Source organism: Arthrobacter sp. P1_H7, from assembly GCF_056405215.1.
In genome coordinates, this window is the sequence record NZ_JBFUCO010000005.1 from 113,280 (window position 1) to 169,957 (window position 56,678).

General features: G+C 67.8%; 53 protein-coding genes and 1 riboswitch (2 of these 54 cut by a window edge). Of the genes, 35 read left to right on the top strand and 18 right to left on the bottom strand.

Going from position 1 to position 56,678, the window contains the following annotated elements; all coding sequences use genetic code 11:
- From AC1DXI_RS06905 to AC1DXI_RS06920, 4 genes are all read left to right on the top strand, one after another.
- Positions 1-1,334 carry the 3' portion of a UDP-glucose dehydrogenase family protein gene (locus tag AC1DXI_RS06905; RefSeq protein ID WP_476937997.1) on the top strand. 43 nt of this gene lie to the left of the window's left edge, so the window shows 1,334 of its 1,377 coding nt (coding positions 44-1,377); its start codon lies off the left edge, out of view; the stop codon is at positions 1,332-1,334.
- A gap of 160 nt (positions 1,335-1,494) precedes the next feature.
- The gene (locus AC1DXI_RS06910) at positions 1,495-1,848 is read left to right on the top strand and encodes a hypothetical protein (protein ID WP_476937998.1); all 354 of its coding nucleotides are present in this window, start codon (positions 1,495-1,497) and stop codon (positions 1,846-1,848) included.
- Between the two features lie 637 nt (positions 1,849-2,485).
- On the top strand, positions 2,486-4,156 hold the full coding sequence (locus tag AC1DXI_RS06915; protein ID WP_476937999.1) for a sialate O-acetylesterase: 1,671 nt from the start codon (positions 2,486-2,488) through the stop codon (positions 4,154-4,156).
- A gap of 219 nt (positions 4,157-4,375) precedes the next feature.
- Positions 4,376-4,732, top strand: coding sequence for a hypothetical protein (locus AC1DXI_RS06920; RefSeq protein WP_476938000.1), 357 nt, complete (start codon positions 4,376-4,378; stop codon positions 4,730-4,732).
- Between the two features lie 55 nt (positions 4,733-4,787).
- On the opposite strand, the gene AC1DXI_RS06925 is transcribed toward AC1DXI_RS06920, so the two are convergent.
- The 6 genes from AC1DXI_RS06925 to AC1DXI_RS06950 form a co-directional block, all read right to left on the bottom strand.
- The gene (locus AC1DXI_RS06925; protein WP_476938001.1) at positions 4,788-5,084 is read right to left on the bottom strand and encodes a hypothetical protein; all 297 of its coding nucleotides are present in this window, start codon (positions 5,082-5,084) and stop codon (positions 4,788-4,790) included.
- A 108-nt stretch (positions 5,085-5,192) separates the two neighbouring features.
- Positions 5,193-6,023, bottom strand: a complete 831-nt coding sequence (locus tag AC1DXI_RS06930; protein WP_476938002.1) for a glycosyl hydrolase — start codon at positions 6,021-6,023, stop codon at positions 5,193-5,195.
- A gap of 225 nt (positions 6,024-6,248) precedes the next feature.
- Positions 6,249-7,121, bottom strand: coding sequence for a glycosyl hydrolase (locus AC1DXI_RS06935; RefSeq protein ID WP_476938003.1), 873 nt, complete (start codon positions 7,119-7,121; stop codon positions 6,249-6,251).
- Positions 7,122-7,213: 92 nt separating this feature from the next.
- Positions 7,214-8,359 carry a non-hydrolyzing UDP-N-acetylglucosamine 2-epimerase gene (gene wecB / locus AC1DXI_RS06940; protein WP_476938004.1) on the bottom strand — a complete coding sequence of 382 codons (1,146 nt, stop codon included), beginning with the start codon at positions 8,357-8,359 and terminating at the stop codon, positions 7,214-7,216.
- Positions 8,360-8,409: 50 nt separating this feature from the next.
- Positions 8,410-8,790, bottom strand: coding sequence for a hypothetical protein (locus AC1DXI_RS06945; RefSeq protein ID WP_476938005.1), 381 nt, complete (start codon positions 8,788-8,790; stop codon positions 8,410-8,412).
- A gap of 76 nt (positions 8,791-8,866) precedes the next feature.
- Positions 8,867-9,442, bottom strand: a complete 576-nt coding sequence (locus AC1DXI_RS06950) for a YdcF family protein (RefSeq protein ID WP_476938006.1) — start codon at positions 9,440-9,442, stop codon at positions 8,867-8,869.
- 209 nt (positions 9,443-9,651) lie between these two features.
- Here AC1DXI_RS06950 and AC1DXI_RS06955 point away from each other — a divergent pair, with 209 nt between their 5' ends.
- The 5 genes from AC1DXI_RS06955 (at position 9,652) to rsmD (ending at position 17,832) form a co-directional block, all read left to right on the top strand.
- Positions 9,652-12,648 (top strand): hypothetical protein, encoded by a 2,997-nt coding sequence (locus AC1DXI_RS06955; protein ID WP_476938007.1) that lies wholly within the window; start codon positions 9,652-9,654, stop codon positions 12,646-12,648.
- A gap of 109 nt (positions 12,649-12,757) precedes the next feature.
- On the top strand, positions 12,758-13,825 hold the full coding sequence (thiL, locus tag AC1DXI_RS06960; protein ID WP_476938008.1) for a thiamine-phosphate kinase: 1,068 nt from the start codon (positions 12,758-12,760) through the stop codon (positions 13,823-13,825).
- Between the two features lie 22 nt (positions 13,826-13,847).
- Positions 13,848-14,924: a DAK2 domain-containing protein gene (locus AC1DXI_RS06965; protein WP_476938117.1), complete on the top strand. Its 1,077-nt coding sequence runs from the start codon at positions 13,848-13,850 to the stop codon at positions 14,922-14,924.
- Complete coding sequence (locus AC1DXI_RS06970) at positions 14,914-17,163, top strand: ATP-dependent DNA helicase RecG (RefSeq protein ID WP_476938009.1); 2,250 nt, start codon at positions 14,914-14,916, stop codon at positions 17,161-17,163. The genes AC1DXI_RS06965 and AC1DXI_RS06970 overlap by 11 nt, the downstream gene beginning before the upstream one ends.
- 39 nt (positions 17,164-17,202) lie before the next feature.
- On the top strand, positions 17,203-17,832 hold the full coding sequence (rsmD, locus tag AC1DXI_RS06975; protein WP_476938010.1) for a 16S rRNA (guanine(966)-N(2))-methyltransferase RsmD: 630 nt from the start codon (positions 17,203-17,205) through the stop codon (positions 17,830-17,832).
- Here rsmD and AC1DXI_RS06980 read toward each other — a convergent pair.
- Genes AC1DXI_RS06980 through AC1DXI_RS06990 form a run of 3 tightly spaced genes read right to left on the bottom strand, consistent with a single transcriptional unit; the run spans position 17,829 to position 20,715 of the window.
- Positions 17,829-18,614 (bottom strand): spermidine synthase, encoded by a 786-nt coding sequence (locus tag AC1DXI_RS06980; RefSeq protein ID WP_476938011.1) that lies wholly within the window; start codon positions 18,612-18,614, stop codon positions 17,829-17,831. The two genes, rsmD and AC1DXI_RS06980, sit on opposite strands and share 4 nt — an antisense overlap.
- Positions 18,615-18,616: 2 nt before the next feature.
- Complete coding sequence (locus AC1DXI_RS06985) at positions 18,617-19,825, bottom strand: aminotransferase class I/II-fold pyridoxal phosphate-dependent enzyme (protein WP_476938012.1); 1,209 nt, start codon at positions 19,823-19,825, stop codon at positions 18,617-18,619.
- On the bottom strand, positions 19,822-20,715 hold the full coding sequence (locus tag AC1DXI_RS06990) for an SDR family NAD(P)-dependent oxidoreductase (protein WP_476938013.1): 894 nt from the start codon (positions 20,713-20,715) through the stop codon (positions 19,822-19,824). Before AC1DXI_RS06990 ends, AC1DXI_RS06985 begins: the two co-directional genes overlap by 4 nt.
- Before the next feature lie 102 nt (positions 20,716-20,817).
- On the opposite strand from AC1DXI_RS06990, the gene coaD reads away from it, so the two are divergent.
- The 5 genes from coaD to mutM all read left to right on the top strand — a co-directional run bounded on the left by coaD (position 20,818) and on the right by mutM (position 23,993).
- Positions 20,818-21,318 (top strand): pantetheine-phosphate adenylyltransferase, encoded by a 501-nt coding sequence (gene coaD, locus AC1DXI_RS06995; protein WP_476938014.1) that lies wholly within the window; start codon positions 20,818-20,820, stop codon positions 21,316-21,318.
- A 173-nt stretch (positions 21,319-21,491) separates the two neighbouring features.
- Positions 21,492-22,016: a YceD family protein gene (locus AC1DXI_RS07000; protein ID WP_079553424.1), complete on the top strand. Its 525-nt coding sequence runs from the start codon at positions 21,492-21,494 to the stop codon at positions 22,014-22,016.
- A gap of 36 nt (positions 22,017-22,052) precedes the next feature.
- Positions 22,053-22,256 (top strand): 50S ribosomal protein L32, encoded by a 204-nt coding sequence (gene rpmF, locus AC1DXI_RS07005; protein ID WP_009356569.1) that lies wholly within the window; start codon positions 22,053-22,055, stop codon positions 22,254-22,256.
- A gap of 21 nt (positions 22,257-22,277) precedes the next feature.
- The gene (gene rnc / locus AC1DXI_RS07010; RefSeq protein ID WP_018773470.1) at positions 22,278-23,000 is read left to right on the top strand and encodes a ribonuclease III; all 723 of its coding nucleotides are present in this window, start codon (positions 22,278-22,280) and stop codon (positions 22,998-23,000) included.
- Positions 23,001-23,009: 9 nt separating this feature from the next.
- The gene (gene mutM / locus AC1DXI_RS07015; protein WP_476938015.1) at positions 23,010-23,993 is read left to right on the top strand and encodes a bifunctional DNA-formamidopyrimidine glycosylase/DNA-(apurinic or apyrimidinic site) lyase; all 984 of its coding nucleotides are present in this window, start codon (positions 23,010-23,012) and stop codon (positions 23,991-23,993) included.
- On the opposite strand, the gene AC1DXI_RS07020 is transcribed toward mutM, so the two are convergent.
- From AC1DXI_RS07020 to AC1DXI_RS07030, 3 genes are read right to left on the bottom strand one after another with little or no spacing between them, the layout of a single operon-like run.
- A complete protein-coding gene (locus AC1DXI_RS07020; protein WP_476938016.1) occupies positions 23,929-24,966 on the bottom strand; it encodes an NAD-dependent epimerase/dehydratase family protein in 1,038 nt (345 codons plus the stop codon). The genes mutM and AC1DXI_RS07020 overlap by 65 nt on opposite strands.
- On the bottom strand, positions 24,963-27,686 hold the full coding sequence (locus tag AC1DXI_RS07025; protein ID WP_476938017.1) for an alpha/beta fold hydrolase: 2,724 nt from the start codon (positions 27,684-27,686) through the stop codon (positions 24,963-24,965). The genes AC1DXI_RS07020 and AC1DXI_RS07025 overlap by 4 nt, the downstream gene beginning before the upstream one ends.
- Positions 27,680-28,702: a 3-oxoacyl-ACP synthase III gene (locus tag AC1DXI_RS07030; protein WP_476938118.1), complete on the bottom strand. Its 1,023-nt coding sequence runs from the start codon at positions 28,700-28,702 to the stop codon at positions 27,680-27,682. Before AC1DXI_RS07030 ends, AC1DXI_RS07025 begins: the two co-directional genes overlap by 7 nt.
- Between AC1DXI_RS07030 and AC1DXI_RS07035 the strand changes: the two genes are divergently transcribed.
- The 3 genes from AC1DXI_RS07035 to ftsY all read left to right on the top strand — a co-directional run bounded on the left by AC1DXI_RS07035 (position 28,617) and on the right by ftsY (position 33,900).
- Positions 28,617-28,871, top strand: a complete 255-nt coding sequence (locus AC1DXI_RS07035; protein ID WP_476938126.1) for a hypothetical protein — start codon at positions 28,617-28,619, stop codon at positions 28,869-28,871. The two genes, AC1DXI_RS07030 and AC1DXI_RS07035, sit on opposite strands and share 86 nt — an antisense overlap.
- Positions 28,872-28,964: 93 nt before the next feature.
- Positions 28,965-32,600: a chromosome segregation protein SMC gene (gene smc / locus AC1DXI_RS07040; RefSeq protein WP_476938018.1), complete on the top strand. Its 3,636-nt coding sequence runs from the start codon at positions 28,965-28,967 to the stop codon at positions 32,598-32,600.
- 88 nt (positions 32,601-32,688) lie between these two features.
- Positions 32,689-33,900 (top strand): signal recognition particle-docking protein FtsY, encoded by a 1,212-nt coding sequence (gene ftsY, locus AC1DXI_RS07045; RefSeq protein WP_476938019.1) that lies wholly within the window; start codon positions 32,689-32,691, stop codon positions 33,898-33,900.
- A gap of 76 nt (positions 33,901-33,976) precedes the next feature.
- On the opposite strand, the gene AC1DXI_RS07050 is transcribed toward ftsY, so the two are convergent.
- Entirely contained in the window at positions 33,977-35,671 is a 1,695-nt protein-coding gene (locus tag AC1DXI_RS07050) for a hypothetical protein (RefSeq protein ID WP_476938020.1), read from the bottom strand.
- Positions 35,672-35,832: 161 nt separating this feature from the next.
- Entirely contained in the window at positions 35,833-37,083 is a 1,251-nt protein-coding gene (locus AC1DXI_RS07055; RefSeq protein ID WP_476938021.1) for an MFS transporter, read from the bottom strand.
- 251 nt (positions 37,084-37,334) lie between these two features.
- Between AC1DXI_RS07055 and AC1DXI_RS07060 the strand changes: the two genes are divergently transcribed.
- A complete protein-coding gene (locus AC1DXI_RS07060; protein ID WP_476938022.1) occupies positions 37,335-38,702 on the top strand; it encodes an ammonium transporter in 1,368 nt (455 codons plus the stop codon).
- Entirely contained in the window at positions 38,699-39,037 is a 339-nt protein-coding gene (locus AC1DXI_RS07065; RefSeq protein WP_018773460.1) for a P-II family nitrogen regulator, read from the top strand. The genes AC1DXI_RS07060 and AC1DXI_RS07065 overlap by 4 nt, the downstream gene beginning before the upstream one ends.
- Here AC1DXI_RS07065 and AC1DXI_RS07070 read toward each other — a convergent pair.
- Positions 39,034-40,515: a glucose-6-phosphate dehydrogenase gene (locus tag AC1DXI_RS07070; protein WP_476938023.1), complete on the bottom strand. Its 1,482-nt coding sequence runs from the start codon at positions 40,513-40,515 to the stop codon at positions 39,034-39,036. The genes AC1DXI_RS07065 and AC1DXI_RS07070 overlap by 4 nt on opposite strands.
- Before the next feature lie 152 nt (positions 40,516-40,667).
- On the opposite strand from AC1DXI_RS07070, the gene ffh reads away from it, so the two are divergent.
- Positions 40,668-42,251 carry a signal recognition particle protein gene (gene ffh, locus AC1DXI_RS07075; protein WP_018773458.1) on the top strand — a complete coding sequence of 528 codons (1,584 nt, stop codon included), beginning with the start codon at positions 40,668-40,670 and terminating at the stop codon, positions 42,249-42,251.
- 71 nt (positions 42,252-42,322) lie between these two features.
- Positions 42,323-43,057, top strand: coding sequence for an alpha/beta fold hydrolase (locus tag AC1DXI_RS07080; protein WP_476938024.1), 735 nt, complete (start codon positions 42,323-42,325; stop codon positions 43,055-43,057).
- On the opposite strand, the gene thiC is transcribed toward AC1DXI_RS07080, so the two are convergent.
- Complete coding sequence (gene thiC / locus AC1DXI_RS07085; protein WP_476938025.1) at positions 43,054-44,859, bottom strand: phosphomethylpyrimidine synthase ThiC; 1,806 nt, start codon at positions 44,857-44,859, stop codon at positions 43,054-43,056. The genes AC1DXI_RS07080 and thiC overlap by 4 nt on opposite strands.
- Positions 44,855-44,962, bottom strand: a riboswitch (TPP riboswitch). Its footprint overlaps the gene before it by 5 nt.
- Positions 44,963-45,037: 75 nt before the next feature.
- On the opposite strand from thiC, the gene AC1DXI_RS07090 reads away from it, so the two are divergent.
- The 13 genes from AC1DXI_RS07090 (at position 45,038) to AC1DXI_RS07150 (ending at position 54,436) form a co-directional block, all read left to right on the top strand.
- Complete coding sequence (locus AC1DXI_RS07090) at positions 45,038-45,535, top strand: GNAT family N-acetyltransferase (RefSeq protein ID WP_476938026.1); 498 nt, start codon at positions 45,038-45,040, stop codon at positions 45,533-45,535.
- 3 nt (positions 45,536-45,538) lie between these two features.
- Positions 45,539-46,621, top strand: a complete 1,083-nt coding sequence (locus AC1DXI_RS07095) for an amidohydrolase family protein (RefSeq protein WP_476938027.1) — start codon at positions 45,539-45,541, stop codon at positions 46,619-46,621.
- Between the two features lie 81 nt (positions 46,622-46,702).
- Positions 46,703-47,578, top strand: coding sequence for a VOC family protein (locus tag AC1DXI_RS07100; RefSeq protein ID WP_476938028.1), 876 nt, complete (start codon positions 46,703-46,705; stop codon positions 47,576-47,578).
- A 425-nt stretch (positions 47,579-48,003) separates the two neighbouring features.
- Positions 48,004-48,441 carry a hypothetical protein gene (locus tag AC1DXI_RS07105; RefSeq protein ID WP_476938029.1) on the top strand — a complete coding sequence of 146 codons (438 nt, stop codon included), beginning with the start codon at positions 48,004-48,006 and terminating at the stop codon, positions 48,439-48,441.
- A gap of 218 nt (positions 48,442-48,659) precedes the next feature.
- On the top strand, positions 48,660-49,085 hold the full coding sequence (gene rpsP / locus AC1DXI_RS07110; RefSeq protein ID WP_026266438.1) for a 30S ribosomal protein S16: 426 nt from the start codon (positions 48,660-48,662) through the stop codon (positions 49,083-49,085).
- A 1-nt stretch (position 49,086) separates the two neighbouring features.
- Positions 49,087-49,329 (top strand): RNA-binding protein, encoded by a 243-nt coding sequence (locus AC1DXI_RS07115; RefSeq protein WP_018773450.1) that lies wholly within the window; start codon positions 49,087-49,089, stop codon positions 49,327-49,329.
- A gap of 123 nt (positions 49,330-49,452) precedes the next feature.
- The gene (gene rimM / locus AC1DXI_RS07120) at positions 49,453-50,040 is read left to right on the top strand and encodes a ribosome maturation factor RimM (RefSeq protein ID WP_476938030.1); all 588 of its coding nucleotides are present in this window, start codon (positions 49,453-49,455) and stop codon (positions 50,038-50,040) included.
- Complete coding sequence (trmD, locus tag AC1DXI_RS07125; RefSeq protein ID WP_476938031.1) at positions 50,041-50,916, top strand: tRNA (guanosine(37)-N1)-methyltransferase TrmD; 876 nt, start codon at positions 50,041-50,043, stop codon at positions 50,914-50,916. It abuts the gene before it with no gap.
- Between the two features lie 235 nt (positions 50,917-51,151).
- Positions 51,152-51,511, top strand: a complete 360-nt coding sequence (rplS, locus tag AC1DXI_RS07130; protein ID WP_018773447.1) for a 50S ribosomal protein L19 — start codon at positions 51,152-51,154, stop codon at positions 51,509-51,511.
- A gap of 131 nt (positions 51,512-51,642) precedes the next feature.
- Entirely contained in the window at positions 51,643-52,323 is a 681-nt protein-coding gene (gene lepB / locus AC1DXI_RS07135; RefSeq protein ID WP_476938032.1) for a signal peptidase I, read from the top strand.
- Positions 52,324-53,343 carry a signal peptidase I gene (lepB, locus tag AC1DXI_RS07140; protein WP_476938033.1) on the top strand — a complete coding sequence of 340 codons (1,020 nt, stop codon included), beginning with the start codon at positions 52,324-52,326 and terminating at the stop codon, positions 53,341-53,343.
- Between the two features lie 9 nt (positions 53,344-53,352).
- Complete coding sequence (locus AC1DXI_RS07145) at positions 53,353-54,018, top strand: ribonuclease HII (RefSeq protein WP_018773444.1); 666 nt, start codon at positions 53,353-53,355, stop codon at positions 54,016-54,018.
- Between the two features lie 91 nt (positions 54,019-54,109).
- The gene (locus AC1DXI_RS07150; protein ID WP_018773443.1) at positions 54,110-54,436 is read left to right on the top strand and encodes a DUF2469 domain-containing protein; all 327 of its coding nucleotides are present in this window, start codon (positions 54,110-54,112) and stop codon (positions 54,434-54,436) included.
- A gap of 31 nt (positions 54,437-54,467) precedes the next feature.
- Here the strand turns inward: AC1DXI_RS07150 and AC1DXI_RS07155 are convergent, their stop codons facing one another.
- Together AC1DXI_RS07155 and AC1DXI_RS07160 are read right to left on the bottom strand one after the other, a co-directional pair.
- Positions 54,468-55,286, bottom strand: a complete 819-nt coding sequence (locus tag AC1DXI_RS07155; RefSeq protein ID WP_476938034.1) for a transglycosylase domain-containing protein — start codon at positions 55,284-55,286, stop codon at positions 54,468-54,470.
- 489 nt (positions 55,287-55,775) lie between these two features.
- Positions 55,776-56,198, bottom strand: coding sequence for an HAD domain-containing protein (locus AC1DXI_RS07160; protein ID WP_476938035.1), 423 nt, complete (start codon positions 56,196-56,198; stop codon positions 55,776-55,778).
- Between the two features lie 171 nt (positions 56,199-56,369).
- On the opposite strand from AC1DXI_RS07160, the gene AC1DXI_RS07165 reads away from it, so the two are divergent.
- Positions 56,370-56,678: the 5' portion of a YraN family protein gene (locus AC1DXI_RS07165; RefSeq protein WP_476938036.1), read on the top strand. It continues 48 nt past the right edge of the window; the window shows 309 of its 357 coding nt (coding positions 1-309); it begins with the start codon at positions 56,370-56,372; its stop codon lies beyond the right edge, outside the window.

The following is a 56,678-nucleotide window of genomic DNA, read 5'->3' on the forward strand; positions in this document are numbered from 1 at the left end:
TAACCGTGATCGGTACGGGATACCTCGGCGCGACCCATGCGGCATGCATGGCGGAACTCGGATTTGAAGTCCTGGGTGTCGACGTCGACAAAGAGAAGATCGATAGCCTCAGCCGAGGCGAACTGCCCATCCACGAGCCTGGCCTGCCCGAACTTCTGCGCAAGCACACGGAATCCGGCCGCCTGCGCTTCACTACCTCGTTCGAAGAGGCCGGCGCCTTTGGCGACGTCCACTTCATCGCCGTCGGCACCCCTCAGCGTGCCGGCGAGCACGCTGCGGATATGACTTACGTTGACGCGTCCGTGACAGCGATTGCACGTGCCGCCACGAAGGACTCTCTGATCGTCGGAAAGTCCACCGTCCCGGTTGGCTCCGCACGTCGCCTGAAGGGCCTTGTCGCCGAAGAATCGCGCGACGGCGTGACTGTCAACTTCGCCTGGAACCCCGAGTTCCTGCGTGAGGGCTTCGCCGTGGAGGACACCCTGCGTCCCGACCGGCTGGTTATGGGCTCCGACTCAGCCGCTGCCGAGGCCACCCTGCGTGAGGTCTACGCAGACGCCATCAGCCGTGAGACTCCGTTCATCTCCACGGACTTCGAGACTGCGGAACTGGTCAAGGTCGCTGCAAACGCCTTCCTCGCGACCAAGATCTCCTTCATCAATGCGTTCTCCGAGGTCACCGAGACCGTTGGCGGCAACATCCGCACCCTGGCGGACGCAATCGGACTCGACGCCCGGATCGGCCGCCGCTTCCTTAACGCCGGCATAGGCTTTGGCGGCGGCTGCCTGCCCAAGGACATCCGTGCTCTCCAGGCACGTGTCTCCGAACTCGGCCTGGACAGCACCATGCGGTTCCTGAACGAAGTTGACGAAGTCAACCTCCGCCGTCGCGATCGTGCGGTCCACGTCGCAGAGACGCTCCTCGGCACCTTGGAAGGCAAGCGAGTTGCCGTCCTCGGCGTCGCGTTCAAGCCCAACAGCGACGACGTCCGCGATTCACCGGCGCTGGACGTGGCGGCCAGGCTCTTCAACAGCGGAGCGGACGTCAGTGTCTATGACCCCGCGGCGAACGCCAACGCTGCCAAGCGGTACCCGCGACTGAATTACGTCGATTCCATGGCCACGGCCGTGGCGGACGCCGACCTGGTCATGTTGCTGACGGAATGGAAGGAGTTCGTCAACGTGGACCCCGCGGAGCTCTCTGCGACGGTCGTGCACAAGCGCATCGTCGACGGACGCAACGTCCTAGACCACGACAAGTGGAGCGCCGCCGGCTGGGATATCGTCTCGCTCGGCCACAAGAGCGAACTGCTGGACCTGGCCGCCGCCAACTGATATGTAGGTTCGGTTGTCAAAAGGAATAAATGAACGGCTCCTGGGGCTTTGGTTCCGGGGGCCGGTCGTCTATACCCGCCGGTGGTGGTGACGGGGGTGTTGGCGAGTCTTTGTGGTGACTGCAGTGTCAAGGCTGATATGCGCGGGTTGGTTACGCCCGGTGACCGCCCCGATCATCCTCGCCGCGTACTCGCACCACGGCCGGGTCCGTTCCGAAGTCGCCTTCGCTGCCCTCGGCGGCGCGAGCACCATCTGGGCATCCCCGGGCAACACGAACCGGCATCGGCTCAACCGCTACGGGGATCGGCAACATAACCGCGCACTGGACGTCGTCGCAGGGCCCGAAGCCTCACTGACCCCGCCACCCGTGCCTACATCGAGCCGCGCACCGGGGAAGGCGCGAGCCCAAGGTAAATCCGCCGTTGCCTCAAATGCTTCATCGCCAGACAACTCTTCCGCCAACTCTAGACACTCATGGCTTGAAGGGCCAAGGGCATCATCGACCCGGCGCTGAGCCGGTCCGAATAGTCAGTGGGCTCATTGGTATTCCCAGAATCGGCACGCAAACCAACGCTCAGCTGCAGCCATCATCCCGAAAATGACCCGTCCAATTGGGACCCGCCGCAGTCAGGGGAGCACGCGGTCGGCGCGGTGTGCTGCAACGGACCGGTGCACCACACTGCCGCAGGCTACACCCGCCGCCCTATGACGGGCGGCGCTGCTGCCGGCTCAGCTCTGGTCTTGAGCGCCCTTGTTCGCCATGCCCAGATGGTGCGGACGGATATGGGATACGGGGGAGTGGTTACCTAAGCGGAAACGCGACATATCGGGATGGGTCCTGAAGGGGCGGCTTGAGCTGCTGGCTGGTCGAAGTTGCGACGGCCGAAACCATCAGCCCACTGCGTGGCTACGACCCGCAAGGGGATGCCTCCGAAGATCAGCCCGACCACCAATGCAGTGACTGGCAGGGCATATAGGTGCCTGTGGTTTCCGTCACTGCTCTTGACTCAGGGGGCACCGCAGAAAGGAACTGATCGGCGACTCGGCCGTCAACCGCGGACTGGGCAGGGTGTTTTAGGGCTAGGGTGAAGGGGCCTGCGTCTTTGCAGGTTCGGGTGGTGCGCCGCCTATTGACGGAATGGGGATCCGTAATGAGGAATTTGGCGAGCGGGATTCGAGGGCTGCTAGTCGGCCTCGCGGTTACTGCCCTGATGCTCGCGGGCGTGGCGCCTGCGCGGGCAGCGGAGACGGTCACCGTCCTGCATGTGTTCCTGGCGGCGGGGCAGTCGAATATGTCCGGGCGGGGCCTGCCCGCCGGCAGCACCGATGACGCTGCGGACCCGCGCATCTTTGAGTACGGCGCGACTGACCGCGAGCTTGTCAAGGCGGGTGTGCCCCTGGACATGCACGACACCGCTACCGGGCTTTCGCCTGCCACAACTTTTGCCCGAGAGTACTTGAAAACCCAGCCGGGCAACGTCGGGGTTCTGCTCATCCCGGCGGCGCATGGCGGGACCGGATTCACTACCGCCGCCTCCACCCTCACCTGGATTCCCGGCGCGGCCTCCGCCCCTGAACTTGATCTTGCCGCCCTGGCGGTAAAACAAACCCTCGAAGGCATCGCGGCCGGGAAGTCGTCGGGGCGCACGGTTGAGCTCAAAGGTGTCCTCTGGCACCAGGGCGAAAACAACGCGACGCTGACCACCTCCGGCTACAGTGCCAGGCTGGATACAGTCGTTGCTTACTTCCGTTCCCAGCTGGCGGCGCCGGAGCTCCCCGTCGTGGTGGGGCAAATGGCACCTGAGGGAATCGCAGCAGATCCGGTCCGGCTCAACGTCGACAGATCGCACCGGGAAACCCCGTCTCGGGTTCCCTACACCGGATTTGCCGCTGCCATGGCCGGCGGCACGAATACCGGCGACATCATCCACTTCTCCCGGATCGGCGTAGAATTCCTGGGCAAAAGCTACCTTTCCGGATACCAGCAGGCCTCCGCCGCCGTCGTCGACAACGGCTCCCTGAACGCTGAGATGCCGTCGATCCAAGGTTCCGCGAAGGTCGGGGCCCTCCTGACAGTTGTGCCCGGTGCCTGGGGCCCGGCCCCTGTGACCCTGGCGTACCAGTGGTACCGCTCGGGCAACGCGATAAGCGACGCCACGAGCGCCGCGTACACTCCTATCGTCGATGATTTGGGCGGGAAGATTACCGTGAAGGTCACCGGGTCCAAGACCGGCTATCCCACAGCCACCAAGACTTCCGCCGGTACGGCCTCCGTCACCAAGGGCACACTCTCCGCTCCCGTGCCGACCATTGCCGGTACCCGGAAGGTCGGGTCCACGCTGACCGCTATGCCCGGTGCCTGGGGCCCGGCGCCGGTGACCCTGACCTACAAGTGGTACAAATCGGGTACGTTGATCAGCGGTGAAACCGGTGCCACGTACAAGCTGCGCTCCGGTGATGCGGGCCGGACAATCACCGTGAAAGTCACCGGCTCCAAGACCGGCTACACCACGTCATCCAAGGCTTCCGCCGCCACTGTCGCCATCGCCAAGGGCACCCTCACCTCGCCGATTCCGACTATCACTGGCACCGCGGCGCGCGGGTCCACCCTGACGGCCGTGCCCGGGGCATGGGGCCCGGCGCCAGTGACTCTGACGTACCGTTGGTACCGCTCGCACGTTCTGATCAGTGATGCCACAGCTTCCACCTATAAGGTCCGTACTGGTGACGCGGGGAGGACCATCACCGTCAAGGTCACAGGCTCCAAGACCGGTTACACCACGGTTACCAAAGAGTCCGCTGGCACTAAAGTGGCGGGGTAGCGCGCCGCGGTATGCCGCTTCGCGTTTTCAGATCAACGAACCAGGGAAACAACCATGAAGGCTTCACTACTCACTGCTGCAGCATTAATCGGCCTCTTTGGGCTTACTGGATGCACCGGTCAGGCGCAGGGCACCAATTCGGCCCCGGAAAGCCCGGCTGCCCCGMCGGCGTCTGCGCCGCCGKSGGGGACGGCAGGGGCCGAGTCCACGGACGCGGCGTTGCCTCCAGCGCCGCAGACAGCACACGCCACGTCGCCGGCTGCCAATTCCTCAGAACTTATCGAGGGCAAGGTCCACTTCACCGGAGATTACACCAAGGCCACTCCCGCGGACTCCGCCAAGATCACCGAGCTTGCAAAGCAGTGGCATTCCGCCCAGAAGGAAGCCCTATTTCACGAGAAAATCGACGGCTCGGGCCTGAGCTCCAACGTCCCTCCCGGGCAGGGCGAGACGTTCTACGGTCGGGCGGCGGAGGCTTGCCAGCGGCGTTTTGACGGGTACAAGCCCGCCCTCGAGGGGGCCTCGTTGGAAATCGAGGAGCTTGCCCTCAGCGTCTACTGCCCAGGGCTGGGGTAACACCTCATCCATTGCTGCCTAGACGGAATGCTCACTGTCGGCAGGCCCGAGGCCCCTATTGCAGGGGTCGTCCGTGACGACACTCACAGGGAATCTGGGGTGCGCGGTGAGCAGTTCCGGCCTGTCCGACGGCGGCGTTGTAGGTGAACTGGAGTGCCGGTTCGTCAAAGTGCTGGCGGGCGTGTGCGAGGTCCCTGGCCGTGCCGGAGCGCAGCCCGGAGAAGTCCCGCAGTGCTTCTTCCTCGAGGTCCGGGACCCGCACCTCGGTTACCGAGCCCATGGCGAGCATCTCGGCCAGTGCGTTCGAAGCAGTCTGCCCGTATATTTCCACCGGCACGGCAACTTCGAACATGAGGGAGGCCCTACCGGATAAATCTCCGGCGGGGCCTCCTTGGCCAAAGCAGCCGCTCCAAGGTCCCGTGCAAGGGCCCGGAAGGCTGTTGGGCGGCTCTACAGAGCCTTACAGCGCCGCGTAGAGGCGTCCGGTGCTGGTGAGGGTGCCATCCGCGTTGAACAGGGTGGAGCATCCCATCTTGATGTCGCCTGCTGGGCGGGTCTTCCAGGCAAAGCGTTCGACGAAGGGGAGCGCACGCATTCCGGCTACGGTGGCCCGCATGAAGTCCTCTGTCTGGGCGCGAGAGTACTTGCAGGGACTGGACGCGGTGGCGTCCCAGTCCGCCACCGCGTATTCGGTGACCCAGATCGGCTTCCCGTACTTCTCGTGCATCATGGTGAGCTTGTTCAGGAAGTCGTCCGCCCGGGGCCAGGCATAGATGTGGGTGGTCATGAAGTCTACGCGGAGGCCTCTCGTCTTTGCCTTCGCCATGAAAGCCGCCAACCAGGTGCTGCTCGGACTGGTCGTGGCAGGGGAGCCGAGCCGTAGGCCCGTTGCCTGAAGCTTGGGCCAAAGGCTGATGGCCTGGTCCACGCTCATGTTCGCCTGTGCCACGACGTCGGGTTCGTTGAAGCCGAGCAGGTGCGTGGCCTTCGTTTCGGCCAACTGGCGTGTGACATAGCCAAGGGCGTCCTGCTCCAGCATCGTCTTGGCGCTCTTGATCATGGGCACGAAGGGCGGGGTGGTGGTCACGTTAGGGTGCGAACCCCAGGTGTAGTGCCATTTCAGGTTGAGGCTCTTGATTTGCTGAAGCGCCAAAGCGTCCTTGCCGCCATGCCCGAAACCCTTCAAGGTGTTGGCGGGCGTGGTGATGGAAGGGACGCTCACAACCGCTTCGGCGGTTGCCGCGTTGGCAGCCAGCAGAGCCCCCGGGGCGGCCATAGCTGCCAAGGGCATGGTAAGAAACTTACGGCGTTCCATGAGTCGCTTTCGGTAGGGACCAGAATGTTAGCCGGCACCACGGGCGACGTGCATCAACTCCCCCGGCACTCAAGCTCGAGCAAACCTAGCACGGAAACCACACAGGAAACTCCCGGGTAAGCGCAGGAAAAACGCAAGGTTTTCTCAGTGGACGGTGAGCGTCATCACGGCGTCGGTGTTGTCCTGGGCGCGGCGCGCCTCCTACAGGGACTTGTAGAGCTCACCTGTGGGGGAGAGCGATCCGTCCTTGCGGAACAGGGCCGAGGCGCCCATGATGGGGTCCCCTTCGGCCCGGGTCTTCCAGGCAAAGCGCTCCACGAACTGCATCTGGCGGAGCCCTGCGGCCGTTTCGCTCATGAACGCCATGATCTCCTTTTCGGTGTAGCGCGTGGGCGACTTTTTGGAGGCTTCCCAGTCCGCGACGGCGTATTCGGTGATCCAGATGGGTTTTTCGTACCGGTCGTAGAGCTCCTGGACGCTGTTCAGGAAGGACTCGGAGTCCGGGGAAGGGTAGGAGTGCATGTTGATGAAGTCCACCCTGAGATCCTTCGAGGACGCTTCATCCATGAACTCCTTGAGCCAGTCGCCCAGTGCCTGAACGGGCGCCGGCGAGCCGAGCCGCAGCCCGGATGCCTCGAGCTCGGGCCAATACTTGATGGCCGAGGACACTTTCATGTCTGCCTGCTCGGGATGGTCGGGCTCATTGAAACCAAGCAGTTCCGCAGCCCGGGTCAGCTCGAGTTCGTACTGTACCTCTGCGACCGCGTTCTGGCGGACACTTTCCTTGCCCCAGATCATCGGCACAAAATCCTGCGTGGGGCGGGCTGCGGGATATGAGGCGCCCCACGTGTAGAACCAGTTCACATCCAAGGCGTCGAGCTGCTGGATGCCGTACTTCTTGCCCACAGCAAGGCCCACGCCCTTGCGCGCCCCCGCCGGCATGGGACGGCTGCTGGTTGGTGGCTGGCTGGTGATTGGCGGCTGGCCGACGTCGTTAGGTTCCGGCGTACAAGAGGCCAGCGTGGCGGCGGCAGAGGCCGCCAATGACAGTCGGAAGAAGTCCCTGCGGTCCATGCTCACGTCCACTTTCACTTTCCTCTCGGCTGCGCGCGGGGGTGAGCACTCCCTCCCCCGGGAGCTTCATTGTTTCACGATTTGGCCACCGCCTACGCCCCGCTGAACTCCGCCGTCCGGTAGCCGACGCCGAGCAGCTCTTCGATGGCTGCCACTGTCCGGGGGGCGGCCTTGCCGTCGCCGTAGGGATTCACTGCGTTTGCCATGGACGCGAAGTGCGAGGAATCGTGCAGGAGGCGGGTCACCTCGGCAACAATCCGCTCTTCGTCGGTTCCGATCAGCTTCACGGTGCCGGCTTCAAGGGCCTCGGGCCGTTCCGTGTTCTCCCGCATCACCAGGACCGGCTTGCCGAGGCTGGGGGCCTCCTCCTGCACTCCGCCGGAGTCCGTCAGGACGATGTGCGCCTGCGAAAGCATCCGGGTGAATTCGCCGTAGGCCAGCGGCTCCGTCACCAGCACGTTCGGCTTGCCCTCCAGCGCGGGAAGCACTGCCTCACGCACCACGGGATTCTTGTGGGCGGGCAGCACGATCACGAGGTCCGGCTCGGCGTCGGCGATCCGCGCGAGCGCCCGTCCCACGCTGCGCATGGATTCGCCCTGGTTTTCGCGCCGGTGCGTGGTGACCAGCAGGACCCGGCGGCCACTGGCGGCCAGCGCTTCCAGCCGGGGGTCCGTGAAGGGAAGTCGCTTGTCCACGGTGGCGAGGAGGGCATCAATTACGGTGTTCCCGGTCACCACGATGTCCTGCGGGCTGATGCCTTCCCGCAGCAGGTTTTCCCGGCTGGTGGAGGTCGGGGCCAGGTGCAGGCGGGTGATCTGGCTTGTGATCTTACGGTTGGCTTCTTCGGGAAACGGCGAGAGCAGGTCACCGCTGCGCAGCCCGGCTTCGACATGCACCACCGGGATGCCGTGATAGAACGCGGCGATGGCGGCGGCCGTGGAAGTGGTGGTGTCGCCCTGGACGACGACGGCGTCCGGACGGGAGTCGGCGAAGAGCTTTTCCAGCCCGTCGATGGTCCGCGTCATGATGGCCGACAGGGACTGCCCCTGCTGCAGGATGTTGAGGTCATGGTCCGGAACGATGCCGAACAGTTCGTTGACCTGGTCCAGCATCTCGCGGTGCTGCCCAGTGACCGTCACGATGCAGCGGAAGAGCGGAGACTCCTGCAGCGCGCTGACGATCGGCGCCATCTTGATGGCTTCCGGCCTGGTTCCGAAGATCGGCATGATGCTGTGCATGGTTATTCCCCAAGGGTGTGCGAGCGGTTGGTAAGGTCTTTGGCCCTGAATTAGCCGAAGAAAAGGGCAAACGCGATGGCCGGCACCGCGATGACAACAAAGAGCACGGCCAAGGAAGCCACACGCCGTTTGCGCCTATGTGATGCGGCACGGATGAGTTGCTCGGCTTCTTTTTCCCGGATAGCCGCGGCCTGGGCCGCAGCTTCAGCGGCTGGCCCTGCAGAATCCCGCTCCGGGGCGTCCTGTGTTCCGGCATCCACAGTTCCGGCATCCTGCTCGGCCGAAGCCTCGGCACGTGGTGCCCTAATCGGAAGCGGCTCCGCCCCGGGCACCAGGAGGGTGTCCGCGATCTCCGCGTGCATGCGGCGCCTGCGCAGGTGCCGGGGCGCGGCAACCAGCGGGGGAGGGCCGTCAGGAGAGTGTTCCAGCATGTCCTCCTCGCCTGGGTCAGATGCCCGGACCGGCTGACCAGTTCAGCCGGATGAGGTTCAATTGTTACATTTCCGCTCACTGATTGGCGCATTCAGGCCGCAAGGAAGCATCGATCAGTCCTCCGGTTTCGATCACAAACCGCCGCAACCATTGGCCCAAATCCAGGTCCGGATGTGAGGCAACCATCTGTACGTCCGCCGTCGTGCACTGGCCAATCAGGCGCCCCGCGCGGGTGAGGTGATAACTGGACGTCACTACGGTGATGGACTTCCAGCCGTTGGCCTTGACCAGGCTGGAGATTGCCAGTGCTTCGCCGCGGGTGTCCAGATCCGGGGGGCGGAAGCAGATGACGGCCGCGTTGGGGAAGGCGGCCGAATTACACGCCTCATCCGCCGCCCGGTTGCCAAAGGTGTCCGTGTGCGAGATCACAAGGACCGGAACGTGGAAATCGGTCTGGAACTGGCGCGCCACCGGCAGGCGTTCGGAAGCCGCGCCGCCGAGCATGATGACGGCGTCCGTCCGGTGCACGCTGAGGGGGTCCACGTTAACGAACAGTTGCAGGGCGATGACCAGCCACAGCAGGAGGCCCCCGACGGCGACCGCGAGCACCCTGCGGGTGGCGGTATTCACCGCGGCGACGGAAGCAAGCACGGCTAAGAGTTTGGCACGCGGTTTTCAGGTGGCGAAATGGTGCGCCGGTGCTGCGCCAAAACTTGCACAAAGGAATGCGTGATGCAGTTGTGATTCTGGAGATCAAAGTTACTGGGGTGACAGATGTGGATTGCCGTTTATGCTATAGGCAACTTACGTCGCTCCCACCACAGGTATCCACCTTCGGTCTCACCCTTAAGCGAGCCATCTTGCGAAAACTAAACATAGCGGCAACCGTGATTGCCGCCGTGATGCTGGCAGCAACCTTGCCGCAGGCCGCCGTGGCTGCTGTCGAGGTGCCGGCCGCTGGACAGGTGTCCGCCGGCGCACTGGCGCCGTCGACTGCCGTTTCGACAGGTGCCGTGCCGGCGGTGTCGGACCCGAGCCCCCAGGGGCCGGTGGATGACTTTGTGCGCCCGGAGCCACCCGCAGGCAGGGCCAAGTCCGAGTACACCTACGTCAGCGCGCCGCTCGCCGGCACGTTGAAAACCACATTGGTGACGGTGCAGTTGGCCGACAAGTCTGCAGCCGAGACGGACACGGCCGTCCCCATGGCCGCGGCGAAGGCCTCGCTCAGCGCCGCCAACCGCTACTGGGCCTTCGCCACAGCGGGCCGGGTGGACATTGCGCTGAGTTCCTCACGCCAGCTGCACAAGTCCGCCGCGACCTCCAAGCAGTCGCCGGCGCAGATCGTGGACATCGTCTCCCAGGAGCTGGGCTGGACGCAGAGTTCCTACACGGCACTGGTCATGTTCATCCCCGGCGCCTACCTCACCAACGGCGCCGCGGGTATGACCTACAGCAACGGCAACATTGGCGGCCGCATCCTGATGCCGCAGAACAGCCGGCTCTCCACGCCTGTCCTGGCACATGAGTTCGGGCACGCCCTTGGCATGGACCATGCCAACAGCCTGCTGTGCGGCAGCGGCGCCATGGACGTGGCCTCCGGGCCGTTCGCAGGGTTTGCGGATGCCACCTGCAGCATCAAGACCTACGGCGACAACCTGGACCTGATGGGTATCTCGCATTTCGACATCATGCCGGAAATCAGCGCCAGCTTCTGGGAAATGGGCCGGTTTGGCAACGGTAACGAGATCGCCAACCTGGGCACGGTGTCCGCCCCCCGCACGGTGAACCTCAAGCCGTGGGCCGGAACAGGTGCCAACCGCGCAGCGAAGTTCACGGACCCGAAATCCGGCGAGGTGTATTTCCTGGAACTCCGCACTCCGGTCGGTTACGACTCCGTGATTGCGCAGAACGGAAACCGCGGGGTGAAGATCACCCAGCAGGGCGGAGGCAACTCCTCGATCCTGCTTCCGCCCAATACCCGGGCAACCGCCTTCAACGGCTACTACAGCAACACCCAGGCCTGGCAGGCCGGCCAGACCTTCACCACGCACGCCGGCACCAAGGTCTCCATTGGCGCCGTCAGCAACACCACGGCCACCGTGACAATCCGTCCGCCGGGTGCGCCCGCGAAGGGCTCCTTCGACAGCGCAGCCCTCGCGGTCACCTCGTCCGGCGCTACCATCAACGTCCGCGGATGGTCGGTGGATCCGGCGGCGGCCTCCACCTCAACGCAGACGCACATATATGTCACAGCACCTGACGGCACGACGACGGGCCATGCCTTCACCGCGGACAAACCGCGCGCCGACGTCAACGCGGCGCTGGGCATCAGCGGAAACCACGGCTTCCAGGCGTCGATCGCCGTCAAAGCGGCCGGACAGTATCAAGCCTGCGCTTATGCGATCGGCATTTTTAACAACGCTGCATTGGGCTGCCGGAACGTCACCCTGGCGAGCACTCCCGCACCCGAGGGATCCCTCGACGCGGTCAGCACCGCCATGGTGTCTGGCAAACCGTCCATCAAGATGCGGGGCTGGGCAGTGGACCGCGGTAAACCAGGCGCGTCGATCCCGGTCCACGTCTACGTGACCACCCCTGCAGGGACCACCACTGGCCAGGCCTTCACCGCCAACCTGCAGCGCCCGGACGTCAATAAAGCCTTGGGGGTCAGCGGCACGCACGGGTTTGCAATCACCGTCCCGGCGACAGGGACCGGCACGTATCGGGTCTGCGCCTACGCCATCCCCGTCGCCCCGTTTGCTGCCGGTAACACCACCCTGGGCTGCCGCAACGTCCCCGTGGCTGTCAGTGACCCGCCCACCGGATACCTGGATTCCGTGTCCTTCATCAACGCCGGGTCCTCGGCGCGCCTGGACGTCGCAGGCTGGTCCTTCGACGCCGGCGTCCCGTCGGCGTCGATCCCTGTCCAGCTGAGTGTCACGTCCCCGGACGGCACCACCAAGACAGTGACCACCACCGCCAACGCTGCCCGGAGCGACGTCAACGCCGCCATGGGGATCGCCGGTTCGCACGGGTACCAGACATCCGTGAGCGTGACGAAGGCCGGAACGTACCGCGTCTGCGCCACCGGAATCGCCGTCGCCACGCTGACCAAGGGCAACGGCTTCCTGGGCTGCGCGAACGCTACGGCGGCCCCTGCTGCGCGGCCGGTCGGCTATGTGGACGCCATCGTGGTGCAGACCAAGACGCCGTCGGCGGTTATCGCGGCGTCCGGCTGGACCTATGAACCCGGCACGCCGGCAGCTTCTAACGCCGTGCACATCTACGTCACGGGCCCGGACGGCAAGACGAAGGGCTACCCCTTCACCGCGAACGGGACCCGGCCGGACGTCAATGCCGCGTTTTCGCTGACCGGAAACCACGGATTCCAGAACAGCATCCCGATCACCCTGTCCGGCCGCTACCACGTGTGCGCTTACGGCATCTCCGTGAGCCCGCTGAGTGCTGGCAACACACTGCTCGGCTGCCGGGATGTGGTTGCGCAGCCCGCCGCACCGGTGCGGGGCTACCTCGATACCGCCCGCCTGTCCGGGACCAGCACCAGTAGATCGATCGTGGCGACCGGCTGGGCCATGGATCCGGGCTTCACGAGCCAGAGCGTTCCGGTCCGCGTCACCGTCAAGTCTCCGGATTCGAGCTCCAAGAGCTACAGTGTCTCGGCCAACCTGGCCCGGCCGGACGTAAATCGTGCGCTGGGCGTGACGGGCAACCACGGCTACCGTGCGGCCATTCCCATCAAGGCCCGGGGCAAGTACACCGTCTGTGTCTCCAGCGCCGGGGCCGGCGTCCTGCGGACCGGGGTGTCCGCGCTGGGATGCCAGTCCCTTACCTACTGACGCTGTGAAGGGTTCCCTGGAGCCACAGCCCGGCACGGTCAGTCCCTCGCGGTAGCGTAGGGCTGTGCCTGAAACTCCCGTGCCTGAAACTCCTGTGCCTGAAACTCCTGTGCCCGAAACTGCGCCTGAATCCCTGCCTGCGGACGCCGCACTGACCGTTGCCGGGCTCTCGGAGTCCCAACTGCTGGGGCGCATTTTCCCGCGGCTGACGATCCCGCAGCCCGATGGCGGCCTGGCGGCGTCGTCGTACTTGCTGCTCGGTCCGGGGGACGACGCCGCGATTGTCGCCGCACCGGACGGGCGGACCGTGCTGAGCATCGACACCCAGGTGGCGGACCAGGATTTCCGGCTCGAATGGAACAACGGCTACCGGACCACCGGGTACGACGTCGGCTGGAAGGCCGCGGCGCAAAACCTCAGCGACATCAATGCCATGGGCGCCCGGGCCACGTCCCTTGTGGTGAGCCTGACCATGCCACCGGAGACGCTTGTCTCCTGGGTGGAGGATTTCGCGGACGGCCTCGTGGCCGGCATCAGGGGGCTGGGGGCTCCGGCCTGCGCGGTGGCCGGCGGCGACCTCGGCCGCGGCCGCGAACTGGCGGTCAGCGTTGCCATCGTGGGGACCCTTGACGGCAAAGAGCCCGTCCTGCGCTCCGGGGCCCGGCCGGGGGACACCGTGGCCCTGGCGGGAACTGTGGGCCGGGCCGCCGCCGGGCTGGCGCTGCTGGAGTCGGGCGTCCCCGTGGGCGACCTGACCGCCGGGCAGCGCTCCCTCCTGGACATCCAGTGCAGGCCGCAGCCGCCGCTCGCGGCCGGACCGCTGGCGCGTGAGGCGGGAGCATCGGCCATGATGGACATTTCGGACGGCCTGGTCCGGGACGGAAACCGCATGGCGGCCGCCAGCCGCGCGGTGCTGAATCTGGAAGCCGCCGCCCTGAAGGAGCTGGCCGCCCCGCTGCTGCCGGCGTCGGAGCTGGTGGGCGCCGACCCGATGGCCTGGGTCCTCGGCGGCGGTGAAGACCACGGGCTGCTCGCCACTTTCCCGGCAGGGGTTCCGCTCCCTCCCGGGTTCACTGCGATAGGCTCGGTAGAGGCCCCTGCACCAACCGAAAGCACGGGAGTTACGATCGCGGGCAGGCCCGCTGACGCTGTGGGATGGGATCACTTTGCAGACTAAGATTGCCGCCAACGCGCAAGCGATGAAGCGGTGGTTGGGCAAGGCGGAAACCACGCTCGGCAACCACAGCGACCGCCTGAACGCCATCAACATCTTTCCAGTGGCCGACGGCGACACCGGCACCAACCTCTACCTGACCGTCCGCGCCGCGGCCCACGCAGCCGACACCGCCGTGCCGGGACACCCGGACGGGGCGACGCACGCGGCACCGGATCCGTCCCTTCATGACGTTGGCGCCGTCCTGGCGCAGGCCGGCGAGGTTGCCATGGAACAGGCCCGCGGCAACTCGGGAACTCTGTTCGCCGTCTTCCTCTGCGCCGCCGCCGAACCCCTGGCCGGCCACACGCGGATCAGCTCACCCCTGCTGGCTGCGGCCCTGAACCGTGCCCAGATCCGGGCCTGGTCAGCGCTGAGTGATCCCGTGCCCGGCACCATGCTCTCCGTCATGGAGGCTGCCGCCCGGGCCGCGGCCGCCGTGGACTCAGCACACGACGGCGATGACAGCAACCAGACCCTCGGGCTGGCCCTGGACGCCGCCGTCGAGGCGGCCCTGGCCGCCGTGGTGCGCACGGAGGAGCAGCTCGATGCCCTGCAGGCCGCCCACGTGGTGGACGCCGGCGGCGTGGGCATGCTTCTGATCCTGGACTGCCTCCGCTCCGCCGTGCTGGGCGAGGAGCTCCAGAGCGAACTGCTGGACGGGCTGCACGGCTACGACGTCCAGGATCCGCATATCCACGTCGGCATGCCGCGCGACGATGGCGTCGAAGTCATGTGCACCATCTCGCTGTCCCCGCTGGACGCCGCCATGATGCGCCAGCGGCTCGACGAAATGGGCGACTCGGTGATCATGAGCCAGGTTGGCGGCGGCGCGGATGCCGCCGGGCGCTACCGCTGGCGCGTCCACGTCCACGTCCTGGATGCTGCCCCCGCCGTCGCGCTGATCCGTTCCCTGGGCGAGCCCACGGACATTTCCGTGAGCGAGCTCGCAGTGCCGCGCGACCCGGAGGCACCGGCCGCCACAGTTGCCCCGACCGTTGACGCTAACGTCGCTCCCGCGCCCGCCGCCGAAACCCGAAACCCCGACGGACATGCACGCTGAACTTGAACTGGGCCTGGAGCGCCGCATCGGTAAGCGCTCCGCGGCCGTCATCGAAAAACACCTCGGCATCACCACTGTCGGCGGGCTCCTGAACTACTTCCCCCGCCGCTACCTCAGCCGCGGCGAACTGACGCCCATCAGCGAGGTCCCGCTGGACGAGGAAGTGACCCTGATCGCCCGGGTGGTCTCCAACAGCACCCGGTCCATGCGCGCCCGGCGCGGCTCCCTCACCGACGTCGTGATCTCCGACGACGCCGGAACGGGTTCCGCACGGGCCGGCGGCGCACTGCCGGGCACGCTCAAGGTCAGCTTCTTCAACGGGTTCCGGGCCAAGGCCGAGCTGCAGCCGGGCCGGCGCGCCATGTTTTCCGGCAAGGTGACCCGCTACGCCGGATCCCTCGGCCTGACCAACCCGGATTTCCTGCTGCTCGACGAGGACCCCGAAACGCCGGGCCTCGACCCGGAGAAGCTCGCCGCCATGCCGATCCCGGTGTACCCAGCCACGGCCAAACTGACCAGCTGGTCCATCCAGAAGGTCATCTCGACGCTGCTGGACACCGTGGAGCTGGAAACCCTCGGCGACCCGCTGCCGGCCGAGATCGCGGCGCGGGAGAAGTTCCTGCCGGTCGCGGATGCCTACCGGCTGATCCACGCCCCGCAAACCCCCGCGGATTTCCAGCGTGCCCGCGACCGGTTCCGCTACCAGGAAGCCCTGGTGCTGCAGTCGGCCCTGGCCCGCCGCCGCGCCCAACTCGCCGCCGAGGAAGCGACGGCCCGCCGCCCGGCACCCGACGGGCTGCTGCCAGCCTTCGACCGCCAGCTGCCGTTCACGCTGACCGCCGGCCAGGCCGCCGTCGGCAAGACGCTCTCCGACGAGCTCGCCCGGGACTCGCCCATGAACCGGCTGCTCCAGGGCGAGGTGGGCTCCGGCAAGACGATTGTGGCGTTGCGCGCCATGCTGCAGGTCGTGGACGCCGGCGGACAGGCTGCCCTGCTGGCCCCCACCGAAGTCCTCGCCGCCCAGCACTATGAATCCATCCGGCGCACGCTCGGACCGCTCTCCCGGGACGGGATGCTTGGCGGGTTCGGCCCGGACGCCGTCCAGGTAACCCTGCTCACCGGCTCCATGCCCACCGCGGCGCGGAAGCAGGCCATGCTGGACGCGGCCTCCGGGACGGCCGGAATCGTGATCGGCACCCACGCCCTGCTCAGCGACAACGTGTCCTTCTATGACCTGGGCCTGATTGTGGTGGACGAGCAGCACCGCTTTGGGGTGGAACAGCGCGACGCCCTCCGGGCCAAGGCCAGCAAACCGCCGCACCTGCTGGTCATGACCGCCACCCCGATTCCCCGGACCGTGGCCATGACTGTGTTCGGCGACCTCGAAACCTCCGTGCTCGATGAGCTCCCCGCCGGCCGCGCCCCAATCTCCACCCACGTGGTGGGGCTCGCGGAACACCCGGGGTGGGCCACCCGCATCTGGTCCCGTTCGCGGGAGGAGATCGACGCCGGCCACCAGGTCTACGTCGTTTGCCCCAAGATCGGCGCGGACGACGACGGCGACTTCACCCCGGGCGAGGCCGAACCGTCCGCCGTGGACCTCGAAGGCGAGAATGGTGCGCGGGAACTCGCCTCCGTCACCGGCGTCGTGGAACACCTCCAGGACGAACCGGCCCTGGCTGGGATCACTGTGGCGCCGCTGCACGGCAGGCAGGACCCGGTGCTGAAGTCCGAGACTATGGCTTCCTTCACGGCCAACCAGACCAAGCTCCTGGTTTCCACCACCGTGATCGAAGTCGGCGTGGACGTGCACAACGCCACGCTCATGGTGATCCTGGATGCGGACCGTTTTGGTATCTCCCAGCTCCACCAGTTGCGTGGCCGGGTGGGCCGCGGCGGCCTGCCCGGGACCTGCCTGCTGGTCACCACCCTGGAGCCGGGCCATCCGAGCCGGCGCCGGCTGGATGCCGTGGCTGCCACCACCGACGGCTTCGAACTGTCCCAGGAGGACCTCAAGCTCCGTAGGGAGGGCGACATCCTCGGCGCCTCGCAGTCCGGCGGGCGCTCCACCCTGAAGCTGCTGCGCGTGCTCGAACACGAGGACGTGATCGCCCGGGCCCGGCAGGACGCCCAGCGGATCGTCGCCGCCGATCCCTCGCTGGCGGGCCAGCCCAGGCTTGCGGCCGCGATCGACGAATACCTGAACCCCGAGAAGGAGGCGTTCCTTGAACGCGGCTAGGACCATGAGCCAGGCAAAGACGTCCGCGGGGGGTCGCGCATGAGCCGGATCATTGCCGGCGCGGCCGGCGGCAGCACGCTGAACAGCGTGCCCGGAAACCTGACACGGCCCACCACCGACCGGGTCAAGGAGGCCCTGTTCTCCCGGCTGGATGCCTTCAACGTCATCGCCGGCGCCCGCGTGCTGGATCTGTACGCGGGATCCGGCTCGCTGGGGGTGGAAAGCGGCAGCCGCGGCGCGGACTGCGTGGACCTGGTCGAATTCGACGCCAAGGCCAGCGCCGTCTGCCAGCGGAACGCCGACCTCGTCAATACCGTCACGGGCCGCAAGGTGGTCTCCGTGCACCGCTCCAAGGTCGAATCCTTCCTGGACCGGACCGCCGACTCCGCCATCTGGGACCTGGTGTTCCTGGACCCGCCCTACCCCCTGGACGAGCCGGCCCTCGCTGCCGTGCTGGCCAAGCTGGTGCCGCACCTGGGCGAGGGAGCTGTCGTGGTGGTGGAACGCTCGTCCCGGAGCCCCGAGCCGGCATGGCCCGAGGGCATGGAACGGTTTGCCGAGAAGAAGTACGGCGAAACCCGGCTGTGGTTCGCCGAGCCCGGTGTGGAAGCCGCGGACCTGGAGGCCGGGGACGCTGTGGAAGCAGCGAACCTGGAGGCCGGGGACTAGCCGGCCAGCGCGTCCAGATCGACGCCGGCGAGCAGCCGGGCCGGATGCGGACCGCGCGCCGTGAGCGCCGCCGTCCAGACCTCGGGCCACGGCCCCTGCGTCCCGGTCAGGATGATGTTTCCGGGGTACCGGCCGGTGAACATTCCGGCCTCCGCGAAGGCCGAGACGTCGGCCATGGCCCGGCGCATGGCCACGATCTGGCTCCGGACCAGGGTCAGCCCGGGTTCGTCGCCCACGTTGACTATCAACACACCGCGCGGCGTCAGCCGGGCCGCCGCCTCCTGGTAGAAGCCGGTGCACGCGATGTGTTCGGGCGCCTCCGGCCCGGAGAAGATGTCCAGGATCACGACGTCGAAGCGCAGGTCCGCCGGAAGCCCGGCGAGGGCGTCGCGGGCATCGCCGATCACCGTGTGCAGCTCGGTTCCCTCCGGCAGGGGCAGCTGCGCGAGCACGAAGTCCAGCAGTTCCCGCTCCAGCTCCACGGCGTACTGGACCGAGCCGGGGCGGGTGGCCTGGATGTAACGGGCCAGCGTCAGGGCCCCCGCGCCCAGGTGCAGCGCCGTGATCGGCTCGCCCCACGGGGCGGCAAGGTCCACGACGTGCCCGATCCTGCGCAGGTATTCGTAGAAGATATCCGCGGGGTCAGCCAGGTTGACGTGGGACTGCTCGGCGCCGCCGATGCTCAGCACGAAGCCGCCCTCGGTAAAGGGATCCGGTTCGATCACGGCGTGCTGTCCGGTGGTCCGCAGGAACCGCGAGGCCCCGGGTTGCTGCCCGGCCATGTTCACAGCCTGTCGCGCAAGGTCGCCAGCCGCTCGGCGGCCTCCTCCAGCACGTGCAGCTGCTTGCAGAACGCGAAGCGGAGCAGGCTGCGGGTGCGCTCGGCGCCGTCGGCGTGGCAGAAGACAGGCACCGGGATCGCGGCGACACCCACGAGGGCCGGCAGCCTGCGGGCCAGCTCCACCGAATCGGTGATCCCCAGTGGTGAGGTGTCCACGTTCACGAAGTAGGTCCCCTGCGGGGTCAGGACGTCGAGGCCGGCTGCGCGCAGTCCCTCGCTGAGGATGTCGCGCTTGTAGCGGAGGGTGTCGGCAATGCCGGCGTAAAACTCGTCCGGAAGTCCCAGGCCCACCGCGATCGCGGCCTGGAAGGGCGTGCCGGAACTGTAGCTCAGGAATTGCTTGACCGTCCGGGCGGCGGCCACGAGTTCCTCCGGCCCGGAGAGCCAACCGATCTTCCAGCCGGTGAAGGAGAACGTCTTGCCGGCCGAGGAAATGGTGAGCGTGCGCCCGGCCGCTCCGGGCAGCGTCGCGATCGGGATGTGCCGTACACCGAAGGTCAGGTGCTCGTACACTTCGTCGGTGACGATGACGGCGTCGTATTGAGCGGCCAGTTCGACGACGCGCTCAAGCACCTCGCGGGGGAACACCGCGCCGGTCGGGTTGTGCGGATTGTTGATCAGCACCACCTTGGTGCGGTTGCTGAACGCGGCCTCGAGCGCGGCGAGGTCCGGCATGAAATCCGGGGCCAGCAGCGGGGCGGTGACGTGCGTGGCGCCGGAGAGCCCGATGATGGCGCCGTAGGAGTCGTAGAACGGCTCGAACGTGAGCACTTCATCTCCCGGACCTACCAGCGCGAGCAGGGAGGCGGCGATGGCCTCCGTGGCGCCGGTGGTGACGATGATTTCGGTCTGGGGATCGGGGGCCAGCCCGTAGAACCGCTGCTGGTGCACCGCGATCGCCTCCCGCAGCGGCAGGATGCCCTTGCCGGGCGCATACTGGTTGGCTCCGGCGGCGATGGCGGCCTGGGCGGCCTCCTTGATCTCCACAGGGCCGTCCTCGTCCGGGAAGCCCTGGCCGAGGTTGATGGCGCCCGTGCTCAGGGCCAGGGTGGTCATCTCCTCGAAGATCGTGACGCCCAGCGAACCGTCGGGGGAGAGCAGGTTGGCGCCGGTTGCGGCGCGCTGCCACGGGAGCTGGGCGGGGCCGGTCATCGGGAACCTGCCGTATCGGAGCTGGCGGCGGCGGTGGGGCCGCCGGCGGCGGGCCTGCCGGTGAACCTGTCCATGGTGGTGTAGATCCCAAAGACCTTTCCACCCACGAAGTCCCACGCCCGCACCGGCAGGATGCCCTTGAGCACTTTCCCCAGCTTGGCCATGGCGGGGGCGATCAGCTGCGGCCGTCCGGCGGCCGTAGCGCGCCATGCCCGGTCCACGGCGTCCTCGGGCGTCATCAGCGGGGTCAGCAGGGGACCGCGGGCTCCCTCGAACATGCCGGTGGAAATGTAGCTGGGGCAGAAGGTGGTGACTTTCAGGTGGCCGTAGCCCTGTTGCTCAAGCTCGAGCCGGAGCGAGTCGCTCCAGCCGATGACGGCCCATTTCGAGGCCGCGTACACGCTCATTCGCGGATTCGAGACCGTGCCGGCGGCAGAGGCAACATTGAGGATCCGGCGCGGGCGGCCGGCGGCGGCCATCATGTCCGGCAGGAACTCAAGGGTGACGTACATGGGGGCAAGGGCGTTGATGTCCATGGTCAGGGCGATGTCACGGTCCGGGGCGTGGTCCCAGAAGTACGCGCCGCGGACAATCCCGGCGTTGTTCACCAGCAGCGCCAGCGGCCCCTCGGCCCGGGCCTCACGGGCGGCGTCGGCAATCGCGGCGCGATCCGCGAGATCCACCGTGCGGGGGACGGCGCGGGCGCCCAGGGCGGCAACTTCAGCGGCGGTGCTGGCCAGGGCATCGGCGTCGACGTCCCAGAGGATCACCACCGCGGCGCCTTCCCGGGCGGCGCGGAGGGCGTAGAGCCGGCCCATGCCCATGGCGGCACCGGTGACCAGGGCCACGCCGCCGTCCACGGTGAAGGGAGACGCAGTGAAAGGCGGCATAGTGAAAGGCCGCGCAGTGAAAGGCAGGGCCGCGCGATTGTTCGATGCTGACATTCAGCCATGTTATCCCGGGCCGCGGCGCGGATACGGTAGGTTCGGAGCATGAGACGCGCTGTTTGCCCTGGCTCTTTTGACCCCATTCACAATGGACACCTGGAAGTCATTGCGCGTGCCGCGGGCCTCTTCGACGAGGTGATCGTGGCCGTGTCCACGAACTTTTCCAAGAAGTACCGCTTCAGCCTGGAGGAGCGGATCGACATGGCCAAGGAAACGTTCGCGTCCTTGCGCGGGATCGTGGTCGAACCCGTGGGGGAGGGGCTCCTGGCCGAGTACTGCCGGCAGCGCGGCGTGTCCGCGATCGTCAAGGGCCTGCGTTCGTCCTCGGACTTCGACTACGAGCTGCCGATGGCCACGATGAACCGGCAGCTGACCGGCGTCGAGACGGTGTTCCTGCCGGCGGAAAGCCACTACCTGCACCTGTCCTCCACCCTCATCAAAGAGGTCTTCGCCCTGGGCGGGGACGTCTCGGACTTTGTTCCCCGGTCCGTGTTGAAACGGCTGGCCCCGGGCGAGCCGGTCCCGAACCGGGCGCGCAAAGTGTAAGCTTGACCGGTACTCGGCGGCCTGCTGCCGGTTGCGTGGCCCGAATCCGAGGCGGCTTGTGGTGTGAACCGCCGGCGTGCCCCGGTTTGAGTCCGTCCGGAAGTTCAGGCTAAGATAGTACGTCGGTCATATGTTCAACAGGAGTTCTCATTAAACGAGATGCTAGTTCGCCCTTGGCGTTCGACGTCAAGGACCTCGGACGCAGTCCGGGAAGCATGCGGACGCTGACGGAACATGTACCCGCGCCAAGTGATCTTGGTGTGGCGCTCATTGGCGTGCAGGAAGGCTCGGATGTCGAGCTGGACCTGCGGCTTGAGGCCGTACACGAAGGAATTCTGGTATCAGGAACCGCGCACGTCGAAGTTACTGGCGAATGCGGCCGATGCCTGGATCCCCTTGCGTATGACCAAGAGGTTGATGTGCAAGAACTTTTCTTCTACGAGGATGCTGTGTTCTCCGACGAAGAAGACGAAGAAGAGCAACGTCGAGTCGAGCACGATCTGATCGATCTTGAGCCGGTGTTGCGGGACGCAGTTGTCACCATACTGCCGTTCCAGCCGGTGTGCCGGGAAGACTGCCAGGGCCTTTGCTCCGAATGTGGAGTGCGCCTGGAAGACGAGCCGGGGCATCACCACGAGGTCGTAGATCCTCGCTGGGCCGCCCTGGCTGACTTGGCTAAGCCTGACCGGCAAAACTGATTTGTAAGTGTTTTTCTAGAGAGAAATGAGTTAGCCGTGGCTGTCCCGAAGCGGAAAATGTCTCGCTCGAATACCCGCGCCCGCCGCTCCCAGTGGAAGGCAACTGCCCCCCACCTGGTGAAGACTGTCGAGAACGGCCAGGTCACGTACAGCCTGCCGCACCAGGCAAAGGTCGTTACCGACTCGGCTGGCACTGCGCTGTTCCTTGAGTACAAGGGCCGCAAGGTCGCAGACGTCTAATCCGCCAACAGGCTGAAAAAGATGTCTTCAACTGAAGAGCTTCTGAAGCGTCTCGGTGTCACTATTGACGCCGGGACGCTTCGTCTTGCGCTCACACACCGTTCCTACGCCTACGAAAACGGCGGCATCCCCACCAACGAACGGCTCGAGTTCCTGGGCGACTCCATCCTGGGGTTCTCCGTTACTGACGCGCTGTACCGTGACAACCCCACGCTGCCCGAAGGCGACCTGGCCAAGCGCCGTTCCGCCGTCGTCAGCACCCGGGCGCTGGCCGGCATCGGCCGCAGCATCGGGCTGGGGGACTACATCTACCTTGGACAGGGCGAAAAGCTCACCGAAGGCAAGAACAAGGCCTCCATCCTGGCGGACACCATGGAGGCGCTGATCGGCGCCACCTACCTCTCCAACGACATCGAGACGGCCCGGCAGCTGGTCATGCGGCTGGTCGGCCCGCTGTTGAAGGACGCGGCCGCCCTCGGCGCGGGCACCGACTGGAAGACTTCCATCCAGGAGCTGGCCGCCAGCCGGCAGCTCGGGACCATCAACTACGCGGTCGACGGCTCCGGGCCGGACCACGCCCGGACGTTCGAGGCCGTGCTGCGGATTGGCGGCACGGACTACGGCACCGGCACCGGCAACTCCAAGAAAGAGGCCGAGCAGGAAGCCGCCGCCGATGCCTGGCGCCGGCTGACCGCCCCGTCCGCGCCTGATCCGCAGCAGCTGCAGTCCCAGACCGGCAGCTAGGCGGCGGCGTTGCCTGAACTGCCCGAGGTCGAGGTGGTCCGGCGCGGCCTGGTGAGCTGGGTGCGCGGCCGGACCATCACCTCCGTAGAGGTGCTGGACCCGCGCTCCCTGCGCCGGCACGCCCTGGGCCCGGAAGACTTTGCCGGCAACCTTGAAGGCGCGCGGGTCCTGGACGTGGTCCGCCGCGGCAAATTCCTGTGGATGCCGCTGGCTGACACGCCCGCCCCGTCCGGAAACGGTATCCCGGCCGACGAGTTGGCCGACCAGCCGGCCCCCGCCGTCGCGCTCATGGCCCATCTGGGCATGTCCGGCCAGCTGCTGATGCAGGACCCCGGGGTTCCGGACGAAAAACACCTGAAGGTCAGGCTGCGGCTCAGCCCGGACGACGGCATGCCCGGACAACTCCGGTTCGTGGACCAGCGCATCTTCGGCGGACTGTTCCTCACCACGCTGATCCCCACCGACGACGGCGGCCCCGGCGGCCTCGCCGAATCGCCGCTGCCGCTCATCGCCGAGGAAGCCGCGCACATTGCCCGTGACCCGCTGGACCCCTGGTTCTCCTTCGAAACCTTCTACCGGCGACTGCGGGCCCGCAAGACCGGGCTTAAGCGGGCGCTGCTGGACCAGGGCCTGGTCTCCGGGATCGGTAACATCTACGCGGACGAGGCCCTCTGGAAGGCGCAGCTGCACTTCGCCCGGCCCACCGACACCCTGCGCCGCGCCGACGCGCTGCGGGTCATCGATGCCGCCCGCGAGGTCATGGCGGATGCCCTGGCCGCCGGCGGCACGAGCTTCGATTCGCTCTACGTCAACGTCAATGGAGCCTCCGGGTACTTCGACCGCTCCCTGAACGCCTACGGCCGGGAGGGCCTCGAGTGCAAGCGCTGCGCCGCCGCCGGCCGGGTCAGCCGGCTCTTGCGGGAACAGTTCATGAACCGGTCCTCGTACACCTGCCCCGTCTGCCAGCCCCGGCCTCGGAACGGGCGCTGGTAGGGGGAGTCCGGGCGTAGTGCCCCGCCAGCTTCGCCAGGCCCTCGTCAAGCGAAACGGCGGGGGCCCAGTTGAGGAGTTCACGGGTCTCGCGCTGGTCGAACCAGTGGGCGGTGGAGAGCTGCTCAGCGAGGAATCGGGTCATCGGCGGCTCCCCGGCCCGGCCGGACCGGGACCAGAGCTTCTCCACCACCGATCCTGCAGCGCGCGCGAGGCTGCCCGGCACCGCCCAGGACGGCGCAGGGACGCCGCCCGCGGCGCAAATACCCGCCAGCAGCTCGCCGACAGGGCGGGGTTCGCCGTTGCTGACCACCAGCGCCCGGCCGTGGACGTGCTCCATGCGGTGAAGCGCGGCGACGATGGCCGAAGCGGCGTTGTCCACGTAGGTAGTGTCGATCAGGGCCGCACCGGCGTCGAGCAGCGGCAGGCGGCCGCGGCTGGCACGCTCCAGCACGCGCTCCACCAGCTGCGTGTCGCCCGGGCCCCAGACGACGTGCGGGCGCACCGCCGCGACCCGGAAATCCGGCGAGTCCGCGGCCAGGGCCAGCAGTTCAGCTTCGGCCTTGGTGCGGGAGTAGTCGCTATGCGCGCGGGCCGGGTCCGCTGCCTCGGCGCCGAGTCCGGCGATCGCGGCCCCGGAATTGGCCACGGAGGGGGAGGAGACGAACACCAGTTCCCGCACGCCGGCCTCGCGGGCGGCCAGGAGCAGGCGGCGCGTGCCTTCGACATTCACCGCGTCGAACTCTGCGGCGCGGCCGGTGAAGGACACCTTCGCGGCCAGGTGGATGACGCCCTCGGCGCCGGAGACGGCTCGGCGGACGGCGGCCGCGTCCGCAAGGGACCCTTGGAGGTCCGTAGCGCCGTCGACGCCGGAGGGGCGGCGCTGGAATGTGCTGACGGCGTGGCCCTGCCGCACCAGCAGACGCGCCACTTCCCGCCCGAGCAGTCCGCTCGCGCCGGTGACGAGGACCCTCACGGCGTGCCCGGACGGCCGCCGGCCAGCACCGCCGTAGCCCACCGGGACAGGCGGCTCCTGTCGATCTTGGCGTTGTGGCGGATGTCGGTCGGCTGGGAGGGGACGGCGAGCACGGCGGAGACGCTGACGCCTGCCGCACGGGCGGCGTCCCGGACGCGGCCCGCCAGCTGCGGCGCGGCGGGGCCGGCCCGGCGGACCGGCGGAACGGTTTCGACGACGGCGACGACGGCCTGGGTCCCGGACGGACCGACCCCGACGACGGCGGCCATCCCGACGTCGTCCAGGCGTTCGATGGCCTGCTCGGCGCCCACAGGCGTCACCACAGCGCCCGGCGCCGTCACGACGTGCACGAGGCGTCCTTCCACCCAGAGCCGGCCGGCGGCGTCGAGGTGCCCGACGTCGCCGGTGCGGTGCCATCCGGCCGTGCGGACGCTCTCGCGCTGGGTCAGCCAAAGCCTGTCGTAGGTATCCTTCACGTGCGGGGCGCTGACGAGGATCTCTCCGGTCACTCCAGCCTCCGTGACGGGCTCGTTCCCGGGTGCGGTGCCGTCCGCGGCGAGCGGGATGATGGCCGCCCGGGCGCCGTGCACCGGCCGGCCCACGCATACGCCGTTGCCGGCCCCCGCCACGGTTCCGGCGGCGGCGTCGGCCCCGGCGGCGCGGATCTGTTCGAGGCTGATGTCCGTGACGGGCAGCGCCTCGGTCATCCCGTACGGGGTGTGCAGCGAGGCCCGCGGCAGCAGCCGCTGCACCTCAGCGAGGAGGGCTTCGGGGACCGGCGCGCCGGCGGAGAGCAGCAGCTCCACACGCCCCAGGGCATCGTAACCGGCCCGGCTCAGGCCGGCCCGGGTGGCGAGGACGTTGCGCAGCGCCGCGGGCGAGGCGAAGATCACCGTGGCGTCGATGGCTGCTGCGGCGTCGGCCAGCGCGCKGGCCGACAGGGTGCGGGGCACAGTGACGTCCATGGCGGGCGTCACGGAGACAGCTCCGAGCGCCGGACCCAGCAGGGCGAACGGCGCGAAGCCCGCCACCAGGCGTGCGCCCGGGGCGATCCCCAGCGTTTCGGCCACGGTGTCGCGCATCGCGGCCAGCTGCCGGTGCGTGTAGAGCACGCCCTTGGCGGGACCGGTGGAGCCCGAGGTGAACAGCACGGCGGCGGGGGCGTCCGGGTCCGGACCCGGGCAGGGGAGTTCCGGGCTGAGGCTGGCTCCGCGGCGGGCGAGGGCGGCGAGGGAGGTTTCGACGGCGAGGAGGCGGCGGCGGGCGGCCGGCAGGTCCCGCACGCTGATGCGCCGTCCCGACCAGCCGAGTACCGCGGCGGCCGCCAGGGCCTTGTCGATTCCGATGAGGAAATCCGGGGTGGCGCCCTGCACGGCGCGGCTCAGGCCGCGGGTGCCGAGGCCGGCATCGGCCACGACGACCACCGCGCCGAGCCGCAGGCAGGCGTAGAGGACCACGGTCAGGTCCACGCCCGGCGGAACCATCAGGCTCACCCGGCTGCCGTTCCCGACACCGGCTTCCTGCAGGCCCGCCGCGAGGGCGGCGATGTTCTGTTCCAGCTCCTGCCAGCTAAGCGAGCGGGCGACGCTGCCGTCCGTGCCCATTTCCGCGACGGCGGTATCCCCGGCTGCGGGTCCCGCCGCCAGCTCAGCGAGGGGCGCCCAAAGTGGCGGGGCCCCGCTGCCGGGCTCCAGAGGCCCGGACCCGTAGTCCGGCGACGGGTGGTCGGCCAGCCGGTCGGCCGGTCCGTCGGCCGGGGCGGCTGTCCGCTGCAGGCCGTCTCCGTTGGCCCGGACGCACTCGGCAAGCCACTCGAAGACGGGCGCGGCGATGTCCCGGTCTTCCGCGACCAGGTGGCCGGCACCTTCGAAGCGGTGGACTTTCGCGTCCGGCAGCCGGCCGATGAGGTCCTTGAGGTACCGGTCGGAAAAGATCGGATCCCGCGGGCCCCAGAGCATCAGGGCCGGAGTCCTCAACCCGCGCAGCCCTTCCGCGACGCGGGTCAGCGCCGGGAAGCTGGGATGGGACGCGTCGGCGGGAATGTCCGCGACAAAGTGCCCCACGCCGGCGCGGCGGCCGGCGCCGCGGTAGGGGGCCATGAAGGCCCGCCGGACGTCCGCAGCGAGCGGCGGATGGGCCAGGGCGTGGGTCACCCGCAGGAACGCATCCGACGTCGTCGTTCCCCAGCGGTGCACGGCAGGGTGCAGGGCGAGCCGCAGCGCCGGCGGGACGGGGGTGCCGGCGGGCTGATGGACGGCGGTGTTGGTCAACACCACGCCGGCGAGCTGCTGGGGATGTGCCTCTGCCCAGCCGAGGCTGATTACGCCGCCCCAGTCGTGGCCGACGGTGACGACCGGCCCGTCCAGGCCGAGCGCGGCGGTGAGGTCGCCCAGGTCGTTGATCCGGTCCTCCAGGCGCCGGAACGTGCCGGTGCGCTCGGAGAAGCCCATGTCCAGCTGGTCCACGGCCACGACGCGCCACTGATGTGCGGGGTCGGACCCGGCGGCCAGCAGGGTCCGCCACAGGTAGGACCACGTCGGGTTGCCGTGCACGCACAGCAGGGTGCCGGCAGGAGTCAGGCCGCGGCGCGTGAGCTGGGCACCGTTGTCAAGCAGGTGCCAGCGGCGCACGGTGCCGGGCTCGTCCGCGGCGGAGGTGGACGCCACATCGATGTCGCGCGACCATTCAGGGTCGACGCCGGGCCAGTCCGCGGTTACCAAACGATTTCCACCATGGCGGTGTTCAGGCCGGAACCGACGCCCATGCACAGCACGCGGTCCCCGGTTGCGAGAGTCTGCGCTTCGGCCGCGAGGGTCATGGGGAGGGAGGCCGGGCCCACATTGCCCCAGTGCGGGAACGTGATCGGCACCTTGTCCGGGTCCAGGTCAATGGCGTTGATGATGGCCTGGGTATAGGCAGTGCTCACCTGGTGCGTGACGTAGCGGTCCATCGAGGCCCAGTTCCACTCCGGCTGGGCCTCGTGCCAGGCGTCGACCACAAGCTGCAGGCCGCCGTCGAGCAGGCCTTTGGTGTCGGTGGCCATGCCGTCGATGCTGCCCACGCACAGTTCATGGTGCTCGGTGCCGGCACGCATCACGCCGCCGAGAATCCGGTGCGCCCCTGGATGCTCGTCCGCCGGGCCCAGGACGGCCGCAGCGGCTCCGGAGCCGAGCGTGAGTGTTGCGAACTCGCGGTTGAAGTCCTCGCGGGTCGTCTCGGGCCGCTGCAGCCGGGCCAGGGTGGCCTCCTGCGTTGCCTGGGCATCCTCACCGTTGACGATCATCGCGTACTTGATCTGGCCGGAGTCGATCATGTTGGCCGCGAGCGTCATGCCGTTGACGAATCCGAGGCAGGCGTTGGCCAGATCAAAGTTCATGGCCGACGAAGGCAGCTGTAGTCCGTGGTGGATCTTCACCGCGACGGACGGTTCGAGGTTGCGCCGCGTAACGGACGTGTTGATCAGCAGACCGATCTCGGACGCTTCGATGCCGGACTCGGCCAGGGCCTTGGCGCCCGCCTCGATGGCTGCGTCGTCGAACGATGTTCCGGGGGCCCACCACCGCCGGTGCGTGATGCCTGCGACCCGTTCGAGCAGCTTCGGGGGGACCCCCAGCCGCCGCAGGGTCGTAGCCAGCTTGCGGTCGAAGTCCATGGAACTGACGATCGTCGGAGCTTCGACGCTGCTCACCGATAGTAAAGCGGTGTTGCTGTGCCGGAATGTTGCATTGCCTACCAAAATCAAGCCCCTGTTCATGTCCGTCCTGCGCTCCGGCGGTGGCCGCTCACAAGCCCGAGAGCTTAACTATGCCCCGTGCAGGTCAATTCCCGCATATGCGGCCTACGCCATCCGCCGCGGCTTCGCGCTGTTCTGCGCGGAATGGCCGCAGATGCGCAGTAGATTGTAAGTATCCGGGGCCGCCCCGGACCCCCCGCGTCCGCCCGAATCATGCTTTCGTCGAACAGCGGGCCAGTCCGCCAACCAGGAGAACCGAAGCACCTTGCACCTGAAAAGTCTGACCGTCCGGGGATTCAAGTCGTTCGCCTCAGCGACGACCTTTGAATTCGAACCGGGCGTCACCGCCGTGGTGGGCCCGAACGGCTCGGGCAAATCCAACGTGGTGGACGCGCTGGCCTGGGTCATGGGCGAACAGGGAGCCAAGACCCTCCGCGGCGGCAAGATGGAGGACGTAATCTTTGCCGGTACCTCGGGCCGGCCGCCCCTGGGCCGGGCGCACGTCTCGCTGACCATCGATAACAGCGACGGCGCCCTCCCGATCGAATACAGCGAGGTGACGATCTCGCGCACGCTGTTCCGGACCGGCGGCTCGGAATACGCCATCAACGGGGCCGGATGCCGGCTGCTCGATATCCAGGAACTGCTCTCCGACTCCGGCCTGGGCCGCGAGATGCACGTGATTGTGGGCCAGGGCCAGCTGGACAAGGTCCTGCACGCCACCCCCGAGGACCGGCGCGGCTTCATTGAGGAGGCCGCGGGCATCCTCAAGCACCGCCGTCGCAAGGAAAAAACGGTCCGCAAACTCGAGGCCATGCAGGCCAACCTGTCCCGGCTCAGCGACCTCACCGGCGAAATCCGGCGGCAACTGACCCCGCTGGGCAAACAGGCGGAAGTTGCCCGGCGCGCCCAGAGCGTCCAGTTCGAGGTCCGCGACGCCCGCTCACGGCTCCTGGCCGACGACCTCGTCCAGCTGCAGTCCGCGCTGGCCCAGGACGTAGCGGACGAATCGGCGCTCAAGGCACGCCGCGCCGTCGTCGAACGGGACCTCGAGGCCGGGCGGCAGCGCCAGGCGGTCCTCGAAGGGCTCGCAGCCGAGGCCACGCCCGCGCTGAACGCCGCGCGGGAGAACTGGTATTCGCTCTCCACCGGGCGTGAACGGCTCCGTTCCCTCGGCTCGCTCGCCGAGGAGCGCCGCCGGCTGCTCGGCGCCGCGGACGTGGTTCCGGACACCGGCCGGGATCCGGACCAGCTGGAACAACAGGCCGCCCGCGTCCGCGACGAGCAGGCAGGGCTGGAACGGCAGATCCTGGACCGGACCGAAGCCCTGGACGCCGCGTCAGCCGCCAAACACGACGCCGAACAAGCCGCCGCCGCCGAGGACAAGCGGCTCGCCGCCCTGCTCCGGGCCGCCGCGGACCGGCGTGAAGGCCTGGCCAAGCTCGCCGGGCAGGTCGGCGCGGCACGGTCCCGCGTCGAGTCCGCCCAGTCCGAGCTCGGCCGCCTCCGCGAATCGCAAAAAGCGGGCGAGGAGCGCCGCCGGCAGGCGCACAGCGAGTTCACCGCCCTGGAAGCGCAGGTGGCGGGGGTCGAGGACGGCGAGGAATCGCTCGACGCCGATTACGAGGCCGCGAGCGAGGCCCTCGATACGATCATCGCCGAGATTGATGCCCTGAAGGCGGCCGAGCGGGAGGGCGAGCGGGAACGCGGCGCCCTCATGGCCCGCAGCGACGCCCTCCAGCTGGGCCTGAACCGCAAAGACGGCTCCGGGCACGTGCTCGGCGCGGCCGCCGGGGACCTGGCCGGCGGGGTCCTGGGACCCCTGGCGTCCATGATCACCGTGGAGGCCGGATTCGAGGCCGCCGCCGCCGCCGCACTCGGCAGCGCGTCCGACGCCGTGGTGGTCCGGGACCAGGAAACGGCCGCCGCTGCCGTGCGGCTGCTGCGCGCGGACGACGCCGGCCGTGCCGCGCTGCTGCTCGCCGGCACCCCGGCCGGGTCACCGCCGCTGTTGGCCGCTGCGCTGTCGGCCGATGCATTAACCGGCGGCAGCACGCTTCCCGTTGGCGCGCGCTGGGCCGTGGACCTGGTCTCGGCTGATGGGCCGGACGGCGCCGGCCTGCCGCTGCCGGCCCTGCTGGCCGGCGTCGCCGTCGTCGAGGACCTGGACGCCGCGGCGCAGCTGATCGCCGCGCGTCCCGAACTCACCGCCGTGACCCGGGCCGGGGACGTCTTCACGGCGCTGACCGTCACCGGCGGGTCCGCGTCGGCGCCGTCGCTGCTGGAAGTCCAGGCCGCCGTCGACGACGCCGCCGCGAAGCTGGCCGCCGTCACTGCCGCGCTCGAACGCAACCGCTTCGCCCTCTCCACCGCCCGGACCCGGCGCGCCGAAGCCCAGGACCGTGCCGACGCGGCCCTCGCGAAACTCCACGACTCCGACGCGAAACTCGCGGCCGTCGCCGAACGCCTGGGCCACCTGAACGCCGTGCTGCGCAGCGCCGTCGCCGAAAGTGAGCGCCTGGCCGCGTCCCTGTCCCGGGCTGAGGCCCAGATTGTCAGCGAACAAAGTGCGCTGGAAGCGGTGGCGGCCCGGCTCGCCGCGGCCACCGAGGCCCCCGCGGAGCAGGAACCCTCCCCGGAGCACCGCGACGCCCTGGCCCTGGCCGCCTCGCTGGCCCGCACGGCCGAGATGGAGGCCAGGCTCGCCCTGCGCAGCGCCGAGGAACAGCTCACGGCCACCCGCAACCGGGCGGCCTCGCTGGAACGGGCCGCCGCCACCGAACGCCGCGCCCGCGAGGAAGCCGCGGAACGCGCCCACCGCCGCAGGCTCCAGGCCCGGCGCGCCGCCGCCGTCGCCGTCGCCGTGCAGCAGGTCATCGGGTTCATTGACGTCTCCGTGGAACTGGCCCGCCGGGAGCGGGACAGCGCCGAGGAACGCAAGGACGCCATGGACCGGGAACTGGCCGGGGTCCGCACCGGCAACGACGCCCTGGCCCGCGAACTGGCCGAACTCACCGACTCCGTGCACCGCGACGAGCTCGCCCGCACCCAGCAGCGGCTGCGGATCGAGGCGCTGGAACTGAAGAGCGTGGAGGAGCTCGGGCTGACCGCCGGGCAGCTCGTGGCCGACTTCGGACCCGACCAGCCCGTCCCGGTCCCGGCCGGCGACTCCGCGGACAAATGGGCCGCACTGCGCGCCCCGGTGGACGAGGACGGCCGTGAGATTTCCGAAGGCAAGCCCTTCGTCCGGGCCGAGCAGGAAAAACGGCTCAAACGCGCCGAACGCGACCTCGCCGCCCTCGGCAAGGTCAACCCGCTGGCGCTGGAGGAGTTCGCCGCGCTGGAAGAGCGCCACCAGTTCCTCAGCACCCAGCTCGAAGACCTTAAGTCCAGCCGCAAGGACCTGCTGGACATCATCAAGGAAGTCGACGACCGCGTCCAGAAGGTCTTCGCCGAGGCGTTCGAGGACACCTCCCGGCAGTTTGTCCGCGTCTTCGCCCGGCTGTTTCCCGGCGGCGAGGGCCGGCTGGTCCTGACCGACCCCACCGACATGCTCACCACCGGCATCGAGGTCGAAGCCCGCCCGGCCGGCAAGAAAATCAAGCGGCTCTCGCTGCTTTCCGGCGGCGAACGCTCCCTGACGGCCGTGGCGCTGCTGGTGGCCATCTTCAAGGCACGGCCCTCGCCCTTCTACGTCATGGACGAGGTCGAGGCCGCCCTCGATGACACCAACCTGGGCCGGCTCATCACCATCTTCGAAGAGCTCCGCGAATCCAGCCAGCTGATCGTCATCACGCACCAGAAGCGCACCATGGAAGTCGCCGACGCCCTCTACGGCGTCACAATGCGCGGCGACGGCGTCTCCACGGTAATCAGCCAGCGGCTCAGTGCGGAGATCTAGGCAAACGTCCAAGTCCCGGCAGGGCGGCGTCCACGCGCAACAAAAGCGCTGGCCACGGCCCATTTGGGGATTGTGAGAAGCTAGGGGAGTGAACGATATCCTCCCCATCATTCTGCCCATTTTCGCTGTCCTGGTGGTCCTCGGTGTGCTGATCCCGGTGCTCATGAAGACCCGGAAGAGCTCCAAGACCTACACCGGCCCGCGTGACGCAAACGACCCCGTGCAGGCCCCGGGAGCCGGAACCCTTGTGGAGGACCGTCCCGCGCAGGCACCGGCACCGGCACGGACCGCGCCGGACGGCGTCGAACTCGAAGAACCAACCCTCGAGGTTCCGGACGACGCAGCCGGGCTGGAAACCGTGCCGGTGGAGACCCCGCTGCCGGTGGCTGGGCGGCTGATGCGGCTGCGCGAGCGGCTGGTCAAGTCCAACAACATCCTGGGCAAGGGGCTCCTGGCCCTGCTCTCGGCGGACAAGATCGATGAAAACGTCTGGGATGAGGTCGAGGAAACCCTGCTGCTGGCCGATCTCGGCACCGAACCGACCATGCAGCTTGTGGACTCGCTCCGCGAACGCGTCAAGGTGATGGGCACGCGGGACCCTGAGCACGTCAAGGCCCTGCTCCGCGAGGAACTCATCAAGCTCGTGGACCCCACCATGGACCGGAGCCTGAACGTCGAGCGCCACGGCGACAAGCCCGCCGTCATGATGGTTGTCGGCGTCAACGGCGTTGGCAAGACCACCACCGTGGGCAAGCTCGCCCGCGTGCTCGTGGCCGAGGACAAGGACGTGCTGCTGGGCGCGGCCGACACCTTCCGCGCCGCCGCGGCCGAGCAGCTGGCCACGTGGGGCCAGCGCGTCGGCGTGCCCACCGTGAAGTCGGACATCGACGGCGCGGACCCCGCCTCGGTGGCCTACGAGGCCGTCAAGGCCGGCATCGACCAGGAAGTCGACGTCGTCATGATCGACACCGCGGGGCGCCTGCAGAACAAGGTGGGCCTCATGGACGAGCTCAGCAAGGTCAAGCGGGTCATCGAAAAGCTTGCCGAGGTGGACGAGGTGCTGCTGGTCCTGGACGCCACCACCGGCCAGAACGGACTCAACCAGGCCCGGGTGTTCTCCGAGGTCGTGAACATCACCGGGATCGTCCTGACCAAGCTGGACGGCACCGCCAAGGGCGGGATCGTCGTCGCCATCCAGAAGTCCCTCGGGGTCCCGGTGAAGCTGATCGGCCTGGGTGAAGGCGCCGACGACCTCGCGCCGTTCGACGCCGAAGGCTTCGTGGATGCGCTGCTGAACTAGCACGCACCGCCACAAAAAGTGCCCCGGTCCTGTCTGGACAGTTCAGACAGGACCGGGGCACTTTTTGCTCAAGTGGCTAGTACTTGAAGTTCAGGACCGTCACTGTTCCGGCGGTCAGCTGGAGCTGCTGGGTCGGGGACTTGTACGCGAACCCCGGGACCGTGGCGCGCTTGGCGAGGGGCTTGGGCTCGGTCTTGGCGCCGTCGATGACGGTCTGGTTCTCGGCTGAGTAGCTGGGGCCGCTGAGCTGGGTCATGGTCCCGGTGACCGGTTTGCCCGGCAGGTTCAGGGTGACGGAAGTCTGCGCGGCCTTTTCGGGGTCGTTTTCGTTGATGATCACAACGCTCGTGCTGCCGTCCGCGTTCTGCAGCGCGTAGCTGAACGCCGGGCCGCCTCCGGAGCTGTTCACTTTCATAAACTTGCCGGCCTCGAGCTCGGCCACCATGGAGATGCCGAAGAAGTTGGCCCGGCCGGACATCTGGCCGTTGCCGAACGGGTAAGCTCCGGCGCTGCAGATGGCGGACAGGGGCGGGCCGCCCTTGCACGTCAGCAACGAGCTGTGGAAGCCGATTCGGGTGATGCCCAGCTGGGCGGCGGTGAGGGCATAGTCTGCCGCCCACAGCGCAGATGCGTGGGTACGGGAGGTCTCATTGGAACCGGGGCACGCCGAGATCCCGGTTTCCGGAATCCAGGTTTCCAGGCCGGCGGCCTGACCCACCGCGAGGGCCGCCTTCTGGTAGTTCACGCTACGGTCGTGCATCGTTCGGCTCATCGCGTTTGCCAACGTAGGCGAGTCCTGGGGCAAGCCGCCGTCACAGTTCGAGAGCGGGTAGTGGTGGAACGTCAGGATCTTCTTCTGCGGGAGGTCCGCGTCGACGAACGGCTGCCACCACTTCTGGTCGTAGGCGCCCGGGCCGGAGATGGGCACGTTGGGCGCCACTGCATAGATTGCGGCCGCGTAGTCCTTCAGTTCCCGGATGTACTGCTCCAGGCTGTAGCCGCTGCCGCTTTTGACGTCGTTGAACACGAAGCCGTTGGGCTCATTGCCCACGGTGATGCTCAGCAGCCGGTTGCCGAGGATCGCCGAGGCGTTCTTGGCCATGTCCGCTGCCCGGGCCGGATTGTAGTGGCCCAGGTCCACTGTGAGGCTGACCTTGGCATCCCCGGCCTCCAGCAGGGTCTTGAGCCGGACCAGGTCTTCCGGGCCCACGGCCTTGACCGGGTGAGTCTTGTCGCCCTTGTAGTCGGCGGGGACGGCCTCGCCGCTGGATGTCCAGAAAAAGCGCCGGTCCACGGCGTTGCCGCCGAAACGCAGGACCGGCTCGTCGATCTCCTGGAGCAGCTTGACCATCGACGCGTTGTCGCTGCTGAGGTCGGGATCGGCCAGATCCGTGGCCTCCAGGGAAATTCCCGTCATGCCCTTGTTCAGGGAGGTGCCCACGAGGTCGTTGGAGACATCGACCTTGAGGGGTTCGACCTTTTCCAGCGGCGAACCGGCCGGCGGACCCGGCTGGGCGTAATAGGTGACGGGCGGTCCCACCTCGGCAGGGGCGAGCGACGGTGCCGACTGGGTGGGGGAAGAAGCGGCCGGCGGTGCCGGCGTCGGGTTTCCGAGGGCGAGGGGAATCAGTACTGCTGCGGCGACGGCGACAATTCCGGCGCCGGCGATCAACCCTGCGCGCTTCCTGTTTCCCGCGCTCTTAGCGGCGTTGGCGGGTTGGGCGGGGTCGGGGCTTTCGGCTTTCCCGGGGGAAGAGTCGAATTTGGCCATGGGGGATTACCTCCGGAAGTTTGTGGCACGTGCCCCCAGCTTAGCCAAGGGCGGAGGCCGCCGCTGACCGGCAGGCCCTGGACGACGTCCTGTGCAGGGTCACGGACAGGGTTCCGGTGGAGGCGTTGCCCAGAGCCGACCAGTGGCGGCAACGGCGCAGGTCAGGCGCGGTCCGGCGCCGGACGGCGGAACGTTTCGCGGGCCGGCAACCACACGGCGGCGGCGGCCAACAGGATGCCGCCGGTGACCCCAAAGGCCCAGCCGTAGCCCAGCCGGTCCGCCAGCAGCCCGGCCACCACCGGTCCGACGATCGCGCCGCTGTCGGAGGCCATCTGGAAGACGGCCAGGACGCGGCCGCCCGAGCGCTCGTTGCCGATCACGTCGGCGATGGCGGCCTGCTGGGCCGGTCCGAGCAGTCCCGAGCCGATCCCGGCGCAGGCGGAGGCGAGCAGGAACCAGGGCAGCTGGTGCGTGAACCCGATGGCCGCCGTGGCGGTGCCGGTGACCAGCAGTCCGGCCAGCAGGAGCGGCTTGCGGCCGAGGCTGTCCGCGAGCCGGCCGGAAAACGTCAGCGCCACCGCGTTGCCGCCGGCAAACACCGCCAGTGCCCAGCCGGCGGATTCCGGCCCGGCGCCGAGCGCCACGACGGCGAAGAGCGGGACTGTGGCCATCCGCACCCCAAAGGTGGCCCAGCCGTTGGCAAAGCTCGAAAACAGGCCGGCCCGGTAGGCGCTGTCCCGCAGCGCGTCCTTCAGTGCCATCGCCGGGGCTGTGGCGCCGGGCTGCCGCGAGGCGGCGGGGACGTGGCTGAGCTGGGTCTGCACCACGAGGGCGGCCAGCACCAGGGCCGCCGCGTAGGCCAGGAACGGCACCCGCAAACCGAAGCTGGCAAGCATCCCGCCGACGATTGGGCCGCAGACGTTGCCGATCAGGAACGCGGAGGCATAGGCCCCGGAGACCCGGCCGCGGCTTTCCGGCGGCGCGAGCCGGACCACAAGCGCCATGGACGCCACCGTGAACATCACCGAACCAGCCCCGCCCAGGCCGCGGAAGACCAGCAGCTGCCAGTAGTCCTGGGCGAAGGCGCAGGCCGCCGTGGACGCGGCGACGATCAGCAGCCCGGCCACATAGACCGGACGTTCGCCCAGCTTCACGATCAGGGCGCCGCCGGCCGGGGCGAAGACGAGCCGCATGAACGCGAAGATGCTCACGATCACGGCCGCCGCGGTCGCCCCGACGTCGAACGTGGTGGCGAACTGGGGCAGAACCGGTGCCACGAGGCCGAAACCGATCGCAATCAGGAAGGCCGCCACCAGCATCACCTTGATGTCCCGGGGCAGCCGGGAGCGGCCCGGGGCCCGGGAGGGCACCTTGGCTGCGGCGTCGCCGGCGGGGCGGGAGGTCTTGCTCATAATGCGTTCGTCCTTGGGAAGATGCGGGGCCGGCTGGCGGCGGGTCCAACTAGTGCGGGAATGATCCGCTGAAACATAACCGTAACAAGTGTGAGATGCACCATTTACGTCCGGGAGGTTCTTGTAACAACCCGGCAATGTAAATCCTCCGCCAGCGAAACACTGCCCCGCGAAACTCTTTCTAGAACGCAAATAAATGCGTTGGGACCGGCGGACTACTCCGCACCTAATAGCAAGAGAGGACGTAGACCATGGAACTCACCGCAGGTCTCGTTTGGCTCCTGGTCGCCGCGGCACTCGTGCTGTTCATGACCCCGGGCCTGGCATTCTTCTACGGCGGCATGACCCGCGCCAAGTCGGCTTTGAACATGATGATGATGAGCTTCGTAGCCATTGGAACCGTCAGCATCATGTGGATCCTGTGGGGCGCTTCGATGGCTACAAGCAACGAAGACAACTTCTACCAGATCTTCGCCAACCCGTTCAGCCACTTCGGCCTGCACGGCTTCACCGAACCGGCTGACCTGCTCAAGGTCGGCTACGCGGCCACCTTCGCGATCATCACGGTGGCACTGATCTCCGGTGCGGTCGCCGACCGCGCCAAGTTCTCCGCCTGGGTGGTCTTCACGCCCATCTGGGCCACCCTGGTCTACGCGCCGCTGGCCTTCATGGTCTGGGGTGGAGGACTCTTCTCCGCCAGTGGCTGGTTCGGCCAGACGTTCGCGCCGGTCATCGACTTTGCCGGCGGCACCGTGGTCCACATCAACGCCGGCGTCGCCGGCCTGATCCTGGTCCTGATCATCGGCAACCGCAAGGGCTTCGGCAAGGACCCGAACCACCGCCCGCACAACATTCCGTTCGTCATGCTCGGCGCCGCAATCCTGTGGTTCGGCTGGTTCGGCTTCAACGCCGGTGCCGCTGCCACTGTGGAGCAGGCCGGCCTGATCTGGATCAACACCCTGGCCGCCCCGGCCGCCGCCATGCTTGGCTGGCTCGCCGTGGAGCGCTTCCGCGACGGTCACCCGACCTCCCTCGGTGCCGCTTCCGGCGTGGTCGCCGGCCTGGTGGCCATCACCCCGGCCTGCGCCAACGTCTCCCCGCTGGGTGCGATCGCCCTCGGCGTCGCGGCCGGTGTGGCCTCGGCGCTCGCCGTCGGCCTGAAGTTCAAGTTCGGCTACGACGACTCGCTCGACGTCGTGGGTGTCCACCTCGTCTCCGGTGTTGTCGGCACGGTCGCAATCGGCTTCCTTGCCACCCCGACCCAGGGCACGGCGGGCCTGTTCTACGGCGGCGGCACCACGCAGCTGGTCGCCCAGACCCTCGCGGCACTGATGGCCATCGTCTTCACCGCCGTGATGACTTTCATCATCGCCTTCCCGATCCACAAGTTCATGGGCTTCCGGGTTTCCCAGGAACAGGAAGTTGTCGGTGTGGACCTGAGCCTGCACGCAGAGACCGCCTACGAGTTCGGCGTCGGCGGGCATGGCGGCAGCTTCCAGCCGCTGCACGAACTGATCACGGGCAAGCCGATGAGTGAAGAGGCAGCCGCCGAAGTGCCGGTGGACGCCGAGTCCAACGGCAAGCAGAACGCAACAGGCAAGGAAAGTGTGGGGGCATGAAACTGATCACGGCAATCGTCCGACCGGAAAAGCTTGAGGCTATTCGCGAAGGCCTGGAAGCCTACGGCGTGCAGGGCCTCACGGTCAGCGCGGCCAGCGGCTACGGCCGGCAGCGCGGGTACACCGAGGTGTACCGCGGGGCCGAGTACAACGTGGACCTGCTGCCCAAGATCCGGGTGGAAGTCCTGGCCACCGACGAACAGGCGGACGACATCCTCGATGTCATCATCGCCAGTTCCAACACGGGCCGGGCCGGCGACGGCAAAGTCTGGACGATGGATGTGTTCGAGGCTGTCAGGGTCCGCACCGGAGAGCGTGGTGCGGCAGCGATCTAGCTGCTCCCCGCTCCACTCCCTGAACGGGAGAAGGGCACGGCACTGACATAGCACTGACACAGCACTGACACAGCGGGGCGGCGGCGCGGGGGCGCCGGCCAGCCCTCCGGCCCCGGGGTCCCGGCCGGATATTCCTCCAGCGGGACATGACCGGCGGTCCAGGATTTCAGCACCGGCGCCAGGATCCGCCAGCAGTCTTCGGCCGTGTCCGCCCGCACCGAGAGCAGCGGATCGCCGGTCAGCACGCCCTCGAGCACTTCACCGTAGGGGAGGAGTTCGGAGGCGCTCAGTTCGGCCTGCAGCGTGGCCCGGTCCAGGCTCAGGACATTGCCGGGGCCGTTCACGTCGACGTCGAACTGCAGCGTGTCCGGGCCAAAGCCGATCCGCAGCTGGTTGGGGGCGTCCACACCGGTGAACCCCTTCGGAAGGTGCGGCACCGGCCGGAAGGTCACCACAGCCTCCTTGCGCTTTTGGCCCAGCGCCTTGCCTGAGCGCAGGATGAACGGCACGCCCTGCCAGCGCCAGTTGTCGATCCCCACCTGCACCTCGGCCAGGGTTTCGGTGCCCCTGGATGCGTCCACGCCCTCCTCCCGGGCATAGTACGGAATGTCCCGGCCGTTGATCGAACCCGCCGTGTACCGGGCCCGGCGGCTGCTTTGGCGGTAGGGGGCCTTGATGCTGCTGGCCCGCAGCACGGTGGCCACGGCATCGCGAAGGTCGCGTTCGTCCACGGATGCCGGCGGCTCGATCGCCATGAGGGCCATGATCTGCAGCAGGTGGCTCTGGATCATGTCGCGGAGCGCTCCGGCGCCGTCGTAGTAGCGGGCGCGGCCTTCGAGGGCCAGGTCCTCGTCGAAGATGATCTCGACCTTTTCGATGTTCTGCCGGTTCCACACCGGCTCCAGGAACGTGTTCGCGAAGCGCAGACCAAGAATGTTCAGGACCGTTGCCTTGCCGAGGAAGTGGTCCACGCGGTGGATGTGGTCCTCCGGGACCAGCGCGGCCAGCGTCGTGTTCAGGTGCCGCGCCGACTGCTCGTCGGAGCCGAACGGCTTCTCCATGACCAGCCGGGTGCCGGCGGGCACGTCCTCCGGCGCCAGGGCCTCGCACGCGAGCTGGCTGACGCGCGGCGGCAGGGCGAAATAGACGGCCACGGGCCCCTCCAGTTGCGCCAGCAGCCCGGCGAGCTGGCCCTCGGCGGTCACATCGAGCTGGTGGTACGTGCTCTCCTGGCGGACCCGCTTGAGCTCGCGCCTGCCGTGGGCGTCGGCCGTGGAGTCCTCGTCCGCGAACGACTCCTCGATCCGGCCAAGCCACTGCTCCGGCGTCCAGGGGTCCGATCCCGCTCCCGCCATGGTGAGGCCGTCGGCGCGGCCCCGGGCCACCAGGCGGGCAAGCCCCGGTAACAGGAGCCTTCCGGTGAGATCGCCGGAAGCGCCCAGGATGAGCAGGGTTTTTACAGTTGTTTGGCTGGTCACCTACGCCAGCATGCCATCTTGAAGGCGCATCTTGGTACCCTAGATAGTCGAGTCCTGTTGTCGAGGCGGTTCGTCCAGGCGAATACCAGTCGCGACGCTGGCGTGCCGCACCGGCCGCCACCTGTAGATCCACTGAAAGAAGTGCACGGCGCGTGTTCAATTCACTCTCTGACCGGTTGACAGCAACCTTCAAGAATCTGCGTGGCAAGGGCCGCCTGACCGAGGCGGACGTTGACGCCACAGTCCGCGAGATCCGGCGTGCCCTCCTGGACGCCGATGTCGCCGTGCCCGTGGTCCGGGAGTTCACCGGCCGCGTGCGCGAGCGTGCCCTCGGCGCCGAGGTCTCCGGGGCGCTGAACCCGAGCCAGCAGATCGTGAAGATCGTCAACGAGGAACTCGTCGAGATCCTCGGCGGCGAAACCCGCCGGATCCGCCTGGCCAAGACCGGCCCCACCATCATCATGCTGGCCGGTCTCCAGGGCGCCGGCAAGACCACCCTGGCCGGCAAGCTGTCTAAGTGGCTCAAGTCCCAGGGCCACAGCCCGATGCTGGTGGCCTGTGACCTCCAGCGCCCCAACGCCGTCACCCAGCTGCAGGTGGTCGGCCAGCGCGCCGGCGTACCCGTCTTTGCCCCGCACCCGGGCGCCACGTCCACCGAACTGGACCACCCGGCCGGCGACCCTGTCGCCGTCGCCCGCGCCGGCGTCGAGGAAGCCAAGCGCACCCTCCACGACGTCGTGATCGTGGACACCGCCGGCCGTCTCGGCGTCGACGCCGACATGATGGAGCAGGCGCGCCAGATCCGCCGCGCGATCGTCCCGAACGAAGTCCTGTTCGTGATCGACTCCATGATCGGCCAGGACGCCGTCAACACGGCCCTGGCCTTCGACGAGGGCGTCAACTTCACCGGCATCGTGCTCTCCAAGCTCGACGGCGACGCCCGCGGCGGTGCCGCGCTCTCCGTCGCGTCGGTGACCGGCAAACCGGTGATGTTCGCCTCCACCGGCGAAGGCGTGGACGACTTCGAGCTCTTCCACCCGGACCGCATGGCCTCGCGCATCCTGGACATGGGTGACGTCCTCACCCTGATCGAGCAGGCCGAGAAGTCCTGGGACAAGGATGAAGCCGCCCGGATGGCGAAGAAGTTCGCCGACCAGGAAGACTTCACCCTCGATGACTTCCTCGCCCAGATGCAGCAGATCCGCAACATGGGCTCCATGAAGAAAATGCTCATGATGATGCCCGGTGCGCAGAACATCCGCCAGCAGCTGGAGCAGTTCGACGAGCGCGAGATCGACCGCGTCGAGGCCATTGTCCGCTCGATGACCCCGCACGAGCGCGTGGCTCCGAAGATCATCAACGGCTCCCGCCGGGCCCGTATTGCCCGCGGTTCCGGCGTGCACGTCTCCGAGGTCAACGGACTGCTGGAACGCTTTGCCCAGGCCCAGAAGATGATGAAGAAGATGGCCGCCGGCGGCGGGATGCCCGGCATGCCGGGGATGCCCGGCATGGGCGGCGGGGCTCGCAAGGGCGCCAAGCCCGCACCCAAGAAGAAGGCCCGCTCCGGCAACCCGGCCAAGGCGGCGCAGGAACTGCGCGACGCTGAGGCCAGGCGTGCCGCCGGCCCCAAGGCGCTGCCCACCGGAGCCTCGTTCGGCCAGCAGGGCGGCGACTTCGACCCGTCCCAGCTGAACCTGCCCAAGGGCTTCGACAAGTTCCTCGGCGGCAGCAAGTAGCCGCAAGTGCTGACGGCCGCCGGCACTGTGTCGCCGGCGGCATCAGCACTGAAGTGCCATAGGGTTAGACAATGTTCAAGCAGCGCGTAGTCTTCGTCCACGGGGACGGCAGCTTCGGCGCCGCCGCGTGGCCAAAACAGCACGGAATGGCGCTGGACTACGACGCCCTGTTCCTGCGGCGGCACGGGTTTGACGCCGTCGCCGAACCGCTCGAATCCAACTTCGCCGCCGACGCCGCCATCGTGCTCGCGTCGCTGGCAGACGACGGGCGCGGCGAGGCCGGCGGCCACGTGGTGGCCCACTCGCAGGGCGCGATCGCCGCGATGATGGCCGCCGTCGAGCGGCCCGACCTCGTCCAGTCGCTGACCCTGGTGGAACCTGCCTGCCTGTCCCTGACCGCGGAACTCCCGGCCACCGCCGCGCACCGGGCCCTCATGCAGCCGCTCTTCGACGTCCGCCACAACCTTAGCGACGACGACTTCCAGCGGGAGTTCATCCGCCGCGCGTTCGCGGCGGATGCCCCCGGGGCCACGACGCCGGAAGCCCTCCGGGCGGCGCGCCGGCTCCGCCTGCAGGCGCCGTCATGGGAAGCCCCGCTGCAGATCGTGCCGGGCGTGCCGACCCTGGTCCTGACCGGCGGCTGGGAACCGCTGTATGAGGAAATCGCCGGCTACCTGCGCGAGACCGGCGCCCTGCACCGGACCGCGCCGGGAGGGCACCGGCCCCAGGATTCAGCCGAAGGGGACCGGGCCATCCGCTCCTACATCGCCGGGGTCAGCCGGCGCCAGCACGCCCGGGCCTCCTAGGAAGCTGCGGGTCCGCCCACCGAGGGCTGCGGCAGGTAGACCCTGCCGCCCGAGGCGAGGAACTCGTTGCTCTTCGCCCGCATTCCGGCCGCCCTCTCTGTAAGGGCGGCCTGCGAGTCTGCTGATCCGTATTCGTCCCGGATGTCCTGGCTGATCCGCATGGAGCAGAACTTCGGACCGCACATCGAGCAGAAGTGGGCCGTCTTGGCCGGCTCGGCGGGAAGCGTCTCATCGTGGAAGGCCTCTGCCGTCACCGGGTCCAGGGACAGCGCGAACTGGTCCCGCCAGCGGAATTCGAACCTTGCCTTGGACAGGGCATCGTCGCGTTCGTGCGCGCCGGGGTGGCCTTTGGCGAGGTCCGCGGCATGGGCCGCGATCTTGTAGGTGATCACACCCGTCTTCACGTCGTCCTTGTTCGGCAGTCCGAGGTGTTCCTTGGGCGTGACGTAGCAGAGCATGGCGGTGCCGTAGCGGGCGATCTCGGTGGCGCCGATCGCCGAGGTGATGTGGTCATATCCCGGTGCGATGTCCGTGACCAGCGGCCCGAGTGTGTAAAACGGGGCGCCCTTGCAGAGTTCCTGCTGGCGCTCCACGTTTTCCCGGACGAGGTGGAAGGGCACGTGCCCGGGGCCCTCCACCATGACCTGCACATCGAATTCCCAGGCCCGCTGCGTGAGCTCAGCCAGGGTGTCCAGTTCGGCGAACTGTGCCGCGTCGTTGGCATCCGCCGTCGCGCCCGGCCGCAGCCCGTCGCCCAGGGAGAAGGCGACGTCGTACCGCGCGAAGATCTCGCACAGCTCGTCGAAGTGGGTGTACAGGAAGTTCTCCCGATGGTGCGCCAGGCACCAGCCGGCCATGATGGAACCGCCCCGGGACACGATGCCGGTGACCCGGTTGGCCGTCAGGGGTACATACCGCAGCAGGACCCCGGCGTGGATGGTCATGTAGTCCACGCCCTGCTCGCACTGTTCGATCACGGTGTCCCGGAAGATCTCCCAGGTCAGGGTGTTCGCCTCGCCGTTGACCTTCTCCAGCGCCTGGTAGATCGGGACCGTGCCGATGGGGACGGGGGAGTTGCGGATGATCCACTCGCGCGTGGTGTGGATGTCGTCCCCGGTGGAGAGGTCCATGACGGTGTCCGCGCCCCACTGCGTGGCCCACTGGAGTTTGTCGACCTCCTCGGCGATGGAGCTGGTCACGGCGGAATTGCCGATATTGGCGTTGATTTTCACCAGGAACGCCTTGCCGATGATCATCGGCTCGGATTCGGGGTGGTTGACGTTGTTGGGAATGATCGCCCGGCCCGCGGCCACCTCGCTGCGCACCAGCTCCACATCGCAGTTCTCGCGCAGCGCGACGAACCGCATTTCCTGGGTGATGACACCGTCCCGGGCGTACCGCATCTGCGTGACGGTCCTGCCCTCGACGGCCCGGCGCGGCACCGGCCGGCCGCCCCGCCACTCGGCCGACGCCGCACCGCGGCGCACCGCCGACTTGCCGTCGTCGAGCAGCTCCCGTTCCCGGCCGGCGTAGGGTTCGGTGTCCGCCCTGGCCTCAATCCAGGGCGTGCGGAACGGCTCCAGCCCGCGGACCGGATCGCTGCCCGGTCCGGCCGTGCGGTACACCCGGAACGGCGGGTTCCGGACACCGCCCGGCGAGGGTTCCAGGGCGATTTCGGTCACCGGGACGCGGATGCCGTGGTCCGGGTCCGTGGTGAAGGCCAGCGAGTGGGACTTCAGCGACTGTGTGGGGGCCGCAGGCTGGTTTTGGACAGGGCTGTGCTGTGTCAGTTGGGTGTTCACGGAAATACTCACTTCCTTCGCCGGCATTACCCGGACAGGTTCAACGGTCGCAGGCTGCGTCAGCCCGATCTCAGCCCCTGCAGGGGCACCCGTGTGGTCGTAGACGAAGCTACCATGCGCCTCCGGCCGGCCGTCGAGTGTGACGCGGACGGTAGGACCGCGGTGTTAGCGTGGCACTGTGACCCCGCCCAAGGCCGTGCCCCGCATCAGGACGGCGGCGCCGGAAGATTTCCCGGCGTTGACGGCTATCGAGGCCGTGGCAGACGGCGTCCTGATAAAGGAACTGGGGAACCGGGCGCTCCCGGCTCCGGAGTTGACGACGCCGGTCGAGCCGCTGTTCATACTGGTCGCCGGAACCCCGCCTGTAGGCTTTGCCCGCGTTGACGCACTCGGCGGCCAGGCCCATCTGGAGCAACTCTCCGTACAGCCGGACTTCGGCAGGCGGGGGATCGGACGGTCGCTGGTGGAGGCGGCCCTCGACGCTGCCCGGGACCGCGGCTATCCCTGGATGACGCTTTGCACTTCCCAGCCGTTCCGTTCAACGCCCCGTTTTACGCGAGCTGCGGGTTCGAGGAATTCGCCCGGCCGGGGCCGGCGCTGGCTGCCCTGCAGATCCACGAAGCGCAGCTGGGGCTCGATGATCTGGGCCCGGATTGTCATGCGGATTAGGCTTTAGGCCATGACCAGCATCATCGAGTTCAGCGGGCCCATCCTCACGGCGGCGGACCAAATCGGCCACGGGCTGTGGTCGGTGGAGGGCCGGTTGACCTTCCACCGGCCCGCGGCCGCGCCGGAGCTCGTGCTCGACGGCTGGGTCATTCCCGGCCTCGTGGACGCGCACTGCCACATCGGCCTCGGCCCGGGCGGGGACGTTACCGAGGACACCGCGGAATCCCAGGCCCTGGCGGACCGCAACGCCGGGACGCTGCTGGTCCGTGACGCCGGCGCCGTCCACGACACACGCTGGCTCCAGCAACGCGCGGACCTTCCCCGGATCATCCGCTCCGGCCGGCACCTCGCCAGGACCCGGCGCTACCTGCCGGGCCTGGCCGTCGAGGTCGAGCCGGAGGATCTTGTTGAGGCCGTGCGGAAGCAGGCCCGCGCGGGCGACGGCTGGGTCAAGCTCGTGGGGGACTGGATCGACCGCGACGCCGGCGATCTCGCCGCCAGCTTTCCCGCCACGACAGTCAAGGACGCCGTGCAGGCCGCCCACGATGAGGGTGCCCGCGTCACCGCCCACTGCTTCGCCGAGGACACCCTCGATGACATGCTCGATGCCGGGATCGACTGCATCGAGCACGCCACCGGGCTGTTGCCGCGGCATCTGCCGCGCTTCCTCGAACAGGGCGTCCCGATCGTGCCCACCCTGATCAACATCGCCACGTTCCCGGACATCGCGGCCCGGGCGGAGGCCAAGTTCCCCCGCTACGCCGCCCACATGCGCTCGCTGTGGGAGCGGCGGGCGGAGCGGATCCTCGAAGCCCACGAGGCCGGGGTGGCGATCTACGCCGGTACCGACGCCGGCAGCGTGATCAGCCACGGCAGGATCGTCGACGAGATCCAGGCCCTGCACGCCGCCGGCCTTCCCGCCGCGGCCGCCCTCGACGCCGCGGCCTGGTCCGCGCGGACCTGGCTCGGCGCGGAGTCCATCGGTGAAGGGGCAAGCGCGGATGTCCTGCTCTGCGCTGAGGATCCGCGGAGCAATCCGGCCACGCTCCGGGAACTGAAGCACACTGTGCTTCGGGGTCATCCCATCCGTTAGGAATAAATTGAAGCTTCAAGTAATTTAGTCTTATGTAGGGTCACCGAAAGCCGGTGGCTACAGAATCCCCGGAGCGTTGCCATGACCGCAGAAGCCAGCACCCAGGACCTCCTTCCTGCCGAACTCACCATGGGCACCGTGATGCTCAAGGTCGGCGACATGAGGCTCATGACCGACTACTACCAACGCGCCCTCGGGCTGGAGACTGTGGCCGAACAGGACGGCGGGCTCTACCTTGGGCGCCAGCAGAAGCCGCTGGTCCACCTGGCGCCCGCCCCGGAGCTGTTTCTTCCCTCCCGCGGCGAGGCCGGGCTCTTCCACACCGCCCTCCTCTTCGAGGACCAGCATTCCCTGGCGGCCACCATTGCCAGCGCGGCCCAGTACGAGCCCCAGTCCTTCACTGGCAGCGCGGACCACCTCGTCAGCGAGGCGTTCTACTTCAACGACCCCGAGGGCAACGGCATCGAGCTGTACTGGGACCGGCCGCGGGAGGCGTGGTCCTGGGAGGGCAAGAACGTCGTCATGGACAGCCTCGCCCTGCCGCCGCAGCGCTACCTGCAGCAGCACCTGACCGAGGAGTCCGTGGCCGGCCAGCGCCAGGCCGCCGCCGGCGTCGGGCACGTCCACCTGCAGGTCGGCGACGTCCAGTCGGCGCACGATTTCTATGTCGGCACGCTCGGCTTCGAGAAGACCGCGGGCTGGCACGGCCAGGCGCTGTTCGTCTCGGCCGGCGGCTACCACCACCACATGGCCATGAACGTGTGGAACAGCCGCGGCGCAGGCCCCCGGCGCGACACGCTGGGTCTGGGCGAAGTCCTCATTGAAGTGCCCTCCGGCGATGACGTCGCGGCCCTGGCCGACCGGCTCAAGGTTGCCGGCGTCGAATCGCACCACACCGGCGCCGAGCTGCGCTTCGAGGATCCGTGGCGCAACCGGATCCGCGTCGCCGTGCGCTAGAAGTTCTGCCCAGGCAAGCTGTCCGCTGGACATGCCCATCGTGCACAGCTTCCCGCTGGACATGCCCACTGTTCGCTGGCAGGACCGCTGGACATGTCCAGCGGTCGCAGCCGGGAATGGACACAGCTGCCATATGTCCATTGCTCGCGGTCAGGGGAGGGCATGTCCGTGGGCGGGGCCGGGTGGGCCGGGTTTCCCCGGACCAGCGAAGGACATGCCCACTGTTCGCTGGCAGGACTTCGGAACAGTTCGGAACATGTCCAACGCACGCGGCCGGGAATGGACACTGCTGCCATATGTCCAGTGCTCACGATCAGGGGAGGGCATGTCCAGCGGCCGGGGCGTCGCCGCGTGCTGAAGCGACTAGGCTGAAGCGACGTCGAAAACAGCGGTCCGCGGACTGCCGAACCCTAAGGACCAGCTGCATGGGATTCACCGAACTCTTTGTGTCCACCCACGAAGAAGCCCTCAAGCGCGCCGGCGCACTGGAAGGCGGCGGCCCGGCCGCGCCGGGGGCCGTCCGCATCCCGGAGATCAGTGACTTCGAGGTGGAGCGGCTGGGCGACCTCGCCGGCGTCGCCGTGCACGCCCCGGGCGCGGACTATGAACTGGCCATGGTTGACGTGGCCAGCGACTCGCTGCTCGGCGTCCCGGCGGCAATGGTCCGCACGCTGGCGGAACTGCTCAGCTATGAAACGGAAGGGGAGGGCGACGTCCTGGAGGATGTCGCCGCCAACTGGGCCGCCGAAGAGGACATGCCCTTCGGTTCGGACGAGGCCCGGGGCTACGTCCGCCGGATCGCCGAGCTCGCCGCCAGCGTCGACCCCGCCACCAGGTCCGGCCTCTACGTCTGGACGTCCTGACCGGCGCCCAAGGTCGCTTCCAGGACGCGCGCCGGTGCGCCGGGCCCGTGTCAAGTCGAAATCCTGCCGGTGATCTGGCACAATGAACAGGTACTCGATCTGCGTGGCCCCTCTCTCCGCGTCTGGATCTTGTCCTTTAGAACCCCCAAGTACGGCCCGCCCCACGGGTGCAGAACGCCGGGCTCGACCCCGTTTCAGAAACAGGAGTGACCACAAAAGTGGCCGTAAAGATTCGCCTTAAGCGCTTCGGCAAGATGCGCGCACCGTACTACCGCATCGTCGTCATGGACTCACGCTCCAAGCGTGATGGCCGTGCTATCGAAGAGATCGGCAAGTACCACCCGACCGAAGAGCCCTCGTACATCGAGGTCGACACGGACCGTGCCCAGTACTGGCTCGGCGTCGGCGCACAGCCGTCCGAGCAGGTCGCCGCGATCCTGAAGATCACCGGTGACTGGCAGAAGTTCAAGGGTCTCCCCGGCCAGGAGGGAACCTTGAAGACCAAGGCTCCCAAGGCTGCCTTCGTTACCCCGGAAAAGGGTTCCGTGATCATCCCGGAAGCCATCACCAAGAAGGCTAAGAAGGACGAAGCTGCCGAGGCTCCCGCCGACGCCGCCGAAGCAGAGACCACCGAGGCTGAGTAAATTGCTGGCAGAAGCGCTCGAACACCTGGTCCGCGGGATTGTTGACAGCCCCGAGGACGTCAAGGTCAGTGCGAAGAACAACCGCCGCGGGGAAACCCTCGAGGTGCGTGTTCATCAGGACGACCTCGGACGGGTGATCGGCCGGCAGGGCCGGACCGCACGCGCATTGCGCACTGTGGTTGCGGCGCTGGCGGATGGCGAGCCGGTCAGGGTCGACGTCGTCGACACCGACCGCCGCCGGTAACGCTTTCAGCACTACTTGTCTTGAGTCCGGCCCCTTCACCAGATAATGGTGGAGGGGCCGGACTGTTTTCCCGCATTTCCGCACCAGAGAACACAGAATCACCAACCCCGAACAGAGGAACAGATGCAGCTCCAGGTGGCACGAATCGGCAAGCCCCACGGCATCCGCGGCGAAGTGACCGTCCAGGTGCTCACCGACGCGCCCGGCGACCGTTTTGTCCCCGGAACGCAGTTCATCGTGGAACCCGCCTCGGCCGGGCCGCTGACGGTGTTCAGCGCCCGCTGGAACAAGGACATCCTGTTGCTGGCCTTCGATGAGATCGAGACCCGTAACGAGGCCGAGACCCTGCGCGGCGCCAAGCTGTTCATCGAGACCGAAGACATCGGCGCCGAGGACGACGACGAGGGCTGGTACGAGCACGAGCTCGTGGGCCTGGAGGTCCGCGTGGGCGGCAACGTGGTCGGCAAGGTCTCGGCGCTGCACACGCTGCCGGTCCAGGACCTGCTGGTGGTCACTACCGACGACGGCAAGGAAGTCCTGATCCCGTTCGTCGAGCAGATTGTGCCCGAGGTCAACGTGGCTGAAAAATACGTCCTCGTTACCCCGCCGCCCGGACTGTTCGAGGTCAACACGGACGAGGCGCCCGAAGCCCAGGACCCCGAAACCCGGGACCCCGAAGCCCAGGGCACCGCCGCCGGAGGCAACGCGTAGATGCGAATCGACGTCGTCAGCATCTTTCCGGAATACCTGGCCCCGCTTGAGCTGTCACTGATCGGCAAGGCCCGCCAGGACGGCCTGCTGGACCTCAAAGTCCATGACCTGCGGGACTTCACCACCGACCGGCACCGGACGGTCGATGACACCCCCTACGGCGGCGGCGCCGGCATGGTCATGAAGCCCGAACCCTGGGCGCAGGCCCTCACGGCCGTGGCCGCCGGACGGTCAGAGGACGCCGGGGACGCAAGGGACGCCGGCACCCCCGGCGGCTCCAACGGCACCGACGACGCCGGCACCCCCGGATCTGCCGGGTCGGCCGGCAAACCCGTGCTGATCGTCCCGTCGCCGGCGGGCGAGCGCTTCACCCAGGCCACCGCGCACGAACTGGCGGAGGAAGACCAGCTGGTGTTCGCCTGCGGGCGCTATGAAGGCATCGACGAACGGGTCCTGGAATGGGCCGCGGAGCACTTCACGGTGCGCCCGATGAGCCTGGGGGACTACGTCCTCAACGGCGGCGAAGTCGCCGTGCTGGCCATGGTCGAGGCCATCGGGCGGCTGCTGCCTGGCGTCGTCGGCAACCCGGAGTCCCTCGTGGAGGAGTCCCACTCGGACGGGCTGCTCGAGTACCCCGTCTACACCAAGCCCTCCAGCTGGCGGGACCGGGACGTCCCGGCCGTGCTGCTGAGCGGCAACCACGGCAAGATCGCCCAGTGGCGCCGGCATGAGCAGTACCGGCGCACCGCCGAACGCCGTCCCGACCTCCTCGTGGAGTTCGACGCCGGCAAGCTGCCGCGCGCGGACCGCACGGCCTTCTCCGACCTGGGGTACGACGTCGTCGACGGCCGCCTGCTGCGCCGTCCCGACGCCTAGGCGCCGGGATTGGGCTAACCCGCACAAAATGTGGCAAAATTAGTCCTTGTGCCTGCTGGGTTGCGAACCTGCCACAGGGGGAGCGCTACCAACAGCCCGGCACCCCGGCCCCGTCTACTCCTGACAGGGCCGGATTGACAAACTTTCGGCGGAAATTTCCGGGCGGCGCATGCCACCGGGCTTGGCCGCCGTAACCCAACGTGAGTGACCTGTGGCGTTCACCAGGAGTGGATCAATGCATATCCTCGATTCCGTAGATGCAGCCTCGCTGCGCACCGATGTTCCCGAGTTCCGCGCGGGTGACACCATCAAGGTTCACGTGAACATCATCGAAGGCAAGAACTCCCGCGTCCAGGTCTTCCAGGGCTTCGTCCTTGGCCGCCAGGGCGATGGCGTCCGCGAAACCTTCACCGTCCGCAAGGTCTCCTTCGGTGTCGGCGTAGAGCGTACCTTCCCGGTGCACTCCCCGATCATCGACAAGGTCGAGCTCGTCTCCAAGGGTGACGTGCGCCGCGCCAAGCTTTACTACATGCGTAACCTGCGTGGTAAGGCCGCGAAGATCAAGGAAAAGCGCGACTTCCAGACCGCCAAGTAAGTCTTCCCAGACTTCCAACGCAGTCTTTCACCGCGGATCCACGGACCGTACCCGGTGCGTCAGCTAGTGCGGCGCCGGAGCTATCCGCAACAGCGCACATTAGTTCACGACAGCGCCAGGGGATACGGAACATGGAACAGCCAAAACGCCAGCCCAGGAAACCGGGCTGGCGTTTTGCGTTGCTGGCCCTGGTGCTCGCCGTGGCCATCAGTGCCGTGGTCCGCTCCCTGTGGGTGGACATCTTCTTCATCCCGTCCGCCTCCATGGAGCCGCTCCTGCACACGGGGGACCGGATCGTGGTGGCGCGGGCCGGTTTCCAGGCTGAGCCCCTGGGCCGGGGCGACGTCGTCGTCTTTGACGGGCGCGGCTCCTTCGCCCCGCTCAACAGCGGCAACGGCCCCGTGGTGGATGCCCTGGCCGAAGCCGGACGCTGGCTTGGCCTGGCGGGCAGCGACACCACGTATGTCAAGCGCGTCATCGGACTGCCGGGCGACCGTGTGGTCTGCTGCGATGCCGTCGGCCGGCTCACAGTCAACGGCCAGCAAGTTGCGGAACCGTATGTGTATCCGGGGGACACCCCGAGCGACGTGAAGTTCGCCGTCCAGGTGCCCGCCGGGCGGCTGTGGCTCATGGGCGACCACCGCTCGATGTCGGCCGATTCCCGGAGTCTTCTGGGCGCCCCCGGCGGCGGCATGGTGCCGCTGGAACGCGTCATTGGCCGGCCGGTACAGATCATCTGGCCGCTTGATAGATTTGCAGCAGTAGCGCGGCCCGAACCGGCTGCGACAACGACGACGACGAACGGACAGTAGATGCCCGAGACCGAACCGCGCACTCCTGATCCGCAGGGCCAGGACCGACCCCGGGTTACCGCCTCGGCGATCCCGGCGGACGAGCCGGCGGATCCACCGGCTGGTGCGCCGGCTCCGGCGTCGGCGTTGCAGGACGACAGCGCCGGAGCGCAGCGCGCTGATCGGATCGAGGCTGACCGAATCCAGGCTGCCCGGACGGAGGCTGCCAGGACGGACCGGGCCGAGGCCGAGGGGGCGGAGCGGGACCGGGCCGAGGTCGAGGGGGCGGGGCGGGACCCGGCCGACGGCCCCGCCCACGCCGGCCCGACGTCCCGCCGGGCCAGGAAGGCCAAGGCCCGTGAAGGGCGGAGCCCGCTCTTCCTGTGGCTGAAGGAGGTCGCCACGGTGGTCATCGTGGCGATTGTGCTGTCCTTCCTGATCAAGACCTTCCTGTTCCGGGCCTTCTACATCCCGTCCGAATCCATGGTCAACACCCTCGATGTGAACGACCGCATCTTCGTGAACCTCCTCGTGCCCGAGCCCATGGCGCTCCAGCGCGGGGACGTAGTGGTGTTCCGGGACAGCCAGGGCTGGCTCGCCCCCGCGGCTGAGAAGACGAAGGGCCCGTTCACCTGGGTGCAGGACGGGCTGACGTTCGTCGGTTTACTGCCGGACAACTCCGAACAGCACCTGGTCAAGCGCGTCATCGGGCTCCCGGGCGACCACGTGGTCTGCTGCGACGCCGGCGGACAGCTCACCGTCAACGGCGTGCCGCTGGACGAGAAATACATCAATTCCGCAGAGATTCCCCAGGTCCGAGACTTCGACGTCGTCGTGCCCGCGGGGAAGGTCTGGGTCATGGGCGACAACCGCAACCACTCCGCGGATTCCCGCGCCCATATGGACACCAACGGCGGCTTCGTCAACGAATCCGACATTGAAGGCAAGGCCGCCGTCATCGCATGGCCGCTGAACCGGATGTCGGCCCTGGACAACTACCCGGACGTCTTCCGCAGCGTCCCCGCCCCGTCCGGAAAGTAAGCCCCCGTCATGTCAGCAGCCCCCACCCTCGACTACGAACGCCGCTTCCGCAGCTCCGGCGCACGGCTCCTCGCGGGCATCGACGAGGTCGGCCGCGGTGCCCTCGCCGGTCCCGTCAGCGTGGGGATAGCTGTCGTGGACCTGCAGCAGCAGAAGCTCCTGGCCGATGTCCGGGACAGCAAGCTCCTCAAGGTAGCGGACCGGGAGCGGCTGGTGCCGCTGGTCCGGGACTGGAGCGTCGCCTCCGCCGTAGGGCATGCGTCCGCGACAGAGATCGACGAACTCGGGATCATCGCAGCGCTCCGGCTTGCCGGGAACCGGGCCTGGTTTGCCGTGCTCGCCGCCGGCGTCAGGCCCGAGGTTGTCCTGCTGGACGGCAGCCACAACTGGCTCTCGCCGGATCTTCAGCCCTCCTTGTTCGACGATGCCCCCGCCGAACCCGGCTGCGACGCCCCGGTGCACACACTGGTCAAAGCCGACATGCAGTGCCTCAGCGTCGCCGCGGCCAGCATCATCGCGAAGGTCGAGCGCGATGCGATGATGTGCGAGCTGCACACCCAATACCCGGCCTACGGCTGGGACGTGAACAAGGGCTACGGCACCGCAGCGCACAAGGAAGCGCTCCGGACCGGCGGTCCCACGCCGTACCACCGGGTCAGCTGGCAGCTGCTCTAGCCGCTCCGGCGTGAGGGTGCCGCCTGCCGGTGGCGCGCGGCCGGCCCGTCGTGTGGCGCGCGGCCGGCGCCGGATGGTGCAAGATGGAACCATGAGTGCCGAGGACCTTGAAAACTATGAGACCGACATGGAGCTACAGCTCTACCGCGAATACCGCGACGTCGTCGGGCTGTTCAGCTATGTGGTCGAGACCGAACGGCGTTTCTACCTTGCCAACCACGTTGACCTGCAGGCCCGCAGCGCCGACGGCGAGGTCTACTTCGACTTGACCCTGCAGGACGCTTGGGTATGGGACGTCTACCGCTCCGCCCGGTTCGTCAAGAGCGTCCGCGTCATCACGTTCAAGGACGTCAACGTCGAGGAACTGCCCCGCAGCGAGGAACTCGCCCTGCCCAAGGTCGAGGACCTGGGCAACTGATCCACGATTCCTAACCCCTGGATGGCGCAGGCTAACCCCTGGGTGGCGCAGGGTTCCCGTTGCTGTCCAGGGCAATGCCCTGCTGCCGCAGCAGGTCCAGCACGCTCGCCGGATACGAACTGCACCCATCCGGGGTTGCGGCTCCCCGCTCGGCGGCGTGGTCGGACGCTGTGTCGCCGATGCCGATGGTTGCGACGGCCGCCTTCCATCCGCCGAGCCCTTCGATCTGCAGGGGGACCCACACGTTGGCCGCACCGTTGACGTAGTCCCACACTTTGGGGTGGACACCCGGGCCCAGATAGATGCCACCTTCCGCCGCCCGGGTGACGAGGGTGGGCAGTGGCAGAACCCCCATCAATTGCGCGGCCTGGTACTCGGACATGTTCCACGGCGGTTCGTCGAAGTAGTACCAGCTCGCCGCACAGATTCCGTACAGGTTTGGACCGAACTGCGCGTAGTTCAGATAAAGCTCCATGATCCGTTGCGGGGTCAGGGTGAGGCTGAACTCGGTCGCGAGGCCCGCCTCCAGGCCCTTCCTCAGGGCATTCGGGTCAGGCCACAGAAAGATGTTCTTCACGAGCTGTTGGGGGACCGTGGAACCGCTCGGGTCATCCTTCCCCTGCAGGTAGGCGAAAGCCCTGTCCCGGAAATCATCAATGGAGAACGCGCCCATACGCGTTCCCAGCTGTTGGTCCTCGTGGGCGACGGCCGCGGCAATGACATAGCGGCTGACGTGGTTCAGGGATACGTACTGGTAGGCGATCGGGCCGCCGGTCTGCAGCATGAAGGCAGTACGCGGGGGAGTGAACCAGATAAAGCAGACGGCGGCGAGCTCTGTGATGACCACCATGGCGAGGACGAGCTTAAAGACCCTGGCAAGGAGCCGCCGCAGCCGGTGCGTGCGTTTTGCCGCCGGCTGCTCAGGCTCCGGCTCAGGCGCAGGTCCGGGCCCTACCTCAGGCCGCGCTTGCGCGGTGCCGTGCCCGGGCTCAAGCCGCGCTGGTGGGGGCCAGCTGGGGCCAGCCTGCCCGCCGGGCGGACCCGGTTCCGTAAGCTGCTGCGTCTCCAGCGGTTGGGCCGCTCGATATTCCATACGCCGATCCTTCGGCCGATCCTCAGGAGAGAATACGGGCGCCCCGCGGAATTCGAGGGGGTTGGGAAAAAGCCTAGGTGGGCCGTGCGGGCATTGGCTACGTTTCGTTGCCTGACAATCGCCTCAACACGTCCTGTCAATGCCGCCACGGATTTGATCGCCGGTAATGCCCGCCCGGGATCCGCCCGGATCCCGGGCCTTCGGCAGGCGCTTCGGCGAAGTTTCCCAACGGTGGTAGATGTTCACTCATGGGTTGTCTCCGCTGTTTAGAAATTCGGTTACCTGCTGCGCAACCTCGTCGGTGATTCCCGTTAGCCAGCTCGTAATGAACAAGGGCTGATCGGCATAGAAGTCAGTGTCATCGTCGACAATGGCATACCGCGTAACTTCCGGATGCCGGTCCAGCCACATCTTCACCTCCTCGCCACGAAAACCTGTGTCTGCTGCCGGAGTAACGTCAAAGGTCTTGTAAACGTGTCGGTCGACTTCTTCACGGCCGCCTTGGAAATGCCGCCATGTGGACGTAAGAACAACGGCTGCGTCAGTGTCGAGGATGATCTTGCCGACCTTGGACGCCAGGAAAGGATCGATGCCCGTGAAGCCGCGATAGCGCTGTCTCGTACCCACGCGGTTGACGACCCCATCAATATCGAGGAAAAGTACTTTCATTCCTGTTCCTCCTGCAGCTCTTTTCGTCCTGCCTTGATTATGCGATGGGCAGCGCTGAACGCGCTGCGGATACTCGACTCATCAGGCTTGTGCTCTTGTAGCCCGGCGGCGTTTTCCACATAGCCGAAGTGTGCCCTGTGTTCGTCCGCGGCGGCGCTTCACGCTGGAGGTATGAGAGCTAAGGATGTGCTGGGCCGGCGCGGGGAAGAGCTCGCCGCCGATTTCCTTCAGGCCCACGGCATGCGGATCGTGGAGCGGAACTGGCGCTGCCCCGAGGGCGAGATCGACATTGTCGCGCTCGACGGCGACGCGCTGGTCATCGCCGAGGTGAAAACCCGCAAATCCCTCGCGTATGGCCATCCCTTCGAGGCTGTCGGCGCGGACAAGCTGGCAAGGCTCCACCGGCTGGCAGCGGCGTGGTGCCGTGCCCAGGGGCTGCGGATGCCGCTGTGCCGCGTGGACGTGATCGCCGTGGTCGAC

What these genes read in the sequence shown, in the direction of transcription:
- AC1DXI_RS06915 (WP_476937999.1), top strand. Translation starts at nt 2,486, where the DNA reads ATGAGGAATTTGGCGAGCGGGATTCGAGGGCTGCTAGTCGGCCTCGCG.
- AC1DXI_RS06925 (WP_476938001.1), bottom strand. Translation starts at nt 5,084, where the DNA reads ATGTTCGAAGTTGCCGTGCCGGTGGAAATATACGGGCAGACTGCTTCG.
- AC1DXI_RS06930 (WP_476938002.1), bottom strand. Translation starts at nt 6,023, where the DNA reads ATGCCCTTGGCAGCTATGGCCGCCCCGGGGGCTCTGCTGGCTGCCAAC.
- AC1DXI_RS06935 (WP_476938003.1), bottom strand. Translation starts at nt 7,121, where the DNA reads ATGGACCGCAGGGACTTCTTCCGACTGTCATTGGCGGCCTCTGCCGCC.
- wecB (WP_476938004.1), bottom strand. Translation starts at nt 8,359, where the DNA reads ATGCACAGCATCATGCCGATCTTCGGAACCAGGCCGGAAGCCATCAAG.
- AC1DXI_RS06945 (WP_476938005.1), bottom strand. Translation starts at nt 8,790, where the DNA reads ATGCTGGAACACTCTCCTGACGGCCCTCCCCCGCTGGTTGCCGCGCCC.
- AC1DXI_RS06965 (WP_476938117.1), top strand. Translation starts at nt 13,848, where the DNA reads ATGAAGCGGTGGTTGGGCAAGGCGGAAACCACGCTCGGCAACCACAGC.
- AC1DXI_RS06970 (WP_476938009.1), top strand. Translation starts at nt 14,914, where the DNA reads ATGCACGCTGAACTTGAACTGGGCCTGGAGCGCCGCATCGGTAAGCGC.
- rsmD (WP_476938010.1), top strand. Translation starts at nt 17,203, where the DNA reads ATGAGCCGGATCATTGCCGGCGCGGCCGGCGGCAGCACGCTGAACAGC.
- AC1DXI_RS06980 (WP_476938011.1), bottom strand. Translation starts at nt 18,614, where the DNA reads ATGGCCGGGCAGCAACCCGGGGCCTCGCGGTTCCTGCGGACCACCGGA.
- AC1DXI_RS06985 (WP_476938012.1), bottom strand. Translation starts at nt 19,825, where the DNA reads ATGACCGGCCCCGCCCAGCTCCCGTGGCAGCGCGCCGCAACCGGCGCC.
- AC1DXI_RS06990 (WP_476938013.1), bottom strand. Translation starts at nt 20,715, where the DNA reads ATGCCGCCTTTCACTGCGTCTCCCTTCACCGTGGACGGCGGCGTGGCC.
- coaD (WP_476938014.1), top strand. Translation starts at nt 20,818, where the DNA reads ATGAGACGCGCTGTTTGCCCTGGCTCTTTTGACCCCATTCACAATGGA.
- rnc (WP_018773470.1), top strand. Translation starts at nt 22,278, where the DNA reads ATGTCTTCAACTGAAGAGCTTCTGAAGCGTCTCGGTGTCACTATTGAC.
- AC1DXI_RS07035 (WP_476938126.1), top strand. Translation starts at nt 28,617, where the DNA reads ATGGAACTGACGATCGTCGGAGCTTCGACGCTGCTCACCGATAGTAAA.
- AC1DXI_RS07050 (WP_476938020.1), bottom strand. Translation starts at nt 35,671, where the DNA reads ATGGCCAAATTCGACTCTTCCCCCGGGAAAGCCGAAAGCCCCGACCCC.
- AC1DXI_RS07055 (WP_476938021.1), bottom strand. Translation starts at nt 37,083, where the DNA reads ATGAGCAAGACCTCCCGCCCCGCCGGCGACGCCGCAGCCAAGGTGCCC.
- AC1DXI_RS07060 (WP_476938022.1), top strand. Translation starts at nt 37,335, where the DNA reads ATGGAACTCACCGCAGGTCTCGTTTGGCTCCTGGTCGCCGCGGCACTC.
- AC1DXI_RS07065 (WP_018773460.1), top strand. Translation starts at nt 38,699, where the DNA reads ATGAAACTGATCACGGCAATCGTCCGACCGGAAAAGCTTGAGGCTATT.
- AC1DXI_RS07080 (WP_476938024.1), top strand. Translation starts at nt 42,323, where the DNA reads ATGTTCAAGCAGCGCGTAGTCTTCGTCCACGGGGACGGCAGCTTCGGC.
- AC1DXI_RS07095 (WP_476938027.1), top strand. Translation starts at nt 45,539, where the DNA reads ATGACCAGCATCATCGAGTTCAGCGGGCCCATCCTCACGGCGGCGGAC.
- AC1DXI_RS07100 (WP_476938028.1), top strand. Translation starts at nt 46,703, where the DNA reads ATGACCGCAGAAGCCAGCACCCAGGACCTCCTTCCTGCCGAACTCACC.
- AC1DXI_RS07105 (WP_476938029.1), top strand. Translation starts at nt 48,004, where the DNA reads ATGGGATTCACCGAACTCTTTGTGTCCACCCACGAAGAAGCCCTCAAG.
- rimM (WP_476938030.1), top strand. Translation starts at nt 49,453, where the DNA reads ATGCAGCTCCAGGTGGCACGAATCGGCAAGCCCCACGGCATCCGCGGC.
- trmD (WP_476938031.1), top strand. Translation starts at nt 50,041, where the DNA reads ATGCGAATCGACGTCGTCAGCATCTTTCCGGAATACCTGGCCCCGCTT.
- rplS (WP_018773447.1), top strand. Translation starts at nt 51,152, where the DNA reads ATGCATATCCTCGATTCCGTAGATGCAGCCTCGCTGCGCACCGATGTT.
- lepB (WP_476938032.1), top strand. Translation starts at nt 51,643, where the DNA reads ATGGAACAGCCAAAACGCCAGCCCAGGAAACCGGGCTGGCGTTTTGCG.
- lepB (WP_476938033.1), top strand. Translation starts at nt 52,324, where the DNA reads ATGCCCGAGACCGAACCGCGCACTCCTGATCCGCAGGGCCAGGACCGA.
- AC1DXI_RS07145 (WP_018773444.1), top strand. Translation starts at nt 53,353, where the DNA reads ATGTCAGCAGCCCCCACCCTCGACTACGAACGCCGCTTCCGCAGCTCC.
- AC1DXI_RS07150 (WP_018773443.1), top strand. Translation starts at nt 54,110, where the DNA reads ATGAGTGCCGAGGACCTTGAAAACTATGAGACCGACATGGAGCTACAG.
- AC1DXI_RS07155 (WP_476938034.1), bottom strand. Translation starts at nt 55,286, where the DNA reads ATGGTGGTCATCACAGAGCTCGCCGCCGTCTGCTTTATCTGGTTCACT.
- AC1DXI_RS07160 (WP_476938035.1), bottom strand. Translation starts at nt 56,198, where the DNA reads ATGAAAGTACTTTTCCTCGATATTGATGGGGTCGTCAACCGCGTGGGT.